Raw genomic sequence first — 56,175 nt, forward strand, 5'->3', positions numbered from 1 at the left:
ACCGGCTCGCATCAGCCGGCACCACATCCCACCCCATGCCCACTCCAACGAGCCTCCTGCCCACCCGTCACGACAAAGACCGTTGCAGTACTAGGTTCTGTCCGGCGGATCTTGACCGGGACACCGCAGTAGGCTGGGGCGGTGCTGCTCCACACCGTCCCGCGCACCCGCCTGCGTTCCTCCGATCAACCGGCTATCGACTCCCCATTCGGCCCGCTGACCTTCACTACGACGATCGGGAACACCAGCCTTCCGCTGCAGCCCGATGAGCTGTTCCAACTGCCGGGTGACCGCACGCTCGCACGCTGGGTGACTCCCGGAGCCCGCGTCGAGCTGCTGCTGACCCCGTACGATCCCGAGCTCGACCCCGCGAACTGGGGGCCCCTGATCGACTGCCGCGCGGCGGTCTGGCGAATCGATGCCCTCACGCCGCTCGGGCGAGTGCAGTTCTCGGCAGGGCTTCCGGAGGGTGCCGACGGAGGGTACGACGGGGGGCAGGCGCTGGCTGCTATCACGGTGGAGGACGAGACGACCCGGCTCACTGTCGGAGGCAGTGACGAGGAGGCGATCTGCGGGGCCGCCGACGCAGGAGAGGTACCCCGGCGGTGGGCTGCGCTGATCGACGAGGTACACAACCACTCGTTCAGCACGTGGGGCGTGGACTATGGCCACTACCACGGCATGTCCTGGACGCTGCCCCCACTGGAGGCCGGCGACCACTGCGAACTCCCCGTAGTTGCAGCCTGGGCACCGGCCACCGACGAGAGCGCGAACACCTGGTACGCCGTCATGCCATCGCCAACGGTGCTGCTCAGGCAGGTCACTGCCGAGCCGGCGAAGCGGGCCGACGCTCCGGATGCGGGCTGATCACGGTCCGAGCCAGAGGCGGTGCCAGTTGCACTCACTCGTCGTTCGTAAGATCGCCCCGCCCCACGACCAACACAATGGTCCACGCGGGGCGATCACATGATCCGCCGGACAGAACCTAGCGCGGTAAGAGTTTCTCTACTTCATCAAGCGCTCCCGCCGCGCAGAGCGCGGCGGCGCGCGGCCCGGCGCTCCTGTCTGCGCCCCGCTCCGGCCCGGCCGCCGGCCGCCCGCCAGACGGCGAAGGGGTGCCGAGGAGAAGCCCGCTATGGCTGGGGCGGTCGGCTCCGCGGCTTCACGTAGCCACCATGGGGCGAGCCTCGAAGATCGGGGCCCACATCGGGCTATTGCGGGCAGGCCAGGAGCCAGCCCGATTCGCGGCCAGCGTACGGGCCCCGATCTCTCGCCCCATGGCAGCTCCCGCCCAAAGCCGCTACGCCGACCTCGCGATACCGTGTGTCCGTGGACGCTGGCACTACTTAGACAACAAGGGCTTGTTTCTTCGAAGCCCCGCCCCGTAGTTCTGTGAGGTGTCAAATGGATGGATTTTTCTCGGTGGACGCCAGCCTTAGTCACGATCTGCTGATGGAACTCACCATATACAGCGAAACGCGGGAAGACCTAGTCGCCGCAGCATTCAGCTGGCTTACCGAGGGAATCGGAAAGTCTGCCTCTAATGGGGAGTTGCTCAAACTGCAACAGGGTCTTCGGGTTTCGAAGATCGGGTTTTCCCGGATGCGAGACAGCCTTCCGGCGCGCCACCGGCAGGGACTTTGGGGATCGCTTTCAGTCTCTCCGCGTGGCACGTTCGACGTAGTGTACAACCCCTACGTTGGAGAGGCTCTCCCGTGGTTGCTGCGCCGCCTCGACGAGACTCCAGAATCAGCCAGCGCCGCGATCGGCGAGTTCACCGAAGGCGGTGATGTCGGGAACTCGACAATCAGGCTCTCAGCTTCTTTTGATGATGGTCTGCCAAGTTACGTGAAACTCGCATATCACATTGACGAGGCCCTGCTGACCAACCCTGCAACGGCACATGTAGAGCACGCGCGCTTGCTCACTACCATCAATTGGGCGTGTCAACACTTCAATGTGGTGTTCGGCCACTTCTCATATGCACACTCAGGGGGGAGAACCGAACTTGAACGGTACCTTCGCGGACCCGCCCGAGTCCCAAAGCACAACACGCCTCACTGGCGTGAGCGACTCAGGGGCTACTCGTGGCTCATGGTTGTCTCCGAGGACATTGCGCGTCGCATTGGAGGTGCAGACGTCCTGAACGAATCAGGTGCCTTCTGCTCCGTGTCAGCGCTTCCCAATGGCTCGCTGCTACTTCAGGCCACTTCCCTTTTCCATGAATACCGGAACAGGCGAGTGGAAGCTGTTCACCATACAATGCGCGAGGTGCTTATCGATGGAGAGTTCCGGCAGCCTGCGCCCGTGCCGGGGCAACCGCCCACGCATATGGTTATTTTCGCCGTTTGACCTCGATTCGTCATGCACTCAGGTTGAAAACCCTGCTCCGAACTGCTTCAGGAGGGGGCCCGCCTCCGTGCCTGCGAAACTGGGCATGCTGGCATGTTGCTGCAGTAGTCACTGACCGGCCAGCCTGTGGTACGGAGCAACGGTGCAGGCATCGGCTGAGTGTCTAACTGCGCTACAACGGCCCCGTACTGGGGCGCACAACCACGGCCGCTCGCGGACGGTTCGCGCAGTCCACGGGCGGTTTGGCTGCAGGTCACAAACCCGGTCCCATTGCTTCGGGACGAAGAGGCTCGCTCAGTTAGGGTGTCGACGTGACCAACGATGCCCCCGTCTGCCCCGAGTGCAGCCAGCTCATGAAGGCTGGCAGCATGGCGCTCTTCAAGCGGGAGGACGACGGGCGACGGGTCTGCCGCTTGCTGTGGAAGTGCAGCAACCGGCATGTGTGGTGGAAGTGGGCCGACCGGCCGGACGAGCCATGGGAGGTCTGCCCGTGGCCGAAGCTGTTCGGCTGACATCCAACGATGACATCAACGGCCACGAACCTTCCTGGATCAGGCCGGCTGCTGGGAACCTGACTCCACCGGCGGCCATGTGGTTTCCGCAAGTGCCCCGGGACCGGGATCGAACTTACAAGGCACGTGTCAGTCCGTCCGATCCGGACGGCCGGAAGTCACGTAGTCGTAGTACTCGTCGCCGACGAGGCCCATATTGACCCAGCGGTCAGCGGTCGCGCCGAACTCCCGCTCGGCGAGGCTGATCGCTTCCTCCGGAGTCGCCACGGTGGTGATCTTCTTGCCCCATGTCTCGTCGTCCAGGTCGAGCGGTAGCTGGTTGGTGATGTCCCGGAAGGTCTCGGAGGGGACGTCCTCCACCTCCTGCAGGTAGACCCCGATGCCGTTATCGCCGGGGCTGAGTGCGATCCAACGAACCCCACGCGGGCCGCCCCGCTCCACCAGGCCGAGGAATTGTTCGATCTCCTTGCCGCGACGCAACGCCCCCAGCGCGAACATAGGGGTGAGATGCCGTACCAACATGACTCCCTTCTCGCAGCCCCAGCTGGCGCCACAAGGTCTTCGGAGACGTACCAGAGATCCGGTGTCACCCTTACAGGTCTGGGGCCAGGTGTCGACAACGCGCGCCCACGCGTGCCACAGCCGTGCCACATCGGACGGTCAGCCACGGTCAACGACGGGTCGCCGCAGTCGCGATGACTGGCTGAGCTGGGGTCTCCTGAAAGCCGCTCTGACCTGCGTACCCTCGACGACCCTGACCACCAGGCTTACAAGGCAGATGTCGGCGGTGCGAACCGGCCGCGCCCACCAGTGAGACGCGTAATGCGGATGGGTGCGGTTCCTCTGGAGTGAAGGGCTGATCGAGAGCGGGTGCCAGGGGCGGGTGCCAAGATCGCCGCATGGGAGTTATCTATGGCTACTTCGCTGCTGCTGACGATGATGACGCGGTCCGGGCCGTGATGCGCGAAGACGACGAACCGACCGCGACGGGCTATGACGGGTTTGACGTCAACGGTATGGATCCGACCCTCGACCTGCTGCCAGCGGAGGTGATCCTTTCGGGTCGGTCGGCTGAGACCATCCAGGCGGACCTGCGGCATGGCCAGCTGCTGGCGACGGCCGAGGAGGGGCAATTGGTGTGTTTGTCGCTAACAGATGGCCTGCGTGACGCACTTGCCGACGTTGATCAATGTTCACTGCACGACGTGGCCCGGGCATGGGCCGCATCGGACGTGTTTCCCACGCCGCCGGATCCGGACGGCCTTGCGGAGTTCCTCGAGCAGGCCGCCGACCTGGCGAGCCGGGCGGTCGAACGAGGGCATCGCCTCTACTGCTGGATCTGTGTCTGACGGAAGCCTGCAAACCATGCCCTGCCAGGGCCAGGGGAGGTCGAGGCGGGGGACCGTTGTGTGGCTCCTGATCAGACTGTGAGTCCGTATTCCTGCTGGTGGGGTATGGGATAGAGCCGCTGGTGTTCGCGGTGCCCGTGGTAGTGCCAGTAGTCCTCGAGGTCGCCGTTGGCGACCAGGGTGCGGAGTCGTAGGACGGCTTCGGCTCCGGCGAGTCCCCGGCGGGCGCCGGTGATGTCGAGTCGGTCGGCGATCAGATGGCGGCCGGCTCCTTGGACCGCGCAGGCGGCGATGGGCCAGCCGTTGGCCAGAGCCGTGTCGTAGTGGAGCTGGTCGAGGTGGCCGCTCAGATAGCGGTAGCAGGCGGCTACCGCCTCGCGCCGGACGGCAGGTAGCCGTTCCCGGTCGGCCTGGGCGGTCGTCTCGTCGGCGGCGCGAGCGGCCTGGCCTGCGAGCATCGTGGTCAGGTGGTCGGCGGCCCAGGCTTCGGCTGCGTGCCCCGTCTCCCGCCAGGGCCGCACCCGCTCCTCCGGCCCGACCACGAGCGGCACGGCACCGGAACGGACCTGTTCCTCCTCACGCCGGGCGCGCAGGTCCAAGTGGTCCTGCAGCAGCAGGCGGAGCAGTTCCCGCCCGGCATCCTCGAGGTGTTCTTCCCGTTCAGCATGGGTCCACCGGCTCGCATCGCGCCCGACAGGGTGACTGTCAGCGTCTTGAAGGCGCTGATCGAGCGGGCAAAGGGGTCAGCGGTGGCATGAGTGTTGAACGGTTTCATCTCCGGGGCTGTTCTCGTCCTGCATCCGATCTGGGTCGTACCTTCGAATGTAGGCGTAAGAGCCCTGTTTTCAGCGGGAGTCGGGCGAAACGCCGGCTCCGCAGGCTCCTCCACTTTGGCGCCGGCCATCTTCGCCACCACCAGCTGCTCCAACGCGCCGCGTACTCATCGTGCAGCTCGGCGATCTCGACGCTGGCGAGCTGGTCCATCAGCAACTCGGCAAGCTCCAACTCCCGCTCCGTGACGGGCGCTGGCGATGACAGGTCGTCGGGCTCGCGGCCCTCCTTCGGCCACAGCAGCGTGTGCAGTACGAGCATCTTGTGGCGCGGCCGCAGCACCGCGAGGCGCTCCCGGTTGCGGATTGTCACCTTCGCCACCGCCACGGTGCCGCGCCGTAGCCGGGACTTCGACGAGTAGCGCATATGGCCGCTGACCCTGCTCGGTCGCGGCGCCGTCGCAGTACGGCTTGGAGTGGAGCACCGGGTCGATGGCGCGGTCGTCCACGAAGCCGAGTACGTCGACGGTCTTGGTCTTCTTCCCTTAAGGGGTCTGACGGGCATTGGTGCTGTTCCTGCGCGGATGTCCCCGGTCTTGGGCCGTTGCGGTGCCTGGCCGGTGGGTCGTTGGCGTTGCGCCGGGGAGCCAGAGTGCGGCCCCGAGGGGGCGGGGCTGCACTCTGGGGGGCCGTCCCCGGTGTCGGAAGGGCTCGGTGGCGGGGTTGGGGGCCGGGGTGTTTGCCTGTCGGGCAGGCTTCGGTACCCATAGCCAGCGGTCGGCTCGAGGACCAGGTGGTGGGCCGGCTTGGCGCCAGCCCGGCCTGCCTGCCGGCCTATCCGAAGAGCTGGAGGCGGGTTTTGACGCCGTCGGCTTCGAAGTCGTAGATGTTGTGGTTGATGCGGAGGCCGTCGACGGCGCCGATCCACATGTTGTCGCGGCCCTTGCCGACGGCGACGGTGAGGATGGTCGGCGGTGCGATGCCGCCGGTGAAGGAGGCCTTCAGCTGGGTGAACGTGCACGGCGTGGCCTGGGTGCAGGAGGTCTCGTTGCCGGTGAGGAACCAGGTGCCGGTCGTGGTGGCGTCGATGTACGGGCTCCAGCGGTCCACCACGGGGGAGGCGGGCGGGGCCCATACCATGGTGGAGTAGTTGTCGCCGGCGGTCATGTTCGGGTCGATCTCGAACCTGATGTTCGGCATGTTGGTCGGGCCGCCGTAGCCGACGTTCTCACTGGTCTGGAAGACGTGGAAGCCGACCTTGGTCAGGCCGAGAACCGGGTTGCCGTAGAAGTCGCGTTCGTTGCCGAAGTCGACCTTCTCGCTGGGGGGAGTCAGCGTGGTGGAGTTGTTCGCGACTTCGATGCCCAGGCTGCCGGTGCCGTGAGGCGGCCGGGCGGCGGATGCCGGTACGCCGAAGGAGCCGACCGGTCCGTTCCTCAGTATGGCGACGGGGGAGCCGATCGTGTTTCGGGTGATCACTCCCCAGTTGTCTGCGAAGAGATCTCTTTCGTCCGCGAGGGCAGTCGTCGATCCTGGGACTGTCGACGCCGCTATCGCGGCCAGGGCTATGACCGCGAGTGCGCCTCGGCGCACGCCAAATCGAGCGTTCACTGATGTCCCTTTCATGGGTGGAGGTCAGCCAGGCGCTTCTGGCAAATGCCAGATGCATAGCACCCTGGCAGATACGCACGGTCACCGTATATGACATGCGGTGATGGCGCCTGCTGGGAACGGGGCAGACCAGGGCAGCGCGGCCGCCTTGATGGGCAGCATCGCCCAAGACCTCGCGCATCGTTCCGCACGTCTCAACGACCGCTACTGCGGCCCCCCGTGCAGGTCAGACAACGCCCGAACAGCACGCTCACCGCTGCCGGGTCATGCGCTGGCCCGCCCTGGAGCCGTCCAAGGCCGTGGCCGCCCCGTCGGGCGGCTTGTCCAGCGCTGCCGGGACGGTGCCGAGAAGGGGCTCTGGCCCCCTGGTGGCCCCCGGACGCGGCCCAGGCCGCCGGCCGCGCCCGTGATGCCCGTGCGCCGCGCCCGCGCCCGCGGGACAGCACGGAAAAGCGCCGGTGGGCGGGGACGTGATCACGGCCCCGCCCACCGGCGGCTTTGACTGGTTCAGCTCAGTACAACTCAGTTCGGGTCAGTTTTGGTCGGTGACCTCGAAATGCAGCCGAACATGGGTCGCCGAATCGGCGCCGGCCAGCGTGACACCAGTCGGACCCGGCTTGGCCGCCCCCGGAACGCTGATGGTCGCGCCGTGGATCACACCGTCGGCGTTCGCGTGCACGGTGATGAAGGCGAGACCGTCACCGAAGCCGATCCTCACGGCCTCGTTCGGCGCGAACCCGCTGGCGTTGACGACGATCGCCGTGGCGCGCGGCCCCGACGTCGTCGACAACAGCACGTCCGGTCGGTACGTCCGCGCCTCCGGTTCATCGGTCACCCGGACGGTGGCCGTCGCCGGAGTCCGTGAGGACATGCCGGCCGCGGTGATGGCGTACCGGCCGGGCTGCGCGTCGTCGGACGCCGCGACGGACGCGTGGACCGCACCCGTCGCAGAGGCCTCGACCGTCACGCTGCGCGCCGGGCTGGTGCCCAGCTTGACGGTCACGCGCTCGCCGGCGGCGAACCCGCTGCCGTTGACGGTGATCGCGTCACCGGCCCCGACGGTGGTGGATGCCGATGCCGAGATCGACGGCTGCAGCGCCGCCTTCCCCACGGTCACGGTGAACGTCTCGGTCCTGCTGGACAGCGTGTCCCACGTGGTGACGTGCACGGTGTACGTGCCCTGCTGCACGTACGTGTGCTCTCCATCGATCGCACCGGACGCGTCGACCGTGGCGTCGGACGGAACCGTGCCGTCACCCCATTGGACGCGGGCCTGGTAGCCCGTCGGGCCGGGAACGCCGCCGGTCACCGAACCGAGGTCCGCCGCGAGGACCTTCCCCGGGGTGGCCGTCCGGTCCTTGGGAGTGGTCGTCACCAGCGCGGGCGCCGGCGTGCCGTCGTGGGCGACGGCGAACACGTGGATCCGGCCGGCGGAACCGGCGTCGCCGGTCTGCTGGGGCAGGGTCACCGACACCAGCGTCTTGCCCGCCGGGATCTGGAACGGCGTGGTGGCGAACAGGAACGGTTGGGCGCTGTCCCGGCTCGTGCCGAGCAGTCGGTAGGCGGACTTGGCGACGACGATGTTGCCGAAGGACGGCGTGCCGCCTGCGTTGCCGCCCAGCGTCCAGTCGCTCATCTGGATCGGGACGGCGGCGGTGCTGCCGTCGCTGAATGTCGCCGTGCCGGTGGTGTTCTGGTTGCCCTGCGTGCCGGCGCCGATGAACGAGATGCTCTTCGCGTCGGCCGGCAGGTTGAGCGCGAGCGTGCTGCCGTTGCCCGTCGCGTTGTCCGGCTGGCCGGCCGGGGTCTCCGGCAGCGTGAAGTGCAGCGCCGTGCCGGGCACGTCGTGCTGCTGGCCCTGGGTCACGCCGGCCGCCTTGAGAGCGGCACGCGAGTACGCCCAGGACTTGCTGTCGCAGTTCGCGGCGAGCGCGCCCTCGTCCCCGATGCAGACGGTGTCGAAGGCGGCGGTGAGGCTGGAGCTCGGCGCGTACGCGACGTCGGCCCCGACCGTGCCCGAGCCCTGGACGGTGCCGTCGGTCACCGTGACGTTCGCCTGGTAGTAGCCGGGCTTGGAGTAGGTGTGCGTACCGCTGACGCTGTACACGCCCCGCGAGCTCAGAGCCGTGGTGCCCGTGGTGACCGGCGAGCCGTCACCCCAGTCGATCGTGGCCTGGTAGCCGCTCGCGGTGCCCCCGGTGACGGTGGCCAGGGGTGCCGAGACCGCGACGCCGGAGGTCGCGTGCAGCCCGCTGCTCACGCCGGCGACCGTGAGGTCGCCGCCACCGAGCTGGACGTCGCCGCCCGCGAGCAGTTCGACCTCGGCGAGGTTGGTCTGCGCGGCGCCGGCGGTCTCCTTCACGACCAGGCGGAACCGTGCGAACTTGCCCGGATTGCCGATCTTGAACGCCCGGGTCTGGTTACGCGACGGGAACACCTCGCGGTGACGCGAGTCGAGCGTGGTCCAGGTGATCCCGTCGTTGGAGGCCTGCAGCTTCCAGTCCGTCGGGTCGCCCGCACCCGCACCGGAGGTGAGGGTGTAGTACGACGGCCTCTGCTTGCCCCCGCGGTAGACCCAGCCGATCTGGGGCTCGTCGGTGGCGAAGGTCATCTGCGTGGTCGACGAGTCGTCGAACAGCTTCGACGCGTCCTGCCCGTCGCTGGTGGTCGCGGTGCCGAGGCCCGGACCCGTGGTGTCCTGCAAGGGCTTGGGCACGTCTGTGCCCTTGGTCAGCGACGGCGGCGCGTCCTTCTTGCCGGTGCCCCAGGACGACGGCTGCGAGCCCATTGCGAAGTCGATCGTGCCGCCGTGGACGAGCTTGGCGGAGTCGACGGACACCGCGCGCTGGGTCTTGCCGTTGACCTTCACACCCTGCACGTAGACGTTCTTGGTGCTGTTGCCCGGCGCGTTGACAACGATGTCGCCGCTCTTGCGGTGGACGGTCATCTTGGTGAACTGCGGCGAGCCTATGGCCCAGTTGGAGGAGCCGGCCTGCAGCGGGTAGATGCCCAGCGAGCTGAGGATGTACCACGACGACATCTCGCCGTTGTCCTCGTCACCCGGGTAGCCCTGGCCGATCTCGTCGCCGACGTAGAGGCGCTGCAGGATCTCCCGCACGATCGCCTGCGTCTTGGACGGCGCACCGGCGTAGTCGTACATGTACGGGATGTGGTGCGAGGGCTGGTTGCTCATGCCGAGTTGGCCCAGGCGCACCGCCTGCGCCTCGAGCATCTCGTGGATCGTGCCGTTGTACCCACCGGGGTGGTCGGCGTTCTCCGGGGTGGAGAAGAACTGGTCGAGCTTCTGCTCCAGCTGCTTCTGACCGCCGTAGAGGTTGGCCAGGCCCTGGCCGTCCTGCTGCGCGGTGAACGCGAAGTTCCAGCCGTTCGTCTCGGTGTAGGCGCCGCCCCAGTCGAGCGGGTTGCCGGTGAGGAACGTGCCGTTGGCCTGGCGTCCCTCGAAGAACTTGCTGTCCTTGTCGAAGAGGTTGACGTAGTTGCGGGCGCGCTGGAGGAAGTACTCCGACTCCTCCTTGATCCGCTTGCGGTCCTCCTTCGGCACCGACTTGTCGTCGGCCAGGGCCGCGCCCATGTTGCCGATGCCGTAGTCGTTGATGAAGCCTTCCAGCGCCCACGACACGGACTCGCCGGTGGAGGTCGGTGTGTAACCGAGGAACAGCCCGTTCTCGATGCCCTTGCGGCCGACCTCGCTGCGGCCGGACGCGACAGTGGCGTCCTTGACCGCCGCCTCGTACGCGCCGAGCGGGTCGGGCACGTCGACACCGTTGAGGTAGGCCTCGGCCAGTGCCACGTTGGCGCTGGTGCCGGTCATCAGGTCGGCGTAGCCGGGTGAGGACCAGCGGGCTATCCACCCGCCGTCGCGGTACTGCTGGACGAAGCCGTCGGCGATCTTGGCCGCGACGTCCGGGTACAGCAGCGAGTACGCGGGCCACACGGTGCGGTAGGTGTCCCAGAACCCGTTGTTGACGTAGATCTGGCCGTCCACGACCTTGGCGCCGGTCTGCGTGGCGGTCGACGTGCCGGTCGGTGCCGACACCGGGCTCGCGTACTGCCAGCGCGGCGCGGCTGCGGTGCCGGTGTTCTCCGACTGCGAGTTCGGGTACAGGTTCAGCCGGTAGAGGTTCGAGTAGAGCGTGACCTTCTGCGTCTCGTTCGCGCCCTGCACCTCGATCCGGCCGAGCCGGTCCTTCCACGTCGCGGTGGCCGCGTCGTGGATCTGGTCGAAGCTCTGCCCGGTGACCTCCAAGCCGAGGTTCTTGCCCGCCTGGTCGACCGAGAGGAACGAGGTCGCGATCCGCAGCGTCACCTGCCGGCTCGCGGAGGTGTCGAAGGTGGCGGAAGTGGCGGAGGTCGCCGTAGGCGCCCGGTCGAAGGTGCCGGACACGAACATCCGGCTGCGACCGGCCGACAGACCGCTTCCGTTGTCCACCCAGCCGGTGAAGGTGCCGTCCGTGCCGATGGTGAACGTGCCGTTGTAGAAGACCAGGCTTCCGGTGGCCTGCCCGGACGGGAAGGTGAACTGCATGATGCCACCGTGGTCGGTGGGCGACATCTGCGCCTTCAGGCCGTTCTGCGTGGTGACCTGGTAGAAGTCCGGCCGCGCGATCTCGTCGTCGTGGCTGAAGGCGAGTGCGCGTCCGCTGGGCGCTCCGGTGAGCGAGCCCCCGGCCGGCACCGGCATGACCGACATCTGGTTGCGGTCACCCATCCACGGGCTGGGCTCGTGCGAGATCGCGAGTCCCTGCAGCGTCGGCAGGTTGGCCGCGTTGTTGCCCGACTGGTAGTCATACTGCCAGGAGTTGGACGCGGCGTTGGTGACCGGCGTGAAGAAGTTGAAGCCGTTCGGCATCGCCGAGATCGGCAGGTTGTTGCCGCGCGAGAACCCGCCGGACGCGTTGGTGCCGCGCCGGGTGTCGACGAAGTTGGTCAGGCTGGAGCCGTCCACCGGCGTCGGGGTGCCCGACACGGTGACGGCGTCGAGCCAGCCCTGGAAACGCGTCGAGGCGGTGGCCTTGGGGTCGTCGTAGGAGAGCAGGACGCGGTCGATCGTCTTGCCGCCTGCGACTGCCCCGATCTCGGACTGCACCGCGTTCCACTGGTCGGCGTAGAGCACCTTCGACGCCCCCTGCCCGGCCGCGGTGAGCGCGTAGCCGTGCTGGTCGACGGGCGAGAGGCCGCTCAGGTAGGTGCCGTCGGTGAAGTGCAGGTCGACGGCCGCGTAGGTGGACGGGTACTGGGTGTCCTTGGCGGTGAACTCGGGGAAGATCTTGTACGACAGTCGGGTCTTGGGTCCGACCGGGATGTCGACGTCGAAGAGCTTGTTGGTCGCGTACGAGCGGCCGTCGGCCCGCGCGCCGCCCGAGTACCGCAGCGAGGCCACGCCGGAGAACCCGGCCCCCGGCTTGTGGTTGTAGCCGCTGACCGGTCCCGCGCCGGCGACACTGACCATCGGGGTGGCAGGCGGCAGGACGTTCGAGCCGTCGCTGACGTTCCAGTCCGCGAGCTGGAGGATCGAGTCACCGGAGTTCGCAGTGACGTTCAGCCGGAAGTACGCGTAGGCCGTCGTGTTGCTGAAGCTGTAGGTGTTGGTGGCGAACCGCCCGCTGAAGCTCACACCCGTCCGCGTGTCCAGGTCGGTCCACGCGCTGCCGTCGTTCGACCCCTGAACGGTGAAGTCCTTGGGGTCGCGGCCCGCCGCGTCGTTCGCGGAGGTAAGCGAGTACTTCACCACCGCCGCGGGCTTGGCCAGCCGGTACGTCACCCAGCCGGTTTTGGCGAACGCCAGCCACTTGGTCGACGGATTGGCGTCCTTGACGTTGGAGGCGATTTCCCCGGGCGGGTTGTCGGCGCTGGCGGTCACCTCGCTGACCTGGTCGAGCAGGCTGCCGGGCAGTCCGGTGGAGCTCGATCCGCTCAGGTTCTCCTGGACCGGCTTGCCGCTGCCGTTGACCTCGACAGTGCTCGCCGCGGCCTGCGGGTCGGCCGACTCGAAGGAGGAACTGAAGTTGCCGGGCGGCAGCGCCGCGGCACCCACCGAGGGTGCGACGGCCAGCAGCCCCACGGGCAACGACAGGGCTATCGCCGCGCCGGCCCATCTTCGCAAGGACAAATGGCGGGCAGAGGGGGAAGGTGACACGGAGGGACCTTTCGTCATTGGAGGTCGGGAGCATCACGTCGGGGCTCGCCGCGGCTCGGTCCTGGACGGCGCCAGGAGGCGGTTCGACCCGGAGTACAGGTCAGTACAGGTCAGTACAGGTCAGTACAGGTCAGAACAGGTCAGTACGAAGCGGTGCCGCGATCGCCGACGCGGGGCGGCGACGACCGCCCCGGCCCCATACATGAGTTGGGGCGAGGGTCCTGGATCACGCGGAAGCTCCGTAAAGGGATGGGGGACTCGTAAAAGGGCACACCTGCCGTAGATCGCGGTTAGCGTGTTCCTTTCCAGACAACGTTGTCAAGAGGGGAGCGCGTAACCCCCGTGAAATAACCCGTTCTCCTTCCCGGTTCGCCCGGCTGCGACCGGGCGGGCGGACGGGGGCCCGCGATCGGTCCGCACCCAACCGCCGTCTGCGATCAGGAACTTCGCGGGAGGCTGCGCCGTGACGGGCGGAGGAGGACCGGGCGGCTCATGCCTGCGGGAGCATCAGCGCGTTGAGCTCGCCCCAGGGGATGCCGCCCGCGACGGCGGCGTACGCCCCGGTGGCGAGCAGTTCTCGGGCGGCGCGGTCGACGAGGGCGTAGGTGGCCTCGGCGACCGCGCTGCGCCCACATCTCCGACGCTGTCGCAGGTGCTCCGGTTCGGCCCTGCTTGGGCCGGACGCCGGCTTCTTCACCGCGTGCGGCTGCCGAGGCGGGTCAGGGTGTGCGACCCGCGGTAGACGTGCCCGGTCGGGCCGTTAGTCGAGAACATCCACCGTTCGCCGTCCGGTCCCGCAAGGGGCTGACTGTGCGGTTTGAACGCGCCGGCCACGGCTGTCAGGGCGCGGCTGTCCCATCGCACGACGACGCGCTGCTGGACGAGTCCCCAGGGGGCTACTGCTTGCGTCCCCATGGCTGCCACTGCCCTCGCTCCGTATGGGCGGCCAGTGGGTGGGCGGGGACCGTCAGCCTTGCGCCAGCTGGCAATCGCACCCCACGTAAGAAGGCCGCTGAAGACGAGGCTGCCGATCAGGCTGGGCCCATCGGTGGCCTTGGACACTGCGATGAGGCCGCCAAGAGCGTTGAAACCGAGGAACAGAGCCAGGAGGATCCACAGAACCTTCCGCATGGGGCCGGGCTGCGTCGGGTCAGGCCGCGTCGGGTCAGGCCCACGGCCCAGGGCTCTTCGCCATGCGCTGCGGGCACCGAAGCCGAGCCCGACAGTGATGGGGCCGAAGATGATCGCAGCGGGAATGAGTTCGGCAGGACCGATTCGGTCACCGACGATGACAACGGCGCGGAGGATCAGGGCAGTCGGCGCGACGGTGATCAGGCTGAGAGCGGCGGCGAAGACGGCCCAGGGCATGGATTTCATGGCGGCACCTTAAACCCCTGCTGGCTTGCGACGTTACCCGGTACAGGCCCACGCGGGGCGCGACGCCGGCCGCAGTCAGCAGCGTGGCGCAGCCGTGCCGGGCACCTTGCAATCGGATCACGCGAAGGCCGGAACGCAGCCGGCTCTGCCGACAGTCCACGCTGCCGGCGGAAGCCGCCACGGGCCCGGGGGATGCCGAGGCGCGGGCCGGGCGGATCGCCGACCGGCAGGTCGATTCCGGACGGCTCGTGCGCTTGGTGCCGGCCGTGGTCCGGCGTGTCGATGAGCGCATCTGCAAAGCCGTGCGGCTTCGCCTCATCTGGCACCGTGGCGACCCGCGGTGGGCATCACCCCGCAGTTGTCCGACGCCGAGCTGGTCACCCTGGCGGTGATGCAGGCCCTCCACGGCTACGTCTCCGAGGCCCGCTGGCTGCGGCACTGGCATGCCCGCATGCGGTACCTGTTCCCGTACCTGCCCCTGCAGCCCGGCTACAACAAGCGACTGCGACGGGCTCCCGAGCTGATCCGGACAGCTATCCGGGTACTGGCCACCGACACCGCACTGTGGGATGACGACGTATGGGTCGTGGACTCCACACCAGTGGAATGCGGACGCTCCAAGGAGGTAGTCAAACGCTCGGACCTGGCCGGATGGGCCGAGTAGGGCTACTGCGCCAGCCACAGCCGCTTCTTTTGGCACCTGGTCTGCACCCTGCACGGTCTCCCAGTCGCCTTCGCGCTCACCGGCGCCAAGGCCGACGAACGCGAGCCTCTGCTGGACCTGCTGGCCGTCGAACCAGAGCTGACCGCTGACCGCCCGGGCCAGACACTCATCGCCGACCGGCACTACTACGGCCGCGAGTTCGAGCGGCGGCTGGCCCAGCTGAACGTGCGGTTACTGCGGCCGGCCCGCAAGGGCGAAACCCAACGGGCCGGAGCACACCTGTTCAAGCCGCTACGGCAGCTGATCGAGTCGGTCAACGACACCCTCAAAGGCCAGCTCGACCTCGAGCGGCACGGCGGCCGCACACCCAGCGGGGTGGCCGTCCCCATCCTGCAGCGACTCCTCGCCCTGACCGCCGCCATCTGGCACAACCACCACACCGGCCAGCCGACCCTGCGCTCCCTGACCGCCTACCACCACTAACCCTTGGAATCGATCATCTAGTGTCCTGAGTCGTTAATTCGGTTCAGATATCCGGCGAGGCGTTCGAAGATTTCGTCTGCGGTTTTCGTCCAGACGAAGGGCTTCGGGTCGTCGTTCCAGGTCTGGATCCAGGTGCGGATGTCCTTCTCCAGGGCCTGGATGTTCTTGTGGACGCCTCGCCGTATCTGTTGGGTCGTCAGCAGCCCGAACCACCGCTCGACCTGGTTGAGCCAGGAGCTGCTGGTGGGGGTGAAGAGCACGTGGAACCGCGGTCGGGCGGCCAGCCACCGCTGGATGGAGGTCAGTACCAGCTCAGCCTTCGGCCGTCCCGTCCTCGCCAGCCAGCCATCATGCCGAACCATCACCGACTTACGCAGCGAATCAACGACTCAGGACACTAGAGGAGGCCGGTGCGTATGTGCTGCGTGAGGTTGTCGTGGATTTCGCGCAGCCATGGGGTGCGGACGGCTGGCAGCCGGGTCAGGGTTCGCTGGAAGACTCCCCAGTCGATCCGGAACACGTCATGGACACGCGGCGTTGGCGGGTCGTCGCGAAGGACGCCGTCGGGTAGCAGACCCGATGCGGGGACGGGCAGTTGCCGCTCGGGGAAGACCAGCCGGAGCCACACCCCGAACGGCAACGGCACCAGGCGCGCCGGGGCGGCCGGGGCCCATGCCTTCCCGGTCTGCGGGTGGGACGGCACGAGGAGGATGTCCGCGTCAGCGTTGCGGGCGGGCTGTCCCGGTCCGGCCAGGACGGCGCGCCGCGCCGGCGGACCGGCCGGCAAGAGGGTGTCGAGGGCGCGTTGGAACATCGTTGCGGTCAGGCCGTCCTGAACGGCTACCGCCCGGCCTTCCGAGGCCACCAGGAGGTGGGCGAGCGCCTGCCCGGCTGCGGCCACCCACTGTGGGCTCCAGTGCCACCGGTCGCCCGCCCGGAACGGCTCTCCCCACGGGGCAATCGGCTCGGTCGGGGGCACGCCCGCCCCCTGCGCGAGCAGGTCCGCCCAGGACAACGGCCCGGCGTCGGCGCCTGCGACGGGAAGGCGGCGCACGGCGTTCGGTGCGAGCCAAACGGCCTGCCAGAGCGAGCAGTCGTCGATCCTGCTCGCCACGAGAAGACCGCATGCCGCGCAGGCCATGTTGGGGCCGTCACTCCCGTTGAAGCCGCAGCAGGCGCCGCCGCGCTTCTCCGGGTTCAGCACGGCGCCATGGGCGTCTCCCGGTGCGATGACAATCGCGCCTGGCACGGCGTCGGACAGGGCGGCGACGGGCGCGTAGATGCCGCGGGCAGCCGCCTCGTCCGGATCGATCTTCTCCCACCTTCGCCACGGTGGCCCCCAGGGCTCCAGTTCCACGGCGAACGTCCCCGATGCCATGAGCACCGGGAGCTGAAGCCCGTTCCCGTACTGCTGACGAGCGTGGGCCGGCAGGGCAACCTGGGACAACGGGGCGGTCAGCTCGGCGCCACACCGCACACACACGAAAACGAACAAACGTCCTCCGCTCAGGAACAGGGGCGGGCATCGTCGCAGCTCCGTGGCAGACAGGCCAACGTATTTTCAAGTCGCTGTGGGGCCGAAGCACAGCCACGACGCTGAGCATCACCGTTCGAAATCTCGTCTGGCTCTGATGCCTTCTGAAGTGGTGAACATCTACTGCCCGTTCTCGTGGACAAAGCCAGCCTGAGCCGCGGTCGGCGGTCAGGTCCTCGGCTGTCGGGATCGTTCGCTGGCCGATGCGGTGCGGTCCCCCTGAGTCGGCCACGCCGCCAGGCCCTGCCACAGAGGACCGGCGCCGCGGTCACGACGCCACTGTCACCGGCAACCCCAGCTGCCACGGCAAAGAGGACACCGCCTCCCACGCCCGGCCCATCACCACCAGCTCCTGGGGCGGAGCCAGTGGCTCCAGCGGCCCGAATCGGTACCCCGGCGGGGGAGGGGCCTGCCGCAGGCGCTCCACGACCCGAATCGTGTTGCGATGCTTCATCAGCCCCATCAACAGTGCCACGTAACCGTCATGGGCTATCTGCCGCTGCAGGCTCAGTCGCTGCCCCACCCAAGTGGGCCACGGCCCGTCAGCCAGCCCGGGTCCGCGTTGTCGAAACTGCGGCCTCACATGCGCTGCCGCTCCTGCACCGCCATCGCCTCGGCCACCGTGATCATCTCCGGGTACTCCACCAGCGGACCGCCCGCAGCCGGCCGCTCGCTCACCGACTTGCCGCGCCCAGGGAATCCGGGCTGGTGGCCAACGCTAAGCTGTGCGATCTCGGTGGAGAGTATCCGATAGTCCCTATTTCGCTGTGGTGGGGGCTGTGAGAAGGTATCCCGCCAGGCAGGTGTGGGCAATTGGGGTGCCGGGTGCTGGGGTAATGTGCGCGACACGATGATTCTCAACGTGGAGTGCGAGCGCCGCGAATGGTTCGCTGAGACAAGCGACGAAGTTTCCGCCGTGGTCGCTGACGTTCTCGGTCACCTGCAGTGCTGGAACAAGCGTGGTGAGTATTGGCACCCAGGGAACACGGCTTGGTTCGCGTGGTTGGAACATCGACACGTGGACAGAGGGCACATTCCAAACAACTTCCTGGTGGTCTCTCTGAACAGGGAGACGGGCTACGGTGGACTGATCTGGTTCGTCAACGCGGGTTACCCAGGTCCGGAGCCGGATGAGGTTTTGGACAACATCTGGGTCTCGGACAATCCCAACCCGCCCGCTTTCGACCCGGAAGTCATTTCCAATCCGGGCGAACCGTATTGGTTCGAACCGCGCAGCACACTGCCGGCGGCGGACATCGAAGCCGCAGTCGAGGAGTTCTGCCGGGTGCGCACGGGCATCCGCCCCGAGTGCGTGCAGTGGACACTGGGTGAAGTGAGCGGGAGGCGCGCCGACCGCCGTCCCGAGCAGCACGAGGCGGTGTGACCGTGAGGGCGGCATCATCGGCCAGGTCGCTGGGCTGTTTGCCGTCACCAAGATCGACGGCGCCGAAGGCGCGGCCTGAATCGATTGGGAAACCGCCATGCGGGGCTTCGACGCGGGGAAACGGTGAACGGAGGGGCGTGGGTGTGGAGCGCAGTGATGTCACGCGGGACGACAGCACGTAGGTAGGTCTGTCCCTGGACGTACGGCACCGTCACCAGCCGGGACTGTGCGTGTTCAGTGCGGGGCAGCGGCTGCTGGTCTCCCAGCTGTCGCGGCCCGTGCTGCTTGCCGTTGTCGACGACCACCTCCAGGGGGCGTGGACTCCTGGCGCACTGACGAGTACCGCTCCTTCGTTCCGCCATTGCGTGCCGATGCGGGGCGCGCCCTGGTGGGCAGCCCGGATCGGTGGGCTCATCGCCTTGCCCAGTACCTGATCGATTCGGCGGGCAGCCCGTTGCACGAGGGCCGGTGGCTGCTCTCGTGCGAAAGTCCGCTTCGGCGCTGGCGCCACGCCGACGCTTCGCATGCCGAGTACTGGGGCTCCATGCTCGTCGACGGTCATCCGAACGGATACATCGACTGGTTTGTCCACAATCATTCGTGGGAGATCCTTCCGCTGCGACCGATGCCCGATGCCGACGACAGCCGGGTCAAGGCCTACCGCAAGCAGGCCCGTGAAGGGACGCTTCCGCCCGTCCTGTTGTGGTGGGTCAGTGGCCTTGATTGCCATCTGATCCTGGACGGTCACGCGCGGCTTGCCGCGGCGATAGCCGAGTCCGTCGATCCACCGTTGCTGCAGTTGCACCGCACGCTGCTGCGCGAGCGGTTCCTCATGTACCGGCCCGGCCGGCAGGGTTGCGTCCTTGGAAGTGGTGTAGCGGGTTGGACCTGATGCGGGGGTTTGCTCCGGCGTCTGGGTTGGTGCCCGCATAGACAAACGGCCACCGGCTGATCTTCGAAGTGTCGAAGCCTCGAAGGAGATCAGCACGATGACCGCACCTGACAGTCTGCCCCTGCACGCGCTTGCCGAGGAGAACCTCGCCGCGGCGAGTCCGGATCTGTTGCGCGCGATGGTCAGGACCTTCGCCGACGCGCTGATGTCCGCGGAGGCAGATGCCCTCTGCAACGCGGAATACGGGCAGGTCAGCGACGAACGCGTCAACCACCGCAACGGATATCGCCCGCGCGAGTGGGACACCAGGGCCAGCACCGTCGAGCTGGCCAGGAAGTAGCTGCCGTTACGGAGCTTGTGCACTGGCTCCTGGAACGACGACGCGGCAGGGCCGAACAGGCCCTGATCTCGGTGGTCGCCACTGCCTACCTGCTGGGCGTCACTACCCGCCGGGTCGAGAAACTCGCCGGGTCTCTCGGCGTCACGCAACTGTAGAAGTCCCAGACAAACGCATACGGGCCCGCGTCCAGCAGCCGGTTACGGAACGCGGCGACCTGTTCGTCCAATGCTTGGACATCGCGCTGACCTGGGTTGACGCGCTGACCCAGAAGGTCCGCGAGGATGGCCGCATCATCAACGTCCATGCGCTGATCGCGGTCGGTGTCAACGCCGACGGACATCGCGAGATCCTCGGCCTGGACGTCGCCACCGCCGAAGACGGAGCCGGCTGGCTGGCCTTCCAGCGCTCGCTCATCGCCCGCGGCCTGACCGGCGTCCAGCTCGTCGTCTCCGACGCCCACGCTGGCCTGGTCGACGCGATCGGAGCCGTCCTGCCCGGGGCTTCGTGGCAGCGCTGCCGCACCCACTACGCCCGCAACCTGCTGAGCCAGGTTCCCCAATCAGCGCAGCCGGCGACAACGCGGCCATGGAGTCCTTCCTCAGCCTGCTGCAGAAGAACACCACCGCCGCCGCAGACAAGCCGCACTCGGTCACCTGACCCCGTCGAATTCGAGACCCTCATGACCCCACCGGCCCTCCAAGCCGCGTGACCCAACCTGTCACCCGATCGTGCAGCAGACCCGAACGCGTACCGCACCTACCGCGGCCTTCGCGTACGTACCACTTACGGCACAGTGTAACTGCCGGACTCCGTGGGCGACTGCTAAGTCGTTGCCGCCAGGCGTTCTTCGGGGTAGATGTGACGGTTGGTCGTGTGGTCTGGGGTGTTCAGGCGTGCAGGCTGCTCATGGGGCGCGGTCGCTGTGTTGTTAATGGGGTAGGCCCAGTTCGCCTGCACGTAGCCCGGCTTGAAAGCGGGAGTCGGCTTCGAGTTTGGCCATCAGCTCGGCTACACGCCGTCGGTAGGTGCGCAGTGAGACGCCGAGTCGTCTTGCCGCTGATTCGTCGGTCAGGCCCGAACCGAGGGCTTTGAGGATCATCCGGCCGTCGGCATCAAGGTGCTGGACGTCGCTGTGCAGATAGGTTTCGAGATCGACGGCGGTGTCCCAGATCGCCTGGAACAGCGAGTGAACGCCGTTGACCAGGATCTGCGACGTCGTCACGGTGTACTCGCGGCCGGTGGGGGTCTGCTGGCCGGCAAGGATCATCACCCGCCGGTCGATGAGGATGGTTTCGTGGGGCAGCGGTGAACGGCTGATCCGAACGAGAGCGCCCTTACTCCGCACCAGCCGCAGGTGTGCGCGGGCCTCCTCGTCGGCGAGTGCCACCGGGCTGAGCAGCTTCCGGGGGGTGAAGTCAGCGGGTTCCGCAGCGCGCATCCGATTCCGGACCGAGGCCCTGGCCTCGGGTTGTGACCAGGTCTTGAGATCCCGGGCGGCGCACAGGAACTCGGTCCGCGCGGACTCGAAGAGGTGGCCTGCGCGCGCGGTCAGCTCTGCGTCTCCTCGCACTGAAAAAACCTCTTCGTTCCGCATCCCGCCAGTCTGGCAGCATGCTGCCACGAGCTCGCTGGGCGTCGTGGCGGCGGACACCATGAGCGTCATGACGATCAAGACTTTCTCCCTCGGCGGAGAGCTGACGGTCAACCGGCTCGGCTTCGGCGCGATGCGCCTGGCGATGGGCACCTTCGCCGGTCCGGCGCGAGATCCCGAGACGGGCATCGCGGTGCTCCGCAGGGCCGTGGAACTGGGCGTGAACCACATCGACACGGCCGGCTTCTACGGCAGGGACGTGGTGTGGGCCAACGAGCTGATCCGTACGGCATTGGCCCCTTACCGTGACGACCTGGTGATCGCGACGAAGGTGGGGCCGTTGCCAGGACCGAACGGCGTGCCGAGCGGGCAGGCGACGGCTGATCAGCTGCGCGGCCTGGTCGAGACAGATCTGCGCTCTCTGGGTCTGAACCGGCTCGACCTGGTCTATCTGCGGGTCGGCGGGATGACCGGACCGGATGGCGAGTCGATCGCCGGACGGTTCGCGGTGCTGGCCGAACTCCGCGCGCAGGGGCTGATCCGGCACCTGGGTGTCAGTAATGTCGACGCCGCCCAGCTGGCGGAAGCCCGGGGGATCGCGCCCGTCGCGGCAGTGCAGAACCGGCACACCGGCGAGCCGGGGTTGCTGCCCGAGTGCGAGGAAGCGGGCATCGCGTATGTGCCGTACTTTCCGCTCGGCGGCGGCATCGGCAGCGGCCCGCTCGACGCCGAACGGCTCGCCAAGGTCGCGGCACGCCTGGGCGCGACCTCCGCGCAGGTCGCGATCGCCTCGCTGTTGGCGAAGTCGCCGTCGGTGTTGGCGATTCCGGGCACCGGCTCTCTCGATCACCTGGAGGAGAACCTCGCGGCGAACGGTCTCAGTCTCCGTGACGAGGACTTGTCTGACCTGCGAGGCTAACGGGTCGGCTCCGGAATTCAGCCTTTGGCCACATGACTGAGCACCGGCTTCGGGTGCGCGCGCAGATCGTGCTGCACGCGGCCGGCGGGCTGCCGAACGTGCGGATCCGGGTGGGTCGGCGTGCACGTGGATACCCACACCATGTGCCTTGGTTGGTGACGACCAGCACCGGACCGTCGGTCACTGTTCCGCGTCGCTACCGATGTCGGTGTCGCCGGTCCCGGCGTTGCCGTCGGGGCTGGTGGCGATGGCGGGTTGGGTGTGGGTGTTTGGACCGTGGCCCGGCATCTCCACGACGCCCTCCGTGGCGTTGAAGAACCGGGTGGTCTGCGTTGCCGGGTCCAGCTCGGCAGGGGTATGGGCGGGCGCGGTGCTACCCGGGTACGGCGCCATCCAACTGACGTCGAACGGCGGTGGGGGACAGTGGCGTTCCGGTGGACATTCGATCGGCGTGGCTGAACATGTCGTAGTCCTCCGTGGTCGCGGATCTGATGGAACCGCCGCGCGCTCCGGGTGATGATCCGGGCAGGCTCGTCGGTGCGCGCGGCGGGGTGGTGTTCGACCCGGTCCTTCTTCGTGGGCGGGTGTGGACGACACCCCGCTCGAACCGACGGCACGGACCTCCCCCGCTCGCGCGGGAAGGGCGCTCTCGTCCTCTCCTGTAGCTATCGGGGAAGGCTTCACCGTTCAGCGCTACCTCGCCGACCGGGCCACGTTCGTCGGGGTGGTGGATCGACGGCCACTCGGCGATCTCTTCTTTGAGGCTATGCGGTCCTACCTTGGTCGCGGGGTGGACGGGCCGTCAGGTCCAGAGACCCAGAGACGCCGGGTATGGCTTCTATTCGGTTGCCCTCGATGGTTCCACTCTCCTGGCCGCCCGGCGTCTCACGACGACTCGGCCGTTGATGAGGAAATGCGAACGCCTTCGAGTGGATCGCTGAGTAGGACCACGTCGGCGAGGTCGTCCGGGCGAACAGATCCAACGACCCGAGGAACTGGTGATCGTCTCTGTTACCGGCGTGCCGGAACGGTCCGTGCCGGTCACCTGCAGCGAGGCCCAGCCGGTGCCCGGCGCGGGCTCGGTCACCCGCGGGTCGCCGTGTCGGTCCCGGACCTCCGCCGCGTGTCAGGGGGCTTGGTCGTCGAAAGGCGACAGCCTGCCGTGGCACGTTTCTGATGTTGCCCTGTGGGCGTGGCTTGGCTAGGCCGTGGGCGGTTCGCCCGACAGCAGGGCCGCGCCGAGCGGGGTGAGGCTGTGCAGGACGGCGGTACCGATCCGGGTCGTGGTCACCAGCCCGGCGTTCCGCAGCACCCCCGCGTGCTGGCTGGCCGCCGCGAGGGAGACCTGGACCCGCTCGGCGAGCGCAGTGGTCGTGGCCGGCTCGCGCAGCGCCTGGAGCACCGCCGCCCGGGTCCGCCCGAGAAGCGGTCCGAGGGCGGCTCCCGGCGGTGCGGCCGGGGCCCCGGCAGGCTCGGGCACGTGCATCGGGTAGGCGAGCACGGTCGGCTCGTCGGGCATGTAACCGATCATCGGTCCGGTGGCGAACCAGGACGGCATGAGCAGCAGCCCGTGGCCGCACAGCGGGATTTCGTAGTCGTAGCGGGACGGCAGGTGCAAGACCGGGGGATCCCAGCGCCAGGTGGGAACGAGTGTGGTCAGCAGCGCGTCGACGCCCCCGCGCAGCAGCATCTCCGACCGCAGGGCGCGGTCCGCCGCGCCGTCGGTGCGGACCCGCGGCCACAGCGGGGCGATCGACGAGGCGAAATAGCTCTTCAGGTCGGCCGTCAGGACGCGTCGTGCGGCGAGCGACCCGGCGGCCAGCTCCAGCGTCCAGCGGCTCGGCGGCTCTTGGCCGCCGCCCGTCCCGCCGCCGCCCGTCCCGCCGCCGCCCGTCCCGCCGCCGCCCGTCCCGCCGCCGCCCGTCCCGCCGGCGCCCGGCAGGACGCGCAGATCGGCGGCGAGGCGGTCGGCGGGGGTGCGCCCGGCCAGGTCGACGGCGGTCGCGAGGTCCCCGGCGGCCGGCTGGAGCAGAAAGTCGGGCAGGTAGCCGTCACGCGGCACCAGGTCGAGCAGGACCCCGGCGCGGTCGGCCAGGCTGCCGTTCAACCGCCGCCGCCACTGCACGGCTGCGGGGTGCGCGCGGCCCGTTCCGGCGGCCGGCGCCCGCAGTCCGCGCACGCTGAGGGCCGCCTCCCACAGAGCGTTGGGCGCCGGGGCGAGCGTGACCCGGCGCAGATCAGCGGTGTCGAAGTGTAAGCGGATCATGACGACCGATTATCGGCCCGGCGGAGCCTTTCGCCCAGACGTGAAAGGCGATGCGGCCGCTCCCGGGGCCCCGGGAGGCTCTCGTGTGTCCCCGCGCCGCGGGGACACACGCCACACGTCCCGGAGGTTGTGACGATGCCCGGCACCACCCGACTCCCGCGGCTGTACACCGCTGTCCTGCTGACCGGCCTGATGGCCCTGCCCGTCCATGCCGCCCCGGCCGCCGCGCGTGAACTGCCGCGCACCTACGTCGTCTCCCGGGCGCCCGGTGTGCTGCCGGAGGGGATCGCGATCGATCGCGACGGCACGATGTACGTGTCCTCCGACGGTACCGGCGCGCTGTACCGCGGCGACGTCCGCGACGCCCGCTTTCGGCCCTTCCGCGCGCAGGGCCTCGCGGATCGCCCGAGCACACTGGGCGTGCACACCGACGGCCGGGGACGGGTGTACTCGGTCGGCGGCGCCGAGCTGACCGTCCACGACCGCCGCGGCCGCCTGCTCGCCACACGCACGGCGCAGGGCGGGCCGCTCGGTGCGTCCGACCTGAACGACCTCGTGATCACCGACGACGCCGTGTACGTCACGGACTGGGCCAACCCGGTGGTGTACCGGGCTGCCCTCCGCCACGGACGGCCCGGTCCGCTGGAGCCGTGGCTGGACATCCGCTCCGCTTTCCCGCAGTTCCCCGCGCAGTACTGGCTGCTGAACGGCATTGTCGCGGACCGGACGGGCCGCACGCTGCTGGTGGCGTCCAACGGGACCGAGGCGGTGTGGCGGGTGGACGTCGCCACCCGGGAGGTCGGCCAAGTGGACCTGGGCGGCGCGTCCTTCGGCGCCGACGGGATGCTGCTGCGCGGGCGGACGCTGTACGCGGTGCTCAACTACGGTGCGCCAAGCGGCGTCTACATCGCCGAGCTCGACCCGGACCTGCGCACCGGCACGGTGACGCACCGCGTCACCGGCGAGCCCTTCGACCTGCCCACGACGCTGGCCCGCCACGGCTGCCGGCTCTACGTCGTCAACAGCCAGAACGACGAGCCGCCGGGCCGGCCGCCGTACACCGTGAGCGCGATCGACGACCCGGTCTGCGCCGACCGCCCTGGTGGCCAGCCTCGATGACCGCGCCGGTCATTCTCCGCGGCGGCGTTCGGCAGCCGACTCGGCCGGCGCCTCGTCGAGGACGCCCGGGCCGCGTGCGGAAGTGGGTCGGTCACGGCGAACGCCGCTTCGGCGGACGGGCTGACGCGCAGGCCCTGAGGGCACCGGCGGGGGAAGCCTGGACATCGCGTGCGTGCACCGGTCTGACGGGAGGTTTGTCGTTTCTGCCGGGCAGGTGGATTTTCTGGCTGGCCTGCGCGAAGAGATCGTGCGTCACGTGATCAGGTTCCGGGGGAGCGGAGCACGGAGGATCTTTTCGAGCGCCTCGGCGCGTTCGAGGTCCCTCCCGCTTCGGGAGACGCGGTCCTCCCCGACGAGCATGCACAGCGCCGCTTCGTGGACCTGGCCAACGAGCACCTTCAGCCGGTGGGCGCGCTCCTGCGCCAGGGCGGGTCGGGCGGCCAGCGCCGTGGCGGTCCTGTGCCTTCGTTCCGGGGACCGGGTCTCACCCCTCCTCAGGCAGGTGGGCGGCCAGCGCTCGCAGGCCCGCCAGCACCTCGTCGGCGGTGGGAGCGGACTCGGGGTCGGTGAGATGCTGGATCATCAGGCCGCTGACGAGGGCGAGCTGCACCGAGCCGACGGTGCGGACCATCGCTTCGGAGAGCTCGGTCTCGGCGGTTCCGGTGACCTCTCGCGTCATGCCACTGCGCCCTTGTCGCAACCCGGCAGCCACCTGCTCACGCAGCTCCGGATCGCGCTGCGCGCGCAGAACGGTCTCCAGGTTGGCGATCCAGAAGGTCTCGTTGACCGAGAACGCCTCGATCAGCCGGCGCCACAGTGCGCCAAGGTCGGCAGCGTTCATCGACGGCCCGAAGACTTGGTCTCCCGAGTCGAGTGCCTCGAAGAGCGCCTGGTTCAGCAGCGCCTCCTTCGAGCCGAAGTGATAGCCGATCGCCGCCATGCTCACACCCGCCGCCGAGGCGAGGTCGCGGACCGTCGTGCGCTCGTAGCCCTTCGCGAAAAGGCACTGTCTGGCGGCTTCCAGCAGCTTCTCTCGGTTTCCCATGGCGCGAACCGTATCAAGAGGCTGCGCGTTTGCGTCAAACGAACGCCTCAGGCAATCGCCTTGGGCGGACGTCTTGCGCATCTGCCCAATATTTGGCTACCTTCCAAGCATCAAGATCACACCGATCCTGGGGGCCCAGATGAGACCCATGAAGTCCCGCGTCGCTGTCCTTGTCGCGGCCACCGTCTCCACAACGCTCGCCGCCACGATGGCTACGGTCGGCCTCGCCTCCGCGCGTCCCAGCGCCCAGGACTTACCCGCCACGGTGATGACCGCCGAGGGCCCGGTCCGTGGCGCGGTCGCTGACGCGGTGCGCACGTTCCACGGCATTCCTTATGCGGCCCCGCCGACCGGAGAATCCAGGTGGAAGGAGCCGCAGCCGGTGCGCCATTGGTCGTCGCCACGGGGCGCCCACGCCCCGATGAGCGCCTGCGCGCAGCCGACCGACCAGCCCATCTCCATCGAGGGCGGTGGCAGTGAGGACTGCCTCTACCTGAACGTCACGACTCCGGCCAGGCGGACGACGGGGCGGCTGCCGGTCATCGTCTGGATTCACGGCGGCAGCTTCACCTACGGCGACGGCGCCACCTACCGCGCGGCCAAGCTGGCCGCCGCGCAGCAGGGCGCGATGGTCGTGACGATCAACTACCGGCTCGGCGCGTTCGGCTTCCTCACCTCACCCGGCCTGCGCGCCCCGGCCAACCTCGGCCTTCTTGACCAGCAGGCCGCGCTGAAATGGGTCCACCGCAATGCCAGGGCCTTCGGCGGAGACCCCCGCAATGTAACCCTCATGGGGCAGTCAGGTGGCGGGTACAGCGTCTGCGCCCAGCTGGTCTCACCCGGGGCACGCGGGCTCTTCAGCAAGGCGATCGTGCAGAGTGCGGGTTGCGTCGGACCGGACGGCTCGTTCACCCGCACACAGGCGCAGGCCAACGGCCTCGCAGTCGCCAGAGCCGCGGACTGCGACGACCTGCGCACCGTCGACTCCTGCCTGCGGCGCAGGTCCACCGCTGAGCTCATAAAGGCGTCAGCCTCCGGGCACGACGGCTACCGCCCCGTGGTGGACGGCAAGGTACTGCCTGAGGCGCCGTCACAGGCCATCGCTGCCGGGCGGTTCGCCCGGGTACCAGTGCTGCACGGCTCCACTCACGACGAGATGAGCGGGCTGGCCGGGCTCGACGAAATCTTGACAGGGACGCCGCTGGCCGCCGAGGAGTATGCCAAGAAGGTCACCGAGCAGTTCGGAAAGGACGCTCCCGCGGTCCTGGCCGAGTACCCGGCCGCGAACTACATGGCGCCCGGGGCGGCGCTGTCGGCCGTGCTGACCGACTCGGAGTGGTCAACCGCGGCCCTCGACACCCAGCGCGCGCTGGCCCGCTACACCCCCGTCCACGCCTACGACTTCGCCGAGACCTCGGCCCCGTACTTCAAGGACGTGCCGCGGCCGGCGAGTTTTTCGCTCGGCACCGGCCACATGATCGACCTGGCCTATCTGTTCGACAACGACCTGTTCGAGCCGCTCGACGCCGCACAAGCCGGGCTGTCGGACACGGTGATCACCTACTGGAGCCGGTTTGCGAGCACGGGGCAGTTGAACGGCTACGGCATGCCTGCGTGGAAGCGCTTCACGACCCGCAGCCCGTACGTGCAGCGGCTCGCGTCCGGCCGCATCGGGCAGACCGACTTCGCAGCCGACCACCACTACGCCTTCTGGAAGGCACTCGCCGCAACACGTTGAAGGGAAGGACCCCTGACGAAGTACGCGACAGCCGGAACGCCGCCGTTCAAGTCTGTGTCCTGTGTGGCTCGGGGTATCCGCGCAGTTCGAGCGGGACGGGTACCAATGGCCGGTGCGGGTCGACGTTTCGCCGGCACAGCCGGTAGCGCTGATCGTCGATGGGGGGGAGTGCCACGCGCCGGCCTTCGGCCTGGCCCGCGTCCAGGGCGACCAGAACAGCGGGACCGCCTTCGGCGACGGCCTGGGTGTGGAAGGTCATCACCTCGCCGACCGACAAGGTGCGCCCGGCCAGGGTCAGCGTGAATTGCGGGTCCAGGACGCGCACCGACTGGGGTTCGCCGCCGAGGATCGCCCGCAGCGCCGAGTGGTCCTCGCCCGTCGAGGGTGACGGTCAGCATGCGGGCGACCGGGGAGATGACGCAGTGCCCCTCGACGACCAGCCGCGCCACGCGCAGCGCGACCCACTCGCTGGCCGTGATGTCGTCGGGAAGCGGGAATTCTTGCTCGCAGTGCCGCTGCAGGACCTCCAGGTCCTGGGCACACAGTCGTAGCTGCTCCATCTCGTTGCGGTCGCTGGTGTTCGCGGCCGCCAGCTGGCCCCCGTCGGCGTCGTTGCCGTCGGTGGTCAGAGCGGAGGTGGCGCCGGTCATCGGCCTGCGAGGCGGCCCCTGCCGTTTGAGTGCTTGGGCGGGGGTGGCCCTGGCCAGGTCGAAGGAGAAGTTCAGTTTGGCGGGGCGGTTCTGGTCGTGGCGGGGCAGCAGCTGCAGCTGTCGTGCAGGTCGACGTCGTCCGAGCGGCTCATGCTGCCGCTCCCGAGGCTGTTCAGCTGCCCCGGGAACGACGCGACGGTGGTACTGCGCTCGTCGTGTAAGGCCGGCTCCGCCGGGGCGCCGGCCCCGGGCAGCGGCCCGGCGGGCTGCCAGACAGGGGACAGCAGCGGGGGTTGGGGATCGTTGTGGCGACCGGGCAGTAGGTATGGCGCCCACTGCGCGTGATGGCCTGGCGGTGGTGCATCCGCGGCTGGGCGTGTTCGTCACGAAGCCGCCAAGCCGGGGTGCTGACCGCGGGTACTGTCCCGAACAGACTGGGCGGCCGATCTGCGCAGGTCAGCGAAGGTTAGTGTGCCGCTATGAAATCTATCCCGTGGGCCGTTTGTACTGCCTTGCTCGGCTTGGCGATTGTGGCCGTGGTCGCAGTGATGGCCTTGCTCTTCTTCGATGGCCGGAACAGTGCCCTCGACGTGCTCATCGTTTCTGCGCCCCTCCTTGTTGGTCTTGGGTTCGGTGTGTCCGGCGCCTGGCGAAGAGCCAAGGGCACCCGGTCGGCACCCCGGACGCCGCTCAGTGCCTGGGGCAATGTGGTGTGGAATGTCCTCGCGCTGTTCCTGTGTTTCTGGGCTCTTGTTTTCTTCATGACAGCCGGCAAGGTTCATGACCCGGCCATGACGGTCGTGTGCGTCGTGCTTGCAGGCGCCTTCGTGTGGGGCGCGGTACGTGCCTGGAAGAGGATCGGCGTGACCGGCCAAACTCAAGAGCCTGGCCGCCCTTACAGCGCTCGCGACCCCAAGACGGGCGAATGGGCGAAGTGGGACCGAAGACAGCGATAGCCCCGGAGAGACGAACGCGCCTCCGCCGTCCCGACAGCGGGGCTCCACGGCCGCTACGCCACGTCGTCGCCGAAGGCCGCGTCAGCCGGATCAGAGGGTCTGCGCGCACCGATTTTCGTGCGCCTCGGCGGGAAGCCCACGGTTTCACGAAATCCTGCTGGGGCTTCGAGCTCAACCCACTTGTGGTCCCTTTGCCGCAGGCCCGATGGGTTGGGTCATGCAGGCAGCTGAGGCTCGATTAGTCCTCCGGCCGAAGCCGCTGACGAGCCGCTTCTAGCCTCTGGTCGTAGTCAGGCGTGAACAGCTCAGGAAGTGCCTTGTCGAGCGTTCCAGCGATCCGGTGGATCGGTGTCCAGACCGCCGGAGTGTCGACAACGCGGCTGAGGCCCCTACCGGGCCATGGCTGCGCCGTGCGATCTCGGCCTCCCCAGTGCCGTGGCCGACGTCGGCACCACGTGCCCCGGGCCGTTCGAGTGGTTCGGGAAGGCGGGGCCGGTCGAGGCGGAATTGCGATTGCCTGGTGCCCGGCCTGCTGGGCATCCTGCGGGGATGCGCTTCTCGATCAATGTGCCCAACTTCGGGGACTTCGCGGACCCCCGCAACGTCGCGACCGCGGCGGCCGCCGCTGAGCAGGCCGGCTGGGACGGGTTCTTCGTGTGGGACCACATAGTGCACCGGCGGCATCAGGGACGTCCCTTCGGCGACCCCTGGATGCTGTTGACCGCCGCCGCGCTGGCGACCTCCCGGATACGGCTGGGCACCCTGCTGACGCCGGTTCCTCGTTACCGTCCGCAGCAACTCGCCCGCCAAGTGGTCACGCTGGACCACCTCAGTGGCGGCCGGGTGATCTTCGCCGCGGGCCTGGGTGGTCCGGTCGAGGACGAGTACGTGAGTTTTGGCGACACCGCCGAGCCGCGCGTCCTGGGCGAGCGCCTTGACGAAGGACTGGAGGTGCTGAGGCGCTTCTGGTCGGGCGAGCCGGTCGACCACCACGGCCGGCACTACGAGGTGCGGGACGTGACACTCCTGCCCGCCACCGTGCAGCAGCCGGCGCCGCCGGTCTGGATCGGCGGGTTCTGGCCGCGTCGGGCGCCCATGCGGCGGGCCGCGCGCTGGGACGGCGCGGTGCCGCTGTTCGAGACGGCCCGGCATGGTCAGGTGCCGGACGTGGCGGAGGTGCAGGAGCTGGTCAGCTTTGTGCGCAAGCACCGTACGGCCGGGATCGAGCGCCCCTTCGAGTTCGTGCTCGGCGGTGCGACACCCCTGGACGCGGCGAAGGCCAGGGACGTGATCGGGCCACTGCGGGACGCGGGCGCCACATGGTGGGACGAGCGGCAAATCCAGAGCAACCCGGACCTGGACCACCTGCGCCCGGTGCTGCGACGCATCGAGGCGGGCCCGCCGTCGGTCTGACAGCGCCTGCGCGCATTGTGCAGAAGGCCCTGCCTCTGCTCAACGATGGCGCGTCGGTCATTTTCGCGTCCTCCATCGCCGCCAGCTCTGCCATCGCCGGGCTGGGTGTCTACGCCGCCGCCAAGGCGGCGATCGTCTCCTTCACCGGTACCTGGGCCAGTGAACTCAAGGGCCGCGGTATTCGCGTCAACGCAATGGCACCTGGATCGACGGACACCCCTGGTGTCGACGAGGCCGCTCCCGAAGGCGTCAGCCACGAGGACCTCAAGGCCATGCTGGCCGGCTCGGTCCCGCTGGGTGCGATCTCTCGGTTTTGGGGCAGTGGTTGTGAGAGACAGCTGATCGTTGGTGCGTTGTTGCTGGTCAACGGCTGTTTCGGCGGAGTGGGGCCCACTGTCACGAGGGTGAGAGATCTGGCTCGGGGCGACTGCCAGGGAGCGTTATCGAGCAGGAAAACATGCTGTCGTGGGCGCGAGAGATCGCACCCCGGAACGCTTCAACCCCGTTTATCCCAAGGTGAGTTCGTGGACGCTATTTCGCACAGTCGACTATTCGAACGTGCCGATAGGCGCCGATAGACGCTCGGCCGCCGCGTCGGGCCACGCGGGACCCGGCCGCGGGCAGGCTGTCACATGGACGTGCGAGGGTGGTTCAGGTCGCGCCAGTCCCGGGGCGACATTCCGTATGTCTGCCTGAACACCTTGCTGAAGTGGGACGCGTCCACGAAACCCCAGCGCCGTCCGGTCGCCGCGATGGTGCGCAGGGGCCCGTGCGGCCCAGCCAAATCCCGCTTGCGCTCGGCCAGCCGGCGTGTACGGATCCAGTCGCCGAGGGTGATGCCCGAGCGGGCCAGTACGGCGTAGAGATGTCGCTCGGAGACGCCGTGGACGGCGGCGATCCGTGCGGCCGACAGATCGGGGTCAGCCAGATGCGCCTGAACGTACTGAGTGACCCGCTGGGTGAGCGTCGCCTCCAACGGCGCCTTGGTCAGGCCAGAGTCGCCGTGCTGGGTCGCCAGGACGGCGCGGAGCAGTTCGATGCTGGGGGTGACGACGGTCTCGGCGTCCCGACCACCCTGATGGATCTCGTCGCTGACGGCCAACTGTGAGAAGTATGTGACGGCGAGCCGCGCGACGGGATTGCCGGGCCCCAGGGCGACCGCCGCCACATCCCTCAACAGCCGCTCGGGCAGCGCCAGTGCGGCACGGGGGAAACGCAGGAAGTGGTGGTCGACTCCCTTGTCGAAGAGAAGTGTGTACGGGGCGACGGACTCGTAGACGGCGCACTCGCCCGGCCTCAGCACGCACTCGCGGCCGTTCTGCGCCACCAGACTGGTCCCCGTCATCTGCACGCCGAGGAAGACGGCCGGCTCCTTGTCCTCCCGGGCCAGCCGTTCCGTCCGGTGGATGGTGACGGAGGTCGCACGGGCCGAACAGATCCGGAGGGGGCCGACGGTGCCGAGACCCAGGCGGACGGAGATGCCGTCGGTCGGCGGACCGTGATCGATGTCGACCGCCACGATGGAATCCCGCACCGCGTTCCGGACCACTTCCTCCCGGTCCTGCGGTGGCGTGAACGCGGTGTCCAGAACCGGGCTCATACGCTGCACCTCAGCCCGCGTCCGTCACCCGGCCGGCCTGACGCCGGCCTGCCCCGTTTCCCCATGCGTCACCCCCGTGAACGATCCCCCGGACCTCAGTTTGACGGACTTGTCATACGACGTGCAGCCCATTCGGCAGGCGCGCACAAAGGCATCACCGCCCTCCTCCGACACCCTCACCGGAGACGGTGCACGACGGACAAAGAACCCTGCACGTATGACAAAGGCCGGGTCCCACGCCGCCACTAGTGTCCATGGCCGAGCCCCGGGACAGCACCAAGATCCGTCCTCGGGCTGCCACGGAAGCGACAGTGCTTCTCGCACGGAGAGGAACGACAGGCATGCGCAGGACAGGCAGGAACAGGGCACTTCTGGTGACCGGGACCTTGCTGGGCGCCCTGATGGGGGCGGCGTCCGCCGCCGTCCCGGCCCACGCGGCGGACGGGGTGTGCACGGGAGCGGCCTCGGTGCCGAACGGATCGACGGGCCGGCACTTCGTGTACCCCATCAACGTCGCCAACAACACCATCTACTGCTACCTGCAGTCCGGGCACACCGGTCCCGGGGTCAGGGCCCTGCAGAAGAACATGAACAGCTGTTACGGCAAGAAGCTCGAACTCGACGGCATCTTCGGGTCGGACACCAGGAATGCACTGCGTGACGTCCAGAGCAGGATCGGCGCGGCGGTCGACGGCGTCTACGGCCGGGAGACGCTGACCAAGATGAAGTGGGCCCGCTACAGCAACGAAACCGGCGCCAAGTACGACTGCGTCTGAGCTTGACGTTCAACCTCGCAGGTCACCCGACCTACTGATCTCACAGCGTGATCAAGCACGCCTGCCCGATACTTCCCATGAGGAGCATGATGTCTTCACGCACGCCCCGCAACAAGCCTCGCGCCCTTGCTGCCCTGGGCGCCCTGGCAGCGGTACTCGCCTGCGGTGTCTCCGTCTCCCCCTCCGCGAGCGCGGCCGGTATATACCCGACCTGCAACACCACCAAGGCTGTCTCCATCAGCTCGGGTCACTCCGTCACGGTTCCCGCCTACAACAGCAGCAGCGGCAAGACCCTGACCTGCAATCTGGTATTCGACAGGGGCACACAAAACCCGGCCGTGACGGCGCTGCAGCGGAGCCTGAAGAATTGCGAGAGATACGGCTACCTCACCATCGATGGTTACTACGGCCTGGAGACGATGACCGCTGTCGAGTTGCTCCAGGAGGACTATGGGCTCGGCGCGGACGGCGTCTACGGCCCGAACACCCGTGACAGCATGAAGCACTACAGTTCCACGCTGGGCTGCGCCCGCCTCTGACACCGCGATTCAGCGCCTGACGGCACTGGCCGTCCCTCGCCGCTCCGGCCGGACCCCGGCCGGAGTAGCGACGCCGCGCGTACCCGCTGGTCCGGCCGGCGTTCGCGCTGCCGCCCTGCGGCGCCCGCCTCCCGGCCCTACGCGGCGCTCCGGCCCTTGCTGCCATGGACCGGGCGAGATCGTTCGTCAGTCTTCGTCGGCGCCGCTGATCCGCTGCCGAGCTGCTTGGAGACGTTCGGCATGGTCGGGCGCGAAGATCGCTACGAGCGATGTGTCGACCCATCGCCACGCTCACTTGCCTTTGCCGAAGGGAGCGACTGCCCATGCGGTTCGACGCCTGGGCCGGCCGGGTGGGGAGCCACCCCAAGGCGTGCGCGTTATTCGAGGACGCCTTCGTGGAGTTCGGCGAAGAGTTCCGCGTTGCGGGTGTAGTCGACGGGGACGTCGATGATGGTGACGCCGGGCTGGACCCGGGCCTCGCGCGACAGGGCCTCGCCGAGGACCTTGGCGAACTGCTCTTCGGTCTCGACCCGGTAGCCGTGGGCGCCGAATGCGCCGGCGTATTGGGCGATGTCGTAGTCGCCGAGCAGGACGCCCGAGGTCCGCCCGTACTTCAGCTTCTCCTGGAAGCGGACCATGTCGTAGCTGTTGTCCCTGAGGATCACGTGGGTGAAGTGCAGGCCGAGGCGTGTGGCGGTCTCCAGTTCCTGGGCGCTGAACAAGAAGCCGCCGTCGCCGGAGACGGACACGACCTGCTTGCCGGGACGGACGATGCAGGCGGCCATGGCCCACGGCAGGGCCACGCCGAGCGTTTGCTGGCCGTTGGAGAACAGCAGGTGCCGCGGTTCGTAGGCGCGGAAGTGACGCGCCATGTAGATGTAGTGGGAGCCGATGTCGCAGGTGACGGTGGCGTCGTCGTCGATCATGTCGCGCAGCGTGAGGATGACTTCGACGGGGTTGAGGCCGGTCTCGGTGTGGTTCGCCGACCGTGCCGCGTCGTCGGCGTCCTTCAGGGCGCGTCGCTGTTCGGCGAACTCGGCGAGGACTTCCGTCTCCAGCTTCAGCCCGGACAGGTGTCCCGCCAGGGTCCGGAGGGTTGCCGGGATGTCCCCCCGCAGTTCGATGGCGGGTCGGTAGTGGTTGTCGATGTCCGCGGGCAGGGCGTCGATGTGCACGACGGTGCGGCCCGGATCGGTGTTCCATAGCTTCGGGTCGTACTCGACGGCGTCGAATCCCACGGTCACGAGCACGTCGGCGTGGGAGATGGCGATGTCGCCGGGCTGGTTGCGGAACAGGCCGATGCGGCCGACGTAGTGGTCTTCCAGTTTCCGGGAGACGACACCGGCGGCCTGGAACGTTTCCACCACCGGCAGGTCTGTGACCTCGAGCAGGGCGCGGAGTTCGGCACATGCTTCCGTACCCGCCCCCCGAAGGCCGACCAAGAGCACCGGGCGCTTTGCCTCGCGGATGAGCCGGGCCGCCTGCTGCACGCGGTCACCCGGCGCCGCACCTTGTTCGGGGACGGGAACGGCTTCGGAGATGTCGGCGCTGGTGGGGGTCATGAGCACGTCGGAGGGCAGCACGACCGCGGCAGCGCCTCGCGGCTCTGTGACAGCCGCTCGAAGGGCATTGGCGACGGCCTCGGGCACGTTGTCGGCGTCGTTGACCTCGCCGGTGTACTTGGTGAACGGCTTGAGGGCGGCCGTGGCGTCCATGGACTGGTGGCTGCGCTTGAGGCGGTCCGCGCGCGGCACGGCGCCGCACAGGGCAACCACGGGATCCTGTTCGGTGTTCGCTGTGAGGAGCCCGGTCGCGCTGTTGGACGTGCCCGGTCCCGAGGTCACCACGATGGCGCCGGGGACGCCGGTCAGTCGGCCGACGGCGGCCGCCATGAACGCGGCGTTCTGCTCGTGGCGGCATACGACCAGTTGGGGGCCGCCGTCCACCAGCGCGTCGTAGATGGCGTCGATCTTCGCGCCGGGGACTCCGAAGATGTGGCTGACGCCGTACGCCGACAGCACCTCCACCGCTCGCTGGGCGGCACGCACTCCTGACTCGGTCATGCGGATTCGAACTCCTCATTGCTGTGGAAGGAGGGAGCGGGTTCAGCCACCCTCTGCCTGGCGGATTTGGTCTCCAAGGCCGGAGGGGGTCAGATCGGAACTGAGAAACTGCTGCGTCGTCGGCAGGCTGAGATGCAGTTCGGACCGCTCACCGATGGAGATGGTGCCGTGATCGAGCCGGAAGTCGAGGCAGTGACCCCCGTGATGGTGCGTGTCGTCGAGGAAGTGCAGGTGATAGCCGGCCACCGAGATCCCCTCCTCGTAGTCAGGGGTGCGATAGCCCGCCAGCGTGCCCGAGATGTCGTGGAAAGCTGTCTCGGCCTGCCCTTCGGCTGCCTCGGTCAGCGACGGGTAGGGCGGTTCCTGCTTGCGTACAGTTCGTGTCCGGACCTCGCTGAAGTGGCCGGTGATCTTGATGGCGTACAGGAGGTTGGGACTGCGCCCCATGTCATCGATGGCGGTTGTCACTTCGTTCCGGGACATCGGGGACGTCACGTCCTTCAACGCGTCCACCGAGTCGGGGCCGAACCACGTCATGGCGGCGAAGGGCGACAGATCACCCGGGGTGGCGATCTGAACCGAGCCGTCGGCACGTAGGTGATAGCAAACGCCGTCAAGGACGAGCATCTCGCCGTCGAGCTGGTTGAACGTGCCGAGTCCGAAGTCGCCGTGCCGCAGCAGCTCACCCACCGACACGTCCCCCTCGTACACGCCGTCGATGAGCGCACCCATGGTGGAGCTCTGGTAGACCTCCCTGGCCTGGTCAGCGTCGTGACGGGAACCGCTTCTGCCGTTCCAGTGCGACAGCACTGTCCGGACAAACCTTCGAAAGGCATCCCTAGGACTTTCCTCTACGGACATGCCTCGTCTCCCATTGCCGGGCGGCGCTCGATCCGACGTGTGCGCAGATAGAGACGCAGTAGTCACCGCCGGGCGTGCGCATACCCGGGCGACCATGGTCCACCTCGCGAATCATGCTGGTCGCCCCACGCAGGACGCGCAACCGGGGGCCGCCGCCGGAGTGGGAGACCGGTGATCGGATCCCGGTGCGGGCCTGCGCAGCCGGCGCGGCACCGGCGGTGCAAGGCGCGCGGGGCGATCCGCGAGCCCGGCCCGTCGCTCAGCACAAGCAGGCTCCGGAGGCGAACGGCCTCCTGCCACTTCTGCCACGAGGACGTACACGATCATCATGAGGCCGCACAGTCCACGAGCTCGGCCGCGAGTTCGGGGTCGGGCTTGGGGATGGTGCCGTAGTCCTCGTCGGGCTGCGCCTCGAGCCGCTGGACGGCCTTGGTGATCGATTTCGACAGCGGCAGGGACGAGGCGGGCCGGCATGCCCGGTGGACGATATCGACCGTGACCACCTGGGGCACTATCGCCGCCTGGGACGGCGACGGTCCCCATAGCCAGTGGGTCAGGGCCCGATCGGTTGTCGCCTGCGACCACGCGGCGTGCGCCAGGGGGTCCTGGCCCAGGTTTCGCAGCAGAAGGGCTTGCTTGTGCCAGTGCTGTGCGTCGCGTAGTTCGCTGTGCTGCAGGTGGTGCAGGGACAGGCAGTGAGCTGCGGTGGGGGAGTCGGCGCCGGCGGCGAACTGCCACCAGAACTGGGCTGCCTCGTGACGGTCGGCCAGGTACAGCAGGCAGGCGAACGCGAGCGCGCCGGTAGGTTCGATGGTGGCGCGGTCGTCGACGAGCAGCGCCATGGCCGCGATCGCCTGCGGGTCCCGGACCACCTGGGAGGACAGTAGGCCCAGTTCGGTGGCGGCCTGCTCGTGCAGGGCGGCCGGGAGGCCGTCGTGCGCGTCGGGCGGGCGGGTGTACGCGCCGGATGCGGTGCGGATCCACCGGGCGCGGCTTTCCATCGACTCGGCCCTGTGCCACACGACCCGCCGGGCGATGCGGTCCAGTGCCGCTCGTTCGTCGAAGTCGGTGTACTCGTCGGTCAGGACTTCCGCGTCGGCCAGCACCTGGTCGATGCGATCCGTGCGCTTGTTCCCCCGGTTCATCAATCCTCCTCGTTCATCTCTTCGGTGGCCCAGTCGATGCCCAGATCCCGGGCCAGCCGCCGGCGGGCACCGCGCACGTGGCTGCGGACCGTCCCATAGGACACGCCCATGAGTTCGGCCACCTGCCGCATCGGGTAGCCGAGCACGAACCGCAGCACGATCAAGTCGTACTGGCGCTCCGGCAGACGGGCGATCGCCGTGTACAGCCCGAGGCTGGACTCCAGCACGGCGAAGGTTTTTCGGCTCGTGCGCCGGATCTGCTCGAACACGGCGGTCTCCACCAAGGCGGGGGCGCGGCCTTGTATCTCCAGGCGCCGGGCGACCTCTTCCTTCAGCGCCGCCCAGGCGTAGGTGTCCACGTTCGGCTGCTTCAGCACGTGCGGCCACATCGTGACCAGCTGCACGAACACGTCCCGACGACCTGTTCGGCTGCGGGCCGGTTGTCCAACTGCAGGTGCGCGTACCGCAGGTAGGCCTGGTGGTGCAGGCAGTAGAACGCGGTGAAGGTGTCCGGCAGTACCGCGGTGAGGTCGTCGCGCACGGCCTGGTCGGTCCACGGATTCGGTTGGTGGCCGCTCATCGGTCGCGCTCCAGCGGCTGCACGTCGGTGCCCTCGCTCGGGGCAGCCGTCTCCCCGCGCCGGTGTTGCGAGGCCAGTTGGGCGGCGCCGACCCGCACGCCGGCACTGAGCAGGCGTGTTCCCAGGGCGCGGATGTCTCCCGCGAAGACCCGGAGCGTGACCGCCCCCGTCATCACATGAGCAGCCATATCGAGATCCACTGGCTGGAGTCCTTTCGTCGGCCGATGCAGCCCCCGCTCGGCACCGAGCGCTTTTGCCTTGCTCCCAGCCAAGCGAACGAGACCCGCAAGTGTGCACGCCGAACCCCACCAATTTCACCGAGCGTGCGCACACGATCACGCGCGCGCCCCCGCTGCGCCCCCGCGCGCCTGGCGCCTCCCAAAGCGCCAACGGCACGGGCTGCTGCCCGGTCACACGCCGCCTATGCGCACTGCTCGCACGCGTAGTCCAGGTCATGCGCAGGAGTCAGGCGTCAGGTGCCGCGACTGACATTCCCCTGCTGCATGTACGCGTCCTCATCGATGTCCCCACTCCGCCCGTGGCGGCACCTGGTGATCTTTGGGGCTCGTGAGGCGAGGAACCCCGTGCCCAGGGCCTTGTCGGACAGGGGGATACCTCATGCATACGGCTCCGGCCCCCGCCTGACGGGACGTCGGGCAGGGGCCGGATGTTGGTAGCAGGGGCGGGGCTGGGCCAGACCTGGCTGGGTCAGACCGGCCAGCTTTCGGGCGGCGGCAATGCGCGTACCGGTGTGCTCGTGGTCATCTCTGGGCATCTTTGGCCTCCGGACCCCGTCGGGAACAGTACCCGCCGCATCCGCCATGGCATCGGCGATCGCCCCGACACCCGCTGAGGGCAGAGCAGGTTGCGCGCATTGGATCACCGGGGGTTGGGTGGGGGTATGACGCGCACCATGTACCTATTCGTCAGCGCTGCGCCGCCGGTTTTCGACATCGCCGGGGTGGTCGATGACGCGCAGCGGCGTGGCTGGGACGTGTGCCTGGGGCTCACGCCGACCGCGGCGGACTGGCTGGAAGACAGTCTGGAAGGGCTGGCGTCGCTGACCGGGCATCCCGTGCGGTCGCGGTACAGGCGGCCCGGCGAGCCGGATGTCTGGCCGTCGGCCGACGTCATCGTCTTCGTGCCGGCCACGTTCAACTCGATCAACTCCTGGGCGCTGGGGCTCACGCACCAATTCGTGGTCGGGGTGGCCGCCGAAGGCATTGGCAAGGGCATTCCGATTGTCGCGATGCCCTGTGTGAACGCGGTCTACGTGCAGCACCACCAGTTCGAGGAGAGCGTTGCGAAGCTGCGGGCGATGGGCGTGACTGTGCTGTACGGCGACGGTGGCTTCGTCCCGAACCAGCCCGGGACCGGGAAGCCCGCGGATTATCCGTGGCATCGGGCGTTGGATGCCGCAGCGACCCTGGCCGGGGCCTGAAGCATCCGCGGGGTCTGCGTGGCACCTTGCGGGTCCGGTTGCCCGGGCGTTGGCGGAGTCGGGTCTTGGCGGTGGGGTGCGGCGGGTGCGGATGGCTTGTGCGCGGGGATTCGGTGTCCGGATCGGCGTCGTGGCAGTCGGCTCGGCGAGGTCTGCGGTTGGCCCCGGGGCATGGGCGGGAGTACCGGCCCACTGTGTAGATCACTGCGCCCGGCCGGCGCGGCTGTCGTGGTTGTACCCGGTTGTGGTCATGACGCGTGCGGGGTGGGAGGCGGCGAGTCCGGAAGCCGTAAGTATCGCAACTATGATAGTTGGGCTAGTGTGGCGGGTATGCAGCTGAGGACCTATACGACGATCGACCTCCGCAAGGCCATGGGTGAGATCCTTGACCGCACCCGCATTGCGGGGGAGGCGGCTGCGATCACGCGTAAGGGGAAGACCGTCGCCTATCTGGTGCCTGCCGAGTGGTTTGAGCAGCAGCGGGCCGCACGGCAGTCGGTTCCCGAGACCGGCCAGGACGCGGCCTGAAGCGCCAGGCGGGAAGACCAGGAGACCCCACACCATGACCGCCCAGCCTGTGCATGTCGACGGATCCGGGGGAGACAAGCCCCGGGTGCCACCGATGCCGGAACAGACTCCGCAAGCTCTGCGTCTGGCCATTCAGGAACACGCTCCTCATCTCCTGCCGGACTTCGAGGCCCACTGGCGACGGGCGATCGCAGACACGTTCAACCTCACCCCTGTTCCCGCGTTCCTGCGCCTGTGGTGGACTGAGTACGCCATCGCCCGCAACCCGCGTCTTGCCGCACACCTGCACGACCTCGAGGCTCGCGCCGCGCAGTGCGAGGATCCCGAGGAGTCGGCTGGTCTCCTGGCCGAGTACAGCCGCCTGAGGCGTGAAGCTGCCACGGTGAAGCCCGGCCAGTGACGGACGACCTCCCCCACCCTCCCTGGCAGATGGACTGGACGGCGGAGGCGCGACAGGACTTCGACGCCATGCCCGCCGACGGCAGAGAGCTCGTCCTGGCCGCCCGCGCAGAACTGATCACCGCCCCGGACCCCTACTACCGTGGCATCGACGCCGATGCCTGCCTGCCGCACTGGATCACCGTCTGCCCCCTGGCTTCGACGAAGCCCGGCGGACCCCACATCGCCGAGCTCGCGGGCGGCCGCGGATGGCTTGTCTACACTTTCATCCGCCGCCATGCCGTTCCCCAGATCACGGTCATCGAGGCTTTCTGGACTTGATCGGTCATGGTCGGGAGCACGGTCCGGCCTTGCGGGGCTCTGGGGGTGGGGTGGGCTGTAGCGTGCCGGGCCTGGGCTGTGCGGAGTTGGGGCGGCCGCAAGCGGCGGCGGTCCCGCCGACGTGGACTGCTGCAGACCCGCCGGGGTCTGCCCATGTCCGGGAGGCGCGGCTTACCGCGATGAGGGCCCGTCCAGAGCCCTGGAGATGGGTCCTTGCGGGGCCGTGACGGTGGGGCTTGATTGCGCATGGGGTGGGTGGTGGATTGGGGTTGCGCATTGGCGTGTAGGGACGGGTTCTGCGATGCGCAATGAGGCGGGACCGTCGGGAGTGCGCAGGGGCAGCGTTGGGATTGCTGTGCATAGTCTCGGCTGCGCAGGGCCGAACCTGTTGGCGGTGTTGTGCAAAGGGGTGCATCTTGCGCAGAGGTGGGCTGGTTGGCGGTGCGGTCCTGCTTGAGCCCGGAGCCCCTGGAGTGTGGCGTCGGTACCCGGGAGAGCCCGTACAGCGCTGACTCGCGGTGAGCTGGGCCCCGCCCGACGGGGGAGTGCCGGTGACGGGGTCTGCGCGGGTGTTGGCCGGTTCATGGGTGTTGTTGGGTGCGGCACGGGCATTTGCGGGCGCGTCCGTCCGGGTCGGTGGTCCAGCCGTGGTCGCAGGCCCCGCAGTAGGCGGCCTGCGCGGGGTGTGTTGCGGGTTGTGGGCGGGTGGGGGGTGTCCAGTGTTCGAGGTGGAGTTTGAGGTCGTACCAGGTGGGTTTGCGGGCCATGGCGGTAGCTGCCTGGGTCAGGAGCTGTTCTTGGATGCCGTCGCAGAGGAGCGCTTCGGCGGCGTGGGCGATGCGGCCTGGGGCCAGAGTGGGGACGGGGTGGCCGTGGCGGTGGCGGGCGGTGGTCCAGACGCCGGCGATCCGGGCAGCAGCTGCTGCTCGCGGCTGGGCCGGTTCCGGGCGTGCCGGTGCGGGGTCGGCGGTGCCGGGGGTGTGACTGTGTCGGGCGGGAGCGGCTGCCTGCGGGCTGCCGGGTGCCGGTCGTGCTGGTGCGGGTGCACGGGTGCCGGCATTGCCTGTTGGGGTCTCGCCGGTGGGGCGTGGAGGCGATGGCGTCGCGGGCGGGGGGCCGGCCGGGGCTGCTTGTCCGGACGGGGTGGTGGTCTCTCTCCTCGGTGCCGGAACGGTCGGACGTCGGGGTGTGCTGGGCGAGGAGGAGAGAGAAGAGTTCTTTCCGTCTTGCTTGTTCAGTCTTAGTTCTTTAGCCGACGGGTCTCCGGCGGTCGGGTGAGCGGCGGCCGGGTCGCCGGTTGTCGGGTTGCCGACTGCCGGTTGGCCGACTGTCGGGAACCCGTCACTCGGTCCGGCCTGCATGCGTTCACTGTTGCCGCTGGTGGCACCCAGGGGCGGAGGCCCCGTCGTGACCGGGGGGAGGGCGGACCGCGCGCCCGCGAAGTGTGTGGCGGCCGTTTCCGGCAGCGTCGACTCAAGCGGGGCGGGGGCCGCGGTGTGGTAGTTGCGGGGGGCGAGCCAGGCCGGCTCCACGCGCACGGCCCGTGTTCCGGCCACCTGGGCCAGGAGGTGGCGGATGTCCTCGTGGCGATGGGGCAGGCCGGCGACGGAGAATTCTGTGCGCCAGGTGCCATCGGCGGCGTCCTGGATCTTGAGTTTGACGATGTAGCCGTATGCCACGAGGTTCCGCATGGCTTTGGTGAGAGCTTCGCGGCCGGGTTTGCGGGCCTGAGCCAGAGCGGCGATGGTGAAGTCCGCGCCGTCGGGCAGGCGCAGCGCCATGGTGAGCAGTCCGACGTCCAGGACGCTCAAGCGCTCGTCGTCGACAGCATGGTTGTCCATGGCGACGAACCGAGAGGGCCGGGCGGGTAACTTCCTCACTGACCGTCACCTGCTCCGGAGGATGTGGCCGGACCGGCATCCGTACCCGGTGGCGGTAGCGGCCGTGCTGCACGCCATGGGGTCAGACTCCCACGAGCTTCCGGCCGGTGGTCGCCTGTCTGGCGGTGGCCCGGGGCGTGGGGCGCGGGTGCGCCTGGGGCCTGGGCTGAACCCGGGCCGCAGGGCTTGCTGCGGCCGGCTTCGGTGCGGGCCGGGTATGTCCGTGCTGGTGGTGTCGGTTTCGGTGACGGCGGCAGGCGGATGCACAGTGGTGGCCATGTGGGCTCCCGGGTTGGTTGATGTGGGGGTGTCATCCATGAAGCCCGGTGGCACTCACCGATTTGCTCACCGAAAAGGGGGGTGAAAGATCACAATCCGGCATCACCTGTGGTCAGTGAGTACCGTGAGGTCACCGGTGAGGAGCGGGTTTTACTCACCATCGCAGGTCAGGGCTCCGTGCGGGATTTCACCGCTTTACGGCCTGCTCCTGGCCTTGGGTCTGATGTCCATATGACTTGACGCGGTTGTCGATCGCCGATCGGACCCGCTGGCTGCTTTTGGTTCGGGGGCCGGTTCAGCGTGGCGGGACGACGGGTGGGGTCTGTTCGTGTCGCGCGTCAGACTTTGTGGCAGGGCTCGTTTCTTGCGGGTCCTGTCGGTGAAGGAGTCTGATCGATCATGGTGAGACCGCCGGCGGTGCCGCCGGAGGAGAAGGTCCGGATCGTTCTGTCGATCCTGGCCGGTGAGATGACCGTTGCTTGGGTGCTCACCCTGGGCTGGTCCGTGATCGAAGGACTCGGGCGGGCGCTGATCCTTCCCGCGCTTGCCTTTCCCGTGCTTGCCGTCATCGTGGCCGGGACCTACCAGGGCCGGGACCGGGCCGTCGCCTACGGGGTCGTCGGCGGCCTGGCCGGAGCCGGTATCGCGGTCGGCCCTGTGGCTGCTCTCTTCGAACGGGTTGACCCAGGCTGGCCCGGCCCGGCTGTCCCCCCGGGTCGTGTGTGTCGGGGCCTGGTGGTGGGCCCGTTGCCCGGTGCGGCCTGCATGGTCCGCGGCCTGGTCCCGTATGACGGCGTCGGCCAGGTGGGTGCTTCGGCGGCCAGAAAGCGGAGGCACACACCGCCCTGGCTGGCATGCGGCCTGTCGCCGTGATGGTCAGGGGCCCTGCCCGCGCGGTGAAATGCCGTTGGCAAGCTTGCGCGGGCAGTTGATCGCAGCAACCCTTCCCTCATGGCAGATGGAGCGACGGCAGGAGCAGACGCCGGTCGGCTACGCGGCGATGAAGGGCCGGGGAGCGGCGAGGAGTCCGGAGCGGAGGCGGAGACCGCCGAGGGGCCGCCGGCGGAGTCGGACAGCGAACGCATCGCCCGCATCGACGCCTTCGTACGCGCTCAGCAATCGGAGAAGAAGAGCGACTGGCTGGGGAAACTCACCGGCTACCTCGCGCTGGTCGCGTTCGCGTTCGGCACTGCCACTCTCGCAGACCTCCGGCACCGTTTCTCCGATGACGGTACGGACAGCGCCCAGGCCAAGGCCGCTGTGGTTCGGTGGGTGGATACAGTCTGCGCCGCGCACGGGTCCCGCCCCCTCACCCTCAAGCGCCCCGATGACTACGCGGCCATAGCCGTACAGGCCCGGTCCATCCTGTTCGAGCGTGACGTTCACGCTCACGCCTGGTCCGAGGACACGTCACACATGGCCGACGCGGACGCTGACACCTACCTTGCCTTACGGCACTCCTACCTTGCCGCGAGCGACTTCCTGGCCGCCGCTGTGTCCGCCGCACAGGCCGGGAACGCTGGGGCGTATGCCATGGCTGTTGGGCAGTACCGCAACGCCAACAGTCACTTCCTGGAGGAGTCCGCCAGTTTTGGCCTTGCCGCCGGCGACTGTAGTTGGGCAGTTCCTGACGCCCCGGAGGTTGCCGATCCGGACCGCGCCCGTCCCAGCCGAAGTGGCCTCAGGGCCGGATCAGGGGCCTGACTCCGCGCTCGACCAGGAGCGGTCACCCGGACGACTCGTGCGATCTCTCGGGGGTCGACCTGTTTATGGAGATTTTCGAGGGACGGGGTGTGAACGTCATCCTTCGATGACAGTTTGTTGCTTCCAGACATCGGCCTGGAGAACGTCATTGGGACTCCGTAAGCCAGTGGCCTCGCCCTTGCCGCCCTTGCGACGCGGGGCGGGGCGACCTGGCCGTCATGCACCGATTGCCGCAGGGCGGCCACCATGCGGCGTGCTGTTTCCGCACGGCCGCGTGATTGTTGCCCAGCGCGGCCAGTGCCACGGCGGGGACGCACTGATACGTCACCCGCTGCCGCAGAGGCAGGACCTGGACGGCGGACGGCGCGGGAGCGAGGAAGTAGCGCTGTTCCACCACCCGCAGTGAACTGCAGCCGCCAGGTTCCGGCGGCGTCGAGATACGACGTCACGTGCAAGACGTCGTCCACCGTTGCTGCGGGCGCGATGCGCTTGAGGAGCCGGCACGCGGCCTGATCGCCTCGGCGGCCGCCGGCAGCGAGCGGGTGGCGCGGGGCACATCGGCGGTGAGCTCCTGGCACGTTTTATGCGCCGCCTCGGCGGGGGCTGAAGGTGACGAACAGCTCCCTTCCCGCGAGCCGGTGCCGGTGAGTGCGTGCCTGCGGGCTGTTCTCCTCGGTCCGCCGGGGTCAGCGAACGTCATGGTGAGTCGCCTCCTCAACGGCAACGGGCGGGAGCTATAGGACGTCGAGTTCGCCGTGGTTGGCGGCCGCGGTGAGGTGTGCGATGAACTGCGGCCACCCGAGGAGGCTGGCGGTGACCTCCGTCCTCCCCGTCGTGGTTGCGGTGGCGGGAGGCCGCCTTCTTCGCGGCTGGCCTCCCCACCGCCATCCCCCCGGCGGTCGAGGCGCAGCCCCCTGCTTCTTCGCCGACGGGGCGTCCACATCGGGGCTGTGTGGTTCGGGTCGTGGAGGAACCAGCCTGCCTTGACCGACGCCTCCCTACTCGCGGGCGTTGTGGGCCTTGATAAGCCGCGGGGTGTTGGCCACCTGCCGGTACCTGGGCTTCTCGTTCTTCCCACGGGCACCGCCAGCCGTACAGGCCCACACCGGGGTCGGGCCCTGCATCCGCTGCTGGAGCTCCGTCCGGGTTACCCCGCGCGACGGGGTGTCTAATCAGTAATGTCCCACAACACCTGCTGGAGCCCGTTGGACGCCACGGCCACCCGGAACTTCTCCAGCCCCGGGGCGCCGTCGTGGCGCCACATCACCAGGTGCTCCTCGACGTCGTCCCACAGTCGGGCGGGACCGCCCTGACGTACCCGCCACTGCTCCCCGACCTGGCGGAGCAGCGCCCACGCGCCGGCATCGACGTCGACGAGCAGGTGCTCCCCGCCGCCGAGCTTGGCGCGTTGCGCCTGCGGGGCTGCGATCTGCGCGACGAACCGGGCCGTCCAGTCGTCCAGGACGTCGGCGCCCACGACGGCCTCCCGCTCGGAGCCGTCGCGGGTGTCCGGCAGCATGCCAAGCGCCGGAGGCAGATGGGGGCGGGCGAGCATGAACGACACCTGCCCGCCGAGGAGCTGGCCGGATGCGGTGCCGTCCTCGTGGACGGTGAGGCGCGCCAGCTCGGAGGAGCCCATCCAGCCGCAGAGCGTGGCGAGGATCTGGCCGCCCGGCCGGGTCTGGGCGATCCACGCCGTGGGGATGGTGCGCACGCCGCACGTGGCGACGATGCGGTCATACGGCGCGTTGTCCGGATGCCCGGCCAGGCCGTCGGCGGTCACCAGGTAGGGGACGTGCCCGGTCTGGGCGAGCGAGGATGCCGCCCTGGCCGCCACGTTCGGGTCGACCTCCACAGATGTGACCAGGTCGTCCCCGAGGCGGTGGCAGAGTAGTGCTGTGGAGTACCCGGTGCCGGTGCCGACCTCCAGGACGCGCATGTCGTCCTCGACTTCCAGGTCCTCCAGCATCCGCAGCACCAGGCCGGGGACCGTGCTGGAGCTCGTCGGCTCGCGGAAGATCTGGCCTCGGATGTCGCCCGGCACGATGGTCCCGGTGATCTGCGTGACCAGGGACTCGTCGGCGTAGCAGGCCGGCAGCCAGGCGGGGTCCTCCGGCATCACCGGCTCCCACGCTGTCGGCGTCGAGCCTGGCACCCGGCGGAAGAAGCCGCCGCGCAGGAACTCGTGTCGTGCGGTGGCGGCCGCGGCGTCTCGCCACTCGGGGGAGCGCACGCTGCCCCGGCTGGTGAGGCGGTCCAGGAGTTGTTGCCGCAGGGCGGGCTCGTCGTTCATGAGGATTTCCGTTCCAGTAGATCGGCCATGGCTGCCACCAGCGGCAGCCCGGTCTCGGGCTCCATCCAGGCCCACTGGCCGGAGGGGTTGCACTCCAGGAACCACCATGCCCCGTCCCGGCCCACAGCGAAGTCGAATGCGCCGAAGACCAGGCTGAAGTGATCCAGGTACCGGCGCAGAGCTTCGGTGATGCCCGGCGGAGGCTCCACCACGGAGTAGGTCAGGCGGCTGTAGTCGGTGCGCCAGTCGAGCAGGTCGCAGTCGATGCGCACGCAGAAGACGCGGTCGCCGATCACGGTCACGCGGATGTCTGCGACCTTCTCCACGCGCTGCTGGAACAGGTGGACGGTGCCGGCCACCCCCTCGTCGATGTCATCGACCGTGACCTCGTCCACCTTCACGGCACAGGCCTTGCCGTCGACCTCGTACAGCGGTGTCGACAACGGCTTGTAGATCACCGGGCCGTGCCGCTTGATGAAGGCCCGCGCTGCGTCCGGCTCGGAGGTGAGAAGGGTGGGCGGGATGTCGAACCCTGCCGCCACTGCAGCGGTGAGACCGGAGGGCTTGAACTCGGCGTCCCCGATGCGGTGCGGGTGGTTGACGTACAGGCAGCCCGGTAGGGACGCCATGACGCCGCCGAGGCCGTAGCGGGCCTGTGTGACGGCGAACCGGGCGGTCTGCTGGTCCAGGTGCGGGAAGGTGAACCCGGAGGGGCGGCGGTAGTACAGCGACCGGACGTGTGTCAGGTCGGCGGTGCGGGTGGGCGTCGACAGCGTTCCGGCGATGCCCTCGTGGGTGACTGTGGCCGCGACGGACAAGGTGGCGGGGAAGTCCCCGGAGTCGAACCGCACGACCGGGACACCCCGGCCGTGCAGTTCGCTGGTCACCAGGTCCGTTGTGGGGTCGTCCAGGTTGGTGACGACCAGCACCGGACCGCGAGTCACTGGTCCGCGTCGCTACCGGTGTCGGAGTCGCCGGACCCTGCGTTGCCGTCGGGGCTCGTGGCAGTGCTGGGCTGCGTGCCGGTGCTCGTGCCGTGGCCCGGCATCTCCACGATGCCGCCGTTGGCGTTGTAGAACCGGGTGGTCTGCGACGCGGGGTCCAGCTCGGCGCGGGTGTAGGCGGGCGCGGGGGTGCCCGGGTACGGCGCCATCCGGCTGACGCCGAACGGCGGCGGGGTGGGCAGGCCCGAGGGCAGCGGCGTTCCGGTGGGGATTCGATCGGCGTGGCTGAACATGTCGTAGTCCTCCATGGTCGCGGATCTGATGGGGCCCGCCGCGCGCGCCGGGTGATGATCCGGGCAGGCTCGCCGGTACGCGCGGCGGGGTGGTGCTGCCCCTCGGGGGTGGGGGCGCCTCCCCGGCAGGGGGAGGAGATCAGGGGGTCAGTCGCCCGGCGGCAGCTCGGGAATGGCCTTGCCGGTGTCCGGTGGGTCGGTCATGCCGAAGTGGTCGAGGCCAGCGCGGAGGAACCGCGGGTCGGTGAGGTGGCCGAACGCCAGCGAGGTTGCCCAGTACGGGCCGGGCCCGGCGATACGGCGCAGCGAGGGGAGCGCGATCTCGACGGGGTGCGAGACCCACACGCCCCCGGGGTGCAGCCAGCCGCGCGAATCGGTCGCGGGGACGAGCCAGAGGAGGAGGTCGTCGTCGGTGACGACGGCGCCGCACCCGCCGGGCTGGTTCCGGCGCATCCACCAGATCAGGTCCTGCCCGGTACTCGCGCCCCGGGTGACGACGATGTCCCACCACGTGCCGCAGGGAAGTTGCAGGCCGGCGGACTCGGGGAGCGCCGTCAAGAGGCGGATCACGTCCGACAGGTCCGGTGGCGTTGGGAGGCTGATGGCGGTCTCACGCCTTCGTGTCACGGTCATCGCTGTCCCAAGGTCGAGTAGGGCTGATTCGTGCGCACACGGCTGGTCAGGACGCCATTTCCAGGGCAACCTGCGGCCGAGGACGCTACGTTGAGCGAACCGCATGTGACGCCCCGTCGGTACGGTGTACGGACGCCGGATGCGGTGAAAGCGGTGAAAGATCGTTTACGACAGGGGATGCGTCATGGCGGACGCACGGCACCGGAACGACAGACTGGCAGCGGTGATCAGCGAGGCCGGGTGGAAGCACGTCGACGTCGCCGGCGCGTTCGTGCGGGTTGCCAAGGAGAACGGGGCAGCGCAGTTCTCCAACGTCGGTCGCTCCCACGTGTCGAAGTGGGTTGCCGGTCATGCCCCGTCCGGCCGGGGTCTGGACTTCCTTTGTGAGGCGCTGTCCCGGAAGCTCGGCCGCACAGTCACCGCACATGAGGTCGGGTTCGGTGCTGCTCCCTCTCCCCAACGAACGGGCCCCGACTGGGGCACGGATACGCTGTCGGCGCTGACCGACCTCGGGAGACTGGACGTGGACTTGGACCGCCGCAGCGCCCTCGGGTCCGCTGCCTACTCGGTGGCCTCCCTCGCTTTACCCGCTACCTCCTGGTGGTTGCAGATGGCGGACCGCGGCGCCGACCGCCGTATGCCCGGGTCACGTGCCGTGGGACGGGGCGACCTCGAGGCTGTCCGCGACATGACGAGCATGTTCTCCCGGATCGACCAGAAGCACGGCGGCGGGCACGCCCGTACGGCCGTCGTCCAGTACTTCACCTCCGACGTGGTGGCGCTGCTGCGCGGCCGGTTCGCGGACGAGGCGGTACGGCGTGACATGTTCTCGGCCGCCGCAGAGCTGGCCTACCTCGCCGGGTGGATGGCGTTCGACAACAGCGAGCACGCCACAGCGCAGCGGTACTTCACCGGGTCGGTGAAGCTGGCGGCTGAGGCCGACGACCCGCCGATGGCCGCGCACGTGCTGCGCGCCATGGCGCACCAGGCCGTCGACCTCGGGCACACGCAGCACGCTCTCGACCTGGCGGCCGCGTCCATCGACGGGCGCCGTTACGCCCTGGCTACGCGCCGGGAACGGTCGCTGCTGGGCGTGGTCCACGCCCGAGCGCTCGCGGCGACCGGCGCGACGGCGCGCGCCGCGGCGGCGCTGCTGCGCGCCGAGGACGACCTCCGCGGCGCGTCCGACGGCGACGCCGAGCCGGGCCGGGTGTTCTTCTTCAAGGAGGCGTCCCTCGCCCACGAGACCGCGTGCACGCTCCGGGACAGCGGGGACCTCCGCGGGGCCCTGTCGCAGTTCCGGCGCAGCGTCCGCACCCGGCAGGCGACCCCGTTCAAGCGGACCCACGCCGTGACCCTCGGGTACTACGGGGCCGTGCTGGCCCGCCAGGGGCTCATTGAGGAGGCGTGCGCGACGTGGGACCGGGCCCTGGACGCCATGGACGGGGTGCACTCCGGACGGACCCGGCAGACCGCGGTCCAGATGCGTTCCGCGCTGTCGCCGTACCGGCAGCGCGGGGTGCGGGCGGTACGGGAGACCGACGCTCGCGCGGCCGCGTTCCTGTCGGACGTGGCCTGACCACTGAGAGGGAGACGACGTGTTGCAGCTGGAGCCCATCGGCCGCGTGGTGAGCGGACGGACCGAGGTCGCGGACGACTACTGGGGCGGGGTGAAGTCCGTCATCCGCCTCGACGACCGCTTCCCCGTGGAGACGGTCCAGGGCCTCGACGAGTTCTCGCACCTGGTCGTCACATGGGAGTTCCATCTGGCGTCCCCGGACGACGTGGCGCTGCACGCGCGTAGCCCCCGCAACAACCCGGCCTGGCCCGTCACGGGCACGTTTGTGCACCGCAACCACCGTCGGCCGAACCAGATCGCCACGAGCTTCCCGCGGCTGCTGCAGGTGGACGGTCTCGACCTCCACGTAACTGACCTCGACGCGGTCGTGGGCACGCCCGTCCTGGACCTCGCCCCGTACTTCCGGAAGATGGGCCCTCAGGGCCCCGTGGACGAGCCGTCGTGGCCCGGGGAGATGCTGGGCGACTACTGGGCCGAGCCGCGCCCCTGAGGCCAGCCCTTGGCCGCGTGCTGGACCGCGCCGCCCCGGACGACGGTGTACAGGTCGGTCGGCACAGGCCAGCCCTTGTGGTCGACGTATTCGCCGCTCAACCACCGCGCCCACTTGTTGCAGTCCGTTGTGAATGGGCGTGCCGGTGGCATTGTGTGGGTGTCAGCAGGGCTGGGGTCGTTGGGCGTGGTCGCGGGTGTAGAGGCTGTTTGATCCTGCTGTCATGGGGTGACCAGGTGGCTGCTGTTGAGTGGTGAGTGTGGGGGCGATTCGGCTGTCGTGGGGGTGGCTGTTCCTATTGCCCAAGGCGGCGTCCGGCGAGGGCCGTGACTACCGCTTCCGCTTCTGCTTGTGCCGTGCTGTGTTCCTCGCGCCGTCCTGCGGCCGCTTGGCGTTCGGGTGGAGCGAGCGATGAAGCTCTGTGGGGGGCCGAAGGGACGGCAGGCTGGCCGTCAGCGCAGCATCAAGCGGCCCGGTGTACCCGTCGTGATAGATATAGAGGAGTTCGCGGGTTGGTTGCTCGTAGAGGAATACGACACCTCTGGGCAGACCGAGCTGATGCTTCTTGGCCCGGAGGTAATTGCCGAGCCTCCTGTCGGTCTCGTCGGGGTCGGCTCCGGCGGCACCTGCAGGCCTCCTGGCGGGCGTGGTACTGCCGGGCGGCCCGAAGGTTCACGGCCCACTCGTCGGCCTGCGTACGGCGCGCCGACGGCCGCTCGTCAGCCTCTGCCGGGCTGAGGTGGAGCACGTACTCCAGCATCCAGACCTGCGCCGGCAGTCCCGACCGACACAAAGCAGTCGGCGCGATCGTGCAGCAGACCCCCGATGCGGCCGCCAGGTTCGCTGAGGCTGCGGAGCTTGAGCAGGACCCGGTAGCAGCCGGAGGAGGGTCGAGATCAGAGACGAGGCTTTCGGCGTTGACCGGTACGCATCGTGGGGTGCTCACTGGTCTGTCCCCGCAGCACTCAGTACTCAGGAGCCGCCACCTCTCCCCACTGGGGCAACCCAAGATTCGAAACCCCAATCCGGGGCACCCCCAAAGAGTCCCGGCACCCGGCCCGGACACCGACCCCCGGGAGACCCTGTGACCACCTACGTCATCACCGTGCCTGGCACCTTCGTGCAAGGCATCAACGACACCCAGCGCTCCGAATTCGAACAGAAGCTACGGCCACGGGACCCGAAGAACACCGACCTCGGCGAAAGCGAGGAACTGAGCCTCCTCACGCTCCAAGACGACGGCAACGCATTCTCCGTACATCTCGAAGTGGAGGCCTCTGGCCACGCCGAAGCCGAAGCGGAAGCCGTACGCCTGGTCACCACCGCCCTGCGCGACAGCGGTTTCACTGAGCAGGACGCGCCCCTGGGGCCGGCAGCGGTCACGGGTATCGACCGCGAGTTCTGAACCAGTCAGGCAAGCATCCCTCCGCACCCGCTCCTTCGAGCTGGCCGCGACCCTAAGGGTTGGCCGAACGAAGTGAGGCTCAAGCCCCCGAGCCGCGTGCGGGCCGGAGCAGACCGGGGCCGCGGGAAATCCATGGTGGTGTGACGCGAGGGCGCCATAGCGTGTTGCCATGAGCGAGGAAACGTGGGCAGGGGTACGAGACCGGGTACAGCGACTTGGTGGGCTCGCAGGCAGCGAGTCGGTCTTCGGTGCCCGCAGGCACGGCTTTCGGCTTGGCCCGGTCATGGAGGAGGAACAGCTCCGGTCGCTGGAGGCGGCCCTCGGCGTCGACCTGCCCACGCACTACCGCAGCTTCCTGCTCCAGGTCGGAGCCGGAGGCGCCGGCCCCGACTACGGCCTGATGACGCCCGTCCTGGGCGACAGCGGATGGCAGTGGCGCGACGTCGGATTCGCCCACCGGGGGCAGCGGACCACAGCCGAGCTTGCCGGCCGCCCTTTCGTGGCGGAAGCCCTGCAAAAGGAACTCGACGCCCTGGATGCGCAAGAGCCCAAGCCGGAGGCGTATGAGACCGACGAGGCCTTCCGCCAGGCGTTCACTGCGTGGGACGCGCGCTACGAGGAGCTGTACGACGCGCAAGAAGCAGGCGTCGTCTTCCTGAGCGAGCAAGGCTGCGGCTACTCCTCACTGCTCGTGATGACGGGCCCGCACGCAGGCGCTGTCTGGGAGGACGCGCGGCCGGCGGACGGCGGGATTGTGCCGACCGGACTCGATTTCGCTCAGTGGTACAAGCGTTGGCTCGTGCGTACCGAACAGCAACTCGAGCGACTGAAGAGAGACAGGCCCCGGATTCTCTTTACACGCCAGCGGAGTCTTTTCAGGTTCCTTCGCCAAGTCCGGTTGGTACGGCAGAGCGGAGCGAAGCACCGGTAGTTCAGTGAAGGCACCGTTGCCGACACTGCGCCCGGGGGCCGTGCCCGGGCACGGCTACCGGGAACTGTGCGGCGGCCCGCTGGACGGCCTGCTCCTGGACATCACTGGCTGGATAGAGACCGAACGCGCCACTGGAGCCCCGCTGCGCACCGACATCGGCAGCTTCGGGCCCGCCGTCGCGGTGGCCGCCGACCTGACCGGACGGGCCCGGCGCACTTCAAGGTACGCCGGGCCTCGCCGTGCTCTATCACCAGATGACGAGGTATCCGTTGCCGCCAGACTGGCCCTCTGTGAGGGGGGCACTGGCACCACCACTGGCGCCGCTGTCGCCGCCGGTGCCCGCGTTCGGCGGCGCGGGCTGGATCACCCCGTCCACTGCCGGACGGCCGCCCGGTCTTTCTACTTCCGGGTGTGGATCTTGTTGGTGCTACCCGCGTGGGAGGATGCGCTGTTCATCGCCGGTGCGGCGCGACTGCCGCTCCCGTACCGGTGGGACTTCGGAACCGGGTGGGGAACGTGGGTACAGGAGTGTCGCGGACAGTCGCGACGGTGTGTGTGCTGACCGTGGCCGTTGTCGGCTGCGGGCACGAGGACGGGAACGGTGCGAGGGCCTCGCACCCCGAGAGGCAGGCTGCAGCACCCACGAAAGTCCTGGGTCATCAGGAACTGGAGCGGGCCGCGCTGGCGTCGGGGGACGTCGACGGATTCAGCGTCGGGCCCATGGTGGGCGACGCGGGGGCCGGGCAGCCTGTGGTGAGTCAGGTCCCTCCTGCGCCCGCGCGGTGTAAGCCCCTCAACGACATGACCGGCTTCGTCGGCAGGTACCAGCCCGTGTGGCAGGTCGCGAAGACGGTCGGTCGCACGTCCGATGAGGCCGACATGTCGTCGACGACGGTGGCGCTCAACTCCTACCGGCAGCAGGACTCGGTCAAGGTGGTGACGGACCTGCGCGGTGCGCTGGACACCTGCACAAAGTTCACGCCGCCCGGGTCCTCGACCACCGGCTGGACGTACTCGCACATCCGCAAGCTGCCGGATCCCTCGCTGGGGGACGACGCGCTCTCGTACCGCATCACGCTGGGCCTGCCCGCGGACGACGCGGGCCCCGCGCACTCCGTCGTCTTCTCCTACGTGGTGGTCCGGAGCGGAACGACCGTCACGACGTTCGCCTCGAACCTCTTCGGCGTGAACGACGAACCCACCGAGGTGCCCCGGCAGCTCATCGACGCCCAGCTCAAGAAGCTGAGCCAGGCGTCGTCGGGCTGAGGCACCCGGTGTCGGCACCCGGGACCAGGACGGGGCGCGCCCGGGTCCCGGGTGGCGCCGTGCTGCTGCTGAGCCCAGGCCAGGTGCCATGCGTCAAGCGGCGTATCAAAGTTCAGCTCCAGGCCGCGCACCGGCTCGAGGCGTCCCTCGCGCAGTTCGGCGAGGAGGCGCTCGGCATCGAGGGAGGGGTAGTCGAGGTAGCCGCGGTCGTCACCGCCGAAGAAGGTGGGCCGCAGCGTCTCGCGCAGCTCCGCGTCGCGGGCCAGGCGCTCGGGCAGGTCGGGGTTGGCGATGAAATCACGCCCCAAGCCGACGGCGTCGACGGTGCCGTTCTCCACGGCGCGCAGTGCCTCCTCTCGTGCGTAGCCGCCAGTCGCGATCAGCCGGCCCGGGTAGCGCTCGCGGGCCCAGGCGCTGTCGATGGTGTCGGCCGGCCGACGCCGGGCTGCCTGGCTGTGCCCGTCAGCCGAGACTCGGCAGGCGGGCTGCCCGTCCGAAGGGCGAAGTGCTGATCAGCTTCGAGGACTTCACTGCCCGGCTGCTGGATTGGACGTTGTGGTGGAACACCGTGCATCGCCCTGCACTGTTGCGGGGCAGGACCCCGATTGAGGCGTGGCAGGACGATCCCACGCCGCTGAGGGACGTGCCGGCGGCGGATCTGTGGTCGTTCACCCTTGAGGATGCCGGCACCCGCAGGAACTCACCGCCGATCTCCACCGGACGCTGATCCGGTGGCTGGACGACAAGGAAATGCGCCGGGCCCTGGCCGCCGTGCTGACCGCACTGACACGCGAACTGGAACGCACCGACCACACGCTGGCGGCGCGACTGCAACCCATGCTGGCCGAACTCGCCGGCCTGTAATTGCATTCTGCGGTCAGGACCGCATCGGGCTTTGGAGTAGCTCGGCCAGGGGCCACCATGCCGTGCTCGTGGCCGATCTGCAAGACGGACTGGTCGTCCGCGAGGTCTCCGGCCGCTGGGAGCGGCGCGGCTTCGCCCGTACCGGTCCGGGCCATCCCGTTGTGCCGCTGACCGGTCTCGGGCAGCACACCTCCACCGAGTGGGTGGCTGCCGCATTGGCCGGCTGGTTCTCGGTGCGC

The 56,175-nt window shown here is 68.8% G+C and carries 51 protein-coding genes and 6 pseudogenes; 29 read left to right on the top strand and 28 right to left on the bottom strand.

All coding sequences use genetic code 11. The features are described 5' to 3' along the window. Positions 1–141 precede the first annotated feature (141 nt). From ACZ7MY_RS40835 to ACZ7MY_RS40845, 3 genes are all read left to right on the top strand, one after another. Positions 142–867, top strand: a complete 726-nt coding sequence (locus ACZ7MY_RS40835) for a hypothetical protein (protein WP_499610914.1) — start codon at positions 142–144, stop codon at positions 865–867. Positions 868–1,452: 585 nt separating this feature from the next. Then, a complete protein-coding gene (locus tag ACZ7MY_RS40840) occupies positions 1,453–2,352 on the top strand; it encodes a hypothetical protein (protein WP_499610917.1) in 900 nt (299 codons plus the stop codon). A gap of 311 nt (positions 2,353–2,663) precedes the next feature. After that, on the top strand, positions 2,664–2,864 hold the full coding sequence (locus ACZ7MY_RS40845; protein ID WP_499610919.1) for a dehydrogenase: 201 nt from the start codon (positions 2,664–2,666) through the stop codon (positions 2,862–2,864). Positions 2,865–2,993: 129 nt separating this feature from the next. Here ACZ7MY_RS40845 and ACZ7MY_RS40850 read toward each other — a convergent pair whose 3' ends face one another. Further along, positions 2,994–3,386 carry a hypothetical protein gene (locus ACZ7MY_RS40850; RefSeq protein WP_499610921.1) on the bottom strand — a complete coding sequence of 131 codons (393 nt, stop codon included), beginning with the start codon at positions 3,384–3,386 and terminating at the stop codon, positions 2,994–2,996. 377 nt (positions 3,387–3,763) lie between these two features. Between ACZ7MY_RS40850 and ACZ7MY_RS40855 the strand changes: the two genes are divergently transcribed. Beyond that, the gene (locus tag ACZ7MY_RS40855) at positions 3,764–4,213 is read left to right on the top strand and encodes a hypothetical protein (protein ID WP_499610923.1); all 450 of its coding nucleotides are present in this window, start codon (positions 3,764–3,766) and stop codon (positions 4,211–4,213) included. Positions 4,214–4,284: 71 nt separating this feature from the next. Here ACZ7MY_RS40855 and ACZ7MY_RS40860 read toward each other — a convergent pair. Further along, a pseudogene (locus ACZ7MY_RS40860) lies at positions 4,285–4,704 on the bottom strand (ISKra4 family transposase); the annotation flags it as partial. Positions 4,705–4,812: 108 nt separating this feature from the next. Here ACZ7MY_RS40860 and ACZ7MY_RS40865 point away from each other — a divergent pair. Then, complete coding sequence (locus ACZ7MY_RS40865; protein ID WP_499610926.1) at positions 4,813–4,971, top strand: hypothetical protein; 159 nt, start codon at positions 4,813–4,815, stop codon at positions 4,969–4,971. Between the two features lie 13 nt (positions 4,972–4,984). Here ACZ7MY_RS40865 and ACZ7MY_RS40870 read toward each other — a convergent pair whose 3' ends face one another. The 6 genes and pseudogenes from ACZ7MY_RS40870 to ACZ7MY_RS40895 form a co-directional block, all read right to left on the bottom strand. Continuing rightward, on the bottom strand, positions 4,985–5,410 hold the full coding sequence (locus tag ACZ7MY_RS40870) for a Ku protein (protein ID WP_499610929.1): 426 nt from the start codon (positions 5,408–5,410) through the stop codon (positions 4,985–4,987). A 407-nt stretch (positions 5,411–5,817) separates the two neighbouring features. Beyond that, positions 5,818–6,462, bottom strand: a complete 645-nt coding sequence (locus ACZ7MY_RS40875; RefSeq protein WP_499610932.1) for a hypothetical protein — start codon at positions 6,460–6,462, stop codon at positions 5,818–5,820. A gap of 664 nt (positions 6,463–7,126) precedes the next feature. Continuing rightward, positions 7,127–12,718 carry a GH92 family glycosyl hydrolase gene (locus ACZ7MY_RS40880; protein ID WP_499610934.1) on the bottom strand — a complete coding sequence of 1,864 codons (5,592 nt, stop codon included), beginning with the start codon at positions 12,716–12,718 and terminating at the stop codon, positions 7,127–7,129. 523 nt (positions 12,719–13,241) lie between these two features. Beyond that, on the bottom strand, positions 13,242–13,448 hold the full coding sequence (locus ACZ7MY_RS40885) for a hypothetical protein (protein ID WP_499610936.1): 207 nt from the start codon (positions 13,446–13,448) through the stop codon (positions 13,242–13,244). Beyond that, entirely contained in the window at positions 13,445–14,128 is a 684-nt protein-coding gene (locus ACZ7MY_RS40890) for a hypothetical protein (RefSeq protein ID WP_499610939.1), read from the bottom strand. The genes ACZ7MY_RS40885 and ACZ7MY_RS40890 overlap by 4 nt, the downstream gene beginning before the upstream one ends. Before the next feature lie 49 nt (positions 14,129–14,177). After that, a pseudogene (locus ACZ7MY_RS40895) lies at positions 14,178–14,261 on the bottom strand (tyrosine-type recombinase/integrase); the annotation flags it as partial. 159 nt (positions 14,262–14,420) lie between these two features. Here ACZ7MY_RS40895 and ACZ7MY_RS40900 point away from each other — a divergent pair. Beyond that, positions 14,421–15,275: pseudogene (locus tag ACZ7MY_RS40900) on the top strand (IS982 family transposase). Between the two features lie 17 nt (positions 15,276–15,292). On the opposite strand, the pseudogene ACZ7MY_RS40905 reads toward ACZ7MY_RS40900, so the two are convergent. After that, positions 15,293–15,574 (bottom strand): annotated as a pseudogene (locus tag ACZ7MY_RS40905) (IS630 family transposase); the annotation flags it as partial. A 98-nt stretch (positions 15,575–15,672) separates the two neighbouring features. Continuing rightward, complete coding sequence (locus ACZ7MY_RS40910) at positions 15,673–16,770, bottom strand: hypothetical protein (protein ID WP_499610942.1); 1,098 nt, start codon at positions 16,768–16,770, stop codon at positions 15,673–15,675. Between the two features lie 889 nt (positions 16,771–17,659). On the opposite strand from ACZ7MY_RS40910, the gene ACZ7MY_RS40915 reads away from it, so the two are divergent. The 3 genes and pseudogenes from ACZ7MY_RS40915 to ACZ7MY_RS40925 all read left to right on the top strand — a co-directional run. Further along, positions 17,660–18,193 carry an Imm1 family immunity protein gene (locus ACZ7MY_RS40915; protein WP_499610945.1) on the top strand — a complete coding sequence of 178 codons (534 nt, stop codon included), beginning with the start codon at positions 17,660–17,662 and terminating at the stop codon, positions 18,191–18,193. Between the two features lie 316 nt (positions 18,194–18,509). Then, positions 18,510–19,085: a hypothetical protein gene (locus tag ACZ7MY_RS40920; RefSeq protein WP_499610947.1), complete on the top strand. Its 576-nt coding sequence runs from the start codon at positions 18,510–18,512 to the stop codon at positions 19,083–19,085. 97 nt (positions 19,086–19,182) lie between these two features. Continuing rightward, positions 19,183–19,996: pseudogene (locus tag ACZ7MY_RS40925) on the top strand (IS256 family transposase); the annotation flags it as partial. 357 nt (positions 19,997–20,353) lie between these two features. On the opposite strand, the gene ACZ7MY_RS40930 reads toward ACZ7MY_RS40925, so the two are convergent. Further along, positions 20,354–21,019 (bottom strand): DNA-binding response regulator, encoded by a 666-nt coding sequence (locus ACZ7MY_RS40930; protein ID WP_499611057.1) that lies wholly within the window; start codon positions 21,017–21,019, stop codon positions 20,354–20,356. Positions 21,020–21,086: 67 nt separating this feature from the next. Between ACZ7MY_RS40930 and ACZ7MY_RS40935 the strand changes: the two genes are divergently transcribed. Then, on the top strand, positions 21,087–21,935 hold the full coding sequence (locus ACZ7MY_RS40935; protein ID WP_499610948.1) for an oxidoreductase: 849 nt from the start codon (positions 21,087–21,089) through the stop codon (positions 21,933–21,935). 180 nt (positions 21,936–22,115) lie between these two features. Here ACZ7MY_RS40935 and ACZ7MY_RS40940 read toward each other — a convergent pair whose 3' ends face one another. Both ACZ7MY_RS40940 and ACZ7MY_RS40945 read right to left on the bottom strand, forming a co-directional pair. Next, complete coding sequence (locus tag ACZ7MY_RS40940; RefSeq protein WP_499610951.1) at positions 22,116–22,328, bottom strand: putative ATP-grasp-modified RiPP; 213 nt, start codon at positions 22,326–22,328, stop codon at positions 22,116–22,118. Positions 22,329–23,136: 808 nt separating this feature from the next. Beyond that, positions 23,137–24,201 carry an ArsR/SmtB family transcription factor gene (locus ACZ7MY_RS40945; RefSeq protein ID WP_499610953.1) on the bottom strand — a complete coding sequence of 355 codons (1,065 nt, stop codon included), beginning with the start codon at positions 24,199–24,201 and terminating at the stop codon, positions 23,137–23,139. 135 nt (positions 24,202–24,336) lie between these two features. Here ACZ7MY_RS40945 and ACZ7MY_RS40950 point away from each other — a divergent pair, with 135 nt between their 5' ends. Continuing rightward, positions 24,337–25,320, top strand: coding sequence for an SMP-30/gluconolactonase/LRE family protein (locus ACZ7MY_RS40950; RefSeq protein WP_499610956.1), 984 nt, complete (start codon positions 24,337–24,339; stop codon positions 25,318–25,320). Positions 25,321–25,804: 484 nt separating this feature from the next. Here ACZ7MY_RS40950 and ACZ7MY_RS40955 read toward each other — a convergent pair whose 3' ends face one another. After that, a complete protein-coding gene (locus ACZ7MY_RS40955; protein WP_499610958.1) occupies positions 25,805–26,446 on the bottom strand; it encodes a TetR/AcrR family transcriptional regulator in 642 nt (213 codons plus the stop codon). A gap of 67 nt (positions 26,447–26,513) precedes the next feature. Here ACZ7MY_RS40955 and ACZ7MY_RS40960 point away from each other — a divergent pair, with 67 nt between their 5' ends. Then, a complete protein-coding gene (locus tag ACZ7MY_RS40960; protein ID WP_499610961.1) occupies positions 26,514–28,103 on the top strand; it encodes a carboxylesterase/lipase family protein in 1,590 nt (529 codons plus the stop codon). A gap of 46 nt (positions 28,104–28,149) precedes the next feature. Here ACZ7MY_RS40960 and ACZ7MY_RS40965 read toward each other — a convergent pair whose 3' ends face one another. Next, entirely contained in the window at positions 28,150–28,428 is a 279-nt protein-coding gene (locus ACZ7MY_RS40965; protein WP_499610963.1) for a hypothetical protein, read from the bottom strand. A gap of 804 nt (positions 28,429–29,232) precedes the next feature. Between ACZ7MY_RS40965 and ACZ7MY_RS40970 the strand changes: the two genes are divergently transcribed. From ACZ7MY_RS40970 to ACZ7MY_RS40980, 3 genes are all read left to right on the top strand, one after another. Next, positions 29,233–29,709: a hypothetical protein gene (locus ACZ7MY_RS40970; RefSeq protein ID WP_499610964.1), complete on the top strand. Its 477-nt coding sequence runs from the start codon at positions 29,233–29,235 to the stop codon at positions 29,707–29,709. A 549-nt stretch (positions 29,710–30,258) separates the two neighbouring features. Then, positions 30,259–31,122, top strand: coding sequence for an LLM class flavin-dependent oxidoreductase (locus ACZ7MY_RS40975; RefSeq protein WP_499610966.1), 864 nt, complete (start codon positions 30,259–30,261; stop codon positions 31,120–31,122). Next, positions 31,029–31,700, top strand: coding sequence for an SDR family oxidoreductase (locus tag ACZ7MY_RS40980; RefSeq protein ID WP_499610969.1), 672 nt, complete (start codon positions 31,029–31,031; stop codon positions 31,698–31,700). The genes ACZ7MY_RS40975 and ACZ7MY_RS40980 overlap by 94 nt, the downstream gene beginning before the upstream one ends. A gap of 50 nt (positions 31,701–31,750) precedes the next feature. On the opposite strand, the gene ACZ7MY_RS40985 is transcribed toward ACZ7MY_RS40980, so the two are convergent. Beyond that, a complete protein-coding gene (locus ACZ7MY_RS40985) occupies positions 31,751–32,722 on the bottom strand; it encodes an AraC-like ligand-binding domain-containing protein (RefSeq protein WP_499610971.1) in 972 nt (323 codons plus the stop codon). 341 nt (positions 32,723–33,063) lie between these two features. Here ACZ7MY_RS40985 and ACZ7MY_RS40990 point away from each other — a divergent pair, with 341 nt between their 5' ends. Next, entirely contained in the window at positions 33,064–33,498 is a 435-nt protein-coding gene (locus tag ACZ7MY_RS40990; protein WP_499610973.1) for a peptidoglycan-binding domain-containing protein, read from the top strand. A 47-nt stretch (positions 33,499–33,545) separates the two neighbouring features. Beyond that, positions 33,546–34,037 (top strand): peptidoglycan-binding domain-containing protein, encoded by a 492-nt coding sequence (locus ACZ7MY_RS40995; RefSeq protein WP_499610976.1) that lies wholly within the window; start codon positions 33,546–33,548, stop codon positions 34,035–34,037. A 377-nt stretch (positions 34,038–34,414) separates the two neighbouring features. On the opposite strand, the gene alsS is transcribed toward ACZ7MY_RS40995, so the two are convergent. The 6 genes from alsS to ACZ7MY_RS41025 form a co-directional block, all read right to left on the bottom strand. After that, entirely contained in the window at positions 34,415–36,100 is a 1,686-nt protein-coding gene (gene alsS / locus ACZ7MY_RS41000; protein ID WP_499610978.1) for an acetolactate synthase AlsS, read from the bottom strand. 42 nt (positions 36,101–36,142) lie between these two features. Continuing rightward, positions 36,143–36,961, bottom strand: coding sequence for an acetolactate decarboxylase (budA, locus tag ACZ7MY_RS41005; RefSeq protein ID WP_499610981.1), 819 nt, complete (start codon positions 36,959–36,961; stop codon positions 36,143–36,145). A 326-nt stretch (positions 36,962–37,287) separates the two neighbouring features. Next, on the bottom strand, positions 37,288–38,106 hold the full coding sequence (locus ACZ7MY_RS41010; RefSeq protein ID WP_499610983.1) for a hypothetical protein: 819 nt from the start codon (positions 38,104–38,106) through the stop codon (positions 37,288–37,290). Beyond that, positions 38,106–38,516, bottom strand: a complete 411-nt coding sequence (locus ACZ7MY_RS41015) for an RNA polymerase sigma factor (protein WP_499610986.1) — start codon at positions 38,514–38,516, stop codon at positions 38,106–38,108. Before ACZ7MY_RS41015 ends, ACZ7MY_RS41010 begins: the two co-directional genes overlap by 1 nt. Further along, positions 38,477–38,686, bottom strand: a complete 210-nt coding sequence (locus ACZ7MY_RS41020) for a hypothetical protein (protein ID WP_499610988.1) — start codon at positions 38,684–38,686, stop codon at positions 38,477–38,479. Before ACZ7MY_RS41020 ends, ACZ7MY_RS41015 begins: the two co-directional genes overlap by 40 nt. Beyond that, a complete protein-coding gene (locus ACZ7MY_RS41025; protein WP_499610991.1) occupies positions 38,683–38,874 on the bottom strand; it encodes a hypothetical protein in 192 nt (63 codons plus the stop codon). The genes ACZ7MY_RS41020 and ACZ7MY_RS41025 overlap by 4 nt, the downstream gene beginning before the upstream one ends. Positions 38,875–39,587: 713 nt before the next feature. On the opposite strand from ACZ7MY_RS41025, the gene ACZ7MY_RS41030 reads away from it, so the two are divergent. The 4 genes from ACZ7MY_RS41030 (at position 39,588) to ACZ7MY_RS41045 (ending at position 41,375) form a co-directional block, all read left to right on the top strand. Beyond that, a complete protein-coding gene (locus ACZ7MY_RS41030) occupies positions 39,588–40,127 on the top strand; it encodes a flavoprotein (protein ID WP_499610994.1) in 540 nt (179 codons plus the stop codon). Positions 40,128–40,457: 330 nt separating this feature from the next. Beyond that, positions 40,458–40,655 carry a type II toxin-antitoxin system Phd/YefM family antitoxin gene (locus ACZ7MY_RS41035; RefSeq protein ID WP_499610997.1) on the top strand — a complete coding sequence of 66 codons (198 nt, stop codon included), beginning with the start codon at positions 40,458–40,460 and terminating at the stop codon, positions 40,653–40,655. Positions 40,656–40,689: 34 nt separating this feature from the next. Next, positions 40,690–41,055, top strand: coding sequence for a DUF6247 family protein (locus tag ACZ7MY_RS41040; RefSeq protein WP_499611000.1), 366 nt, complete (start codon positions 40,690–40,692; stop codon positions 41,053–41,055). Then, the gene (locus tag ACZ7MY_RS41045) at positions 41,052–41,375 is read left to right on the top strand and encodes a hypothetical protein (RefSeq protein ID WP_499611002.1); all 324 of its coding nucleotides are present in this window, start codon (positions 41,052–41,054) and stop codon (positions 41,373–41,375) included. Before ACZ7MY_RS41040 ends, ACZ7MY_RS41045 begins: the two co-directional genes overlap by 4 nt. A gap of 581 nt (positions 41,376–41,956) precedes the next feature. Here the strand turns inward: ACZ7MY_RS41045 and ACZ7MY_RS41050 are convergent. Continuing rightward, positions 41,957–43,216, bottom strand: coding sequence for a hypothetical protein (locus ACZ7MY_RS41050; protein ID WP_499611005.1), 1,260 nt, complete (start codon positions 43,214–43,216; stop codon positions 41,957–41,959). Positions 43,217–43,933: 717 nt separating this feature from the next. Between ACZ7MY_RS41050 and ACZ7MY_RS41055 the strand changes: the two genes are divergently transcribed. Both ACZ7MY_RS41055 and ACZ7MY_RS41060 read left to right on the top strand, forming a co-directional pair. Continuing rightward, positions 43,934–44,407 (top strand): hypothetical protein, encoded by a 474-nt coding sequence (locus ACZ7MY_RS41055; RefSeq protein WP_499611008.1) that lies wholly within the window; start codon positions 43,934–43,936, stop codon positions 44,405–44,407. A gap of 78 nt (positions 44,408–44,485) precedes the next feature. Further along, the gene (locus ACZ7MY_RS41060) at positions 44,486–45,238 is read left to right on the top strand and encodes a hypothetical protein (protein ID WP_499611011.1); all 753 of its coding nucleotides are present in this window, start codon (positions 44,486–44,488) and stop codon (positions 45,236–45,238) included. 1,168 nt (positions 45,239–46,406) lie between these two features. Here the strand turns inward: ACZ7MY_RS41060 and tgmC are convergent. From tgmC to ACZ7MY_RS41080, 4 genes are all read right to left on the bottom strand, one after another. After that, positions 46,407–47,531 (bottom strand): ATP-grasp peptide maturase system methyltransferase, encoded by a 1,125-nt coding sequence (gene tgmC, locus ACZ7MY_RS41065; RefSeq protein WP_499611013.1) that lies wholly within the window; start codon positions 47,529–47,531, stop codon positions 46,407–46,409. Next, positions 47,528–48,475 (bottom strand): ATP-grasp ribosomal peptide maturase, encoded by a 948-nt coding sequence (tgmB, locus tag ACZ7MY_RS41070; protein WP_499611016.1) that lies wholly within the window; start codon positions 48,473–48,475, stop codon positions 47,528–47,530. The genes tgmC and tgmB overlap by 4 nt, the downstream gene beginning before the upstream one ends. Next, positions 48,472–48,783, bottom strand: a complete 312-nt coding sequence (gene tgmA / locus ACZ7MY_RS41075) for a putative ATP-grasp-modified RiPP (protein WP_499611019.1) — start codon at positions 48,781–48,783, stop codon at positions 48,472–48,474. Before tgmA ends, tgmB begins: the two co-directional genes overlap by 4 nt. Positions 48,784–48,915: 132 nt before the next feature. Then, positions 48,916–49,338 carry a hypothetical protein gene (locus ACZ7MY_RS41080; RefSeq protein WP_499611021.1) on the bottom strand — a complete coding sequence of 141 codons (423 nt, stop codon included), beginning with the start codon at positions 49,336–49,338 and terminating at the stop codon, positions 48,916–48,918. 247 nt (positions 49,339–49,585) lie between these two features. On the opposite strand from ACZ7MY_RS41080, the gene ACZ7MY_RS41085 reads away from it, so the two are divergent. The 5 genes from ACZ7MY_RS41085 to ACZ7MY_RS41105 all read left to right on the top strand — a co-directional run bounded on the left by ACZ7MY_RS41085 (position 49,586) and on the right by ACZ7MY_RS41105 (position 55,072). Further along, the gene (locus ACZ7MY_RS41085) at positions 49,586–50,980 is read left to right on the top strand and encodes an NsdA family TPR-like regulatory protein (RefSeq protein WP_499611024.1); all 1,395 of its coding nucleotides are present in this window, start codon (positions 49,586–49,588) and stop codon (positions 50,978–50,980) included. A 19-nt stretch (positions 50,981–50,999) separates the two neighbouring features. Then, the gene (locus tag ACZ7MY_RS41090; protein ID WP_499611026.1) at positions 51,000–51,470 is read left to right on the top strand and encodes an SAM-dependent methyltransferase; all 471 of its coding nucleotides are present in this window, start codon (positions 51,000–51,002) and stop codon (positions 51,468–51,470) included. Positions 51,471–52,554: 1,084 nt separating this feature from the next. Then, positions 52,555–52,875, top strand: a complete 321-nt coding sequence (locus ACZ7MY_RS41095) for a hypothetical protein (protein ID WP_499611028.1) — start codon at positions 52,555–52,557, stop codon at positions 52,873–52,875. 169 nt (positions 52,876–53,044) lie between these two features. After that, entirely contained in the window at positions 53,045–53,806 is a 762-nt protein-coding gene (locus ACZ7MY_RS41100; protein ID WP_499611030.1) for an SMI1/KNR4 family protein, read from the top strand. A gap of 801 nt (positions 53,807–54,607) precedes the next feature. Further along, positions 54,608–55,072: a hypothetical protein gene (locus ACZ7MY_RS41105; RefSeq protein ID WP_499611033.1), complete on the top strand. Its 465-nt coding sequence runs from the start codon at positions 54,608–54,610 to the stop codon at positions 55,070–55,072. Between the two features lie 311 nt (positions 55,073–55,383). Here the strand turns inward: ACZ7MY_RS41105 and ACZ7MY_RS41110 are convergent. After that, a pseudogene (locus tag ACZ7MY_RS41110) lies at positions 55,384–55,494 on the bottom strand (hypothetical protein); the annotation flags it as partial. 83 nt (positions 55,495–55,577) lie between these two features. Here ACZ7MY_RS41110 and ACZ7MY_RS41115 point away from each other — a divergent pair. After that, positions 55,578–55,799: a hypothetical protein gene (locus ACZ7MY_RS41115; protein WP_499611036.1), complete on the top strand. Its 222-nt coding sequence runs from the start codon at positions 55,578–55,580 to the stop codon at positions 55,797–55,799. Positions 55,800–56,175: the final 376 nt, after the last annotated feature.

It is taken from the genome of Streptomyces sp. NPDC111520, from assembly GCF_055635295.1.

Excerpts from the sequence above, each read along its gene's own strand:
- ACZ7MY_RS41085 (WP_499611024.1), top strand. The coding sequence starts at position 49,586 with ATGGCGGACGCACGGCACCGGAACGACAGACTGGCAGCGGTGATCAGC.
- tgmA (WP_499611019.1), bottom strand. The coding sequence starts at position 48,783 with ATGGAGGACTACGACATGTTCAGCCACGCCGATCGAATCCCCACCGGA.
- ACZ7MY_RS41010 (WP_499610983.1), bottom strand. The coding sequence starts at position 38,106 with ATGAACCGGGGGAACAAGCGCACGGATCGCATCGACCAGGTGCTGGCC.
- ACZ7MY_RS40990 (WP_499610973.1), top strand. The coding sequence starts at position 33,064 with ATGCGCAGGACAGGCAGGAACAGGGCACTTCTGGTGACCGGGACCTTG.
- tgmC (WP_499611013.1), bottom strand. The coding sequence starts at position 47,531 with ATGAACGACGAGCCCGCCCTGCGGCAACAACTCCTGGACCGCCTCACC.
- ACZ7MY_RS40850 (WP_499610921.1), bottom strand. The coding sequence starts at position 3,386 with ATGTTGGTACGGCATCTCACCCCTATGTTCGCGCTGGGGGCGTTGCGT.
- ACZ7MY_RS40975 (WP_499610966.1), top strand. The coding sequence starts at position 30,259 with ATGCGCTTCTCGATCAATGTGCCCAACTTCGGGGACTTCGCGGACCCC.
- ACZ7MY_RS40890 (WP_499610939.1), bottom strand. The coding sequence starts at position 14,128 with ATGAAATCCATGCCCTGGGCCGTCTTCGCCGCCGCTCTCAGCCTGATC.
- ACZ7MY_RS40950 (WP_499610956.1), top strand. The coding sequence starts at position 24,337 with ATGCCCGGCACCACCCGACTCCCGCGGCTGTACACCGCTGTCCTGCTG.
- ACZ7MY_RS41025 (WP_499610991.1), bottom strand. The coding sequence starts at position 38,874 with ATGGCTGCTCATGTGATGACGGGGGCGGTCACGCTCCGGGTCTTCGCG.
- ACZ7MY_RS40930 (WP_499611057.1), bottom strand. The coding sequence starts at position 21,019 with ATGCGGAACGAAGAGGTTTTTTCAGTGCGAGGAGACGCAGAGCTGACC.
- ACZ7MY_RS41035 (WP_499610997.1), top strand. The coding sequence starts at position 40,458 with ATGCAGCTGAGGACCTATACGACGATCGACCTCCGCAAGGCCATGGGT.
- ACZ7MY_RS41020 (WP_499610988.1), bottom strand. The coding sequence starts at position 38,686 with ATGAGCGGCCACCAACCGAATCCGTGGACCGACCAGGCCGTGCGCGAC.
- ACZ7MY_RS40960 (WP_499610961.1), top strand. The coding sequence starts at position 26,514 with ATGAAGTCCCGCGTCGCTGTCCTTGTCGCGGCCACCGTCTCCACAACG.
- ACZ7MY_RS41055 (WP_499611008.1), top strand. The coding sequence starts at position 43,934 with ATGGTGAGACCGCCGGCGGTGCCGCCGGAGGAGAAGGTCCGGATCGTT.
- ACZ7MY_RS40980 (WP_499610969.1), top strand. The coding sequence starts at position 31,029 with ATGGTGGGACGAGCGGCAAATCCAGAGCAACCCGGACCTGGACCACCT.
- ACZ7MY_RS40985 (WP_499610971.1), bottom strand. The coding sequence starts at position 32,722 with ATGAGCCCGGTTCTGGACACCGCGTTCACGCCACCGCAGGACCGGGAG.
- ACZ7MY_RS40945 (WP_499610953.1), bottom strand. The coding sequence starts at position 24,201 with ATGATCCGCTTACACTTCGACACCGCTGATCTGCGCCGGGTCACGCTC.
- ACZ7MY_RS41105 (WP_499611033.1), top strand. The coding sequence starts at position 54,608 with ATGACCGGCTTCGTCGGCAGGTACCAGCCCGTGTGGCAGGTCGCGAAG.
- ACZ7MY_RS40915 (WP_499610945.1), top strand. The coding sequence starts at position 17,660 with ATGATTCTCAACGTGGAGTGCGAGCGCCGCGAATGGTTCGCTGAGACA.
- ACZ7MY_RS40935 (WP_499610948.1), top strand. The coding sequence starts at position 21,087 with ATGACGATCAAGACTTTCTCCCTCGGCGGAGAGCTGACGGTCAACCGG.
- ACZ7MY_RS40970 (WP_499610964.1), top strand. The coding sequence starts at position 29,233 with ATGAAATCTATCCCGTGGGCCGTTTGTACTGCCTTGCTCGGCTTGGCG.
- ACZ7MY_RS40840 (WP_499610917.1), top strand. The coding sequence starts at position 1,453 with ATGGAACTCACCATATACAGCGAAACGCGGGAAGACCTAGTCGCCGCA.
- ACZ7MY_RS41030 (WP_499610994.1), top strand. The coding sequence starts at position 39,588 with ATGACGCGCACCATGTACCTATTCGTCAGCGCTGCGCCGCCGGTTTTC.
- budA (WP_499610981.1), bottom strand. The coding sequence starts at position 36,961 with ATGTCCGTAGAGGAAAGTCCTAGGGATGCCTTTCGAAGGTTTGTCCGG.
- ACZ7MY_RS41040 (WP_499611000.1), top strand. The coding sequence starts at position 40,690 with ATGACCGCCCAGCCTGTGCATGTCGACGGATCCGGGGGAGACAAGCCC.
- ACZ7MY_RS41050 (WP_499611005.1), bottom strand. The coding sequence starts at position 43,216 with ATGGACAACCATGCTGTCGACGACGAGCGCTTGAGCGTCCTGGACGTC.
- ACZ7MY_RS40870 (WP_499610929.1), bottom strand. The coding sequence starts at position 5,410 with ATGCGCTACTCGTCGAAGTCCCGGCTACGGCGCGGCACCGTGGCGGTG.
- ACZ7MY_RS40955 (WP_499610958.1), bottom strand. The coding sequence starts at position 26,446 with ATGCGCAAGACGTCCGCCCAAGGCGATTGCCTGAGGCGTTCGTTTGAC.
- ACZ7MY_RS40940 (WP_499610951.1), bottom strand. The coding sequence starts at position 22,328 with ATGGCGCCGTACCCGGGTAGCACCGCGCCCGCCCATACCCCTGCCGAG.
- ACZ7MY_RS40855 (WP_499610923.1), top strand. The coding sequence starts at position 3,764 with ATGGGAGTTATCTATGGCTACTTCGCTGCTGCTGACGATGATGACGCG.
- ACZ7MY_RS41100 (WP_499611030.1), top strand. The coding sequence starts at position 53,045 with ATGAGCGAGGAAACGTGGGCAGGGGTACGAGACCGGGTACAGCGACTT.
- alsS (WP_499610978.1), bottom strand. The coding sequence starts at position 36,100 with ATGACCGAGTCAGGAGTGCGTGCCGCCCAGCGAGCGGTGGAGGTGCTG.
- ACZ7MY_RS41060 (WP_499611011.1), top strand. The coding sequence starts at position 44,486 with ATGGCAGATGGAGCGACGGCAGGAGCAGACGCCGGTCGGCTACGCGGC.